This is a genomic window from Pseudomonas sp. (assembly GCF_049301935.1).
Lineage (GTDB): Bacteria > Pseudomonadota > Gammaproteobacteria > Pseudomonadales > Pseudomonadaceae > Aquipseudomonas.
The window spans coordinates 1-56,114 of the sequence record NZ_JBAQLP010000032.1; the positions used below are offsets into that span (position 1 = coordinate 1).

48 protein-coding genes and 2 pseudogenes are annotated in these 56,114 nt (G+C 63.5%); 19 read left to right on the forward strand and 31 right to left on the reverse strand.

Going from position 1 to position 56,114, the window contains the following annotated elements; translation table 11 throughout:
* The 17 genes and pseudogenes from WA145_RS04115 to WA145_RS04195 form a co-directional block, all read right to left on the reverse strand.
* Nucleotides 1-137, reverse strand: a pseudogene (locus tag WA145_RS04115) (urea ABC transporter substrate-binding protein); the annotation flags it as partial.
* 82 nt (nucleotides 138-219) lie between these two features.
* Nucleotides 220-951, reverse strand: coding sequence for a GntR family transcriptional regulator (locus WA145_RS04120; RefSeq protein WP_422580345.1), 732 nt, complete (start codon nucleotides 949-951; stop codon nucleotides 220-222).
* Between the two features lie 4 nt (nucleotides 952-955).
* A complete protein-coding gene (atzF, locus tag WA145_RS04125) occupies nucleotides 956-2,758 on the reverse strand; it encodes an allophanate hydrolase (RefSeq protein ID WP_422580346.1) in 1,803 nt (600 codons plus the stop codon).
* Between the two features lie 192 nt (nucleotides 2,759-2,950).
* Nucleotides 2,951-3,547, reverse strand: coding sequence for a MarC family protein (locus tag WA145_RS04130; RefSeq protein WP_090249576.1), 597 nt, complete (start codon nucleotides 3,545-3,547; stop codon nucleotides 2,951-2,953).
* Between the two features lie 75 nt (nucleotides 3,548-3,622).
* Nucleotides 3,623-6,403, reverse strand: a complete 2,781-nt coding sequence (locus WA145_RS04135; RefSeq protein WP_422580347.1) for a response regulator — start codon at nucleotides 6,401-6,403, stop codon at nucleotides 3,623-3,625.
* A 96-nt stretch (nucleotides 6,404-6,499) separates the two neighbouring features.
* Nucleotides 6,500-7,789, reverse strand: a complete 1,290-nt coding sequence (purD, locus tag WA145_RS04140) for a phosphoribosylamine--glycine ligase (protein ID WP_422580348.1) — start codon at nucleotides 7,787-7,789, stop codon at nucleotides 6,500-6,502.
* A gap of 119 nt (nucleotides 7,790-7,908) precedes the next feature.
* The gene (gene purH, locus WA145_RS04145) at nucleotides 7,909-9,528 is read right to left on the reverse strand and encodes a bifunctional phosphoribosylaminoimidazolecarboxamide formyltransferase/IMP cyclohydrolase (RefSeq protein WP_422580349.1); all 1,620 of its coding nucleotides are present in this window, start codon (nucleotides 9,526-9,528) and stop codon (nucleotides 7,909-7,911) included.
* Nucleotides 9,529-9,619: 91 nt separating this feature from the next.
* Nucleotides 9,620-9,940: a DNA-binding transcriptional regulator Fis gene (gene fis, locus WA145_RS04150; RefSeq protein WP_160013071.1), complete on the reverse strand. Its 321-nt coding sequence runs from the start codon at nucleotides 9,938-9,940 to the stop codon at nucleotides 9,620-9,622.
* Nucleotides 9,937-10,935: a tRNA dihydrouridine synthase DusB gene (gene dusB / locus WA145_RS04155; protein ID WP_422580350.1), complete on the reverse strand. Its 999-nt coding sequence runs from the start codon at nucleotides 10,933-10,935 to the stop codon at nucleotides 9,937-9,939. Before dusB ends, fis begins: the two co-directional genes overlap by 4 nt.
* A gap of 179 nt (nucleotides 10,936-11,114) precedes the next feature.
* A complete protein-coding gene (locus WA145_RS04160; RefSeq protein WP_422580351.1) occupies nucleotides 11,115-12,440 on the reverse strand; it encodes a DUF3426 domain-containing protein in 1,326 nt (441 codons plus the stop codon).
* Nucleotides 12,441-12,514: 74 nt separating this feature from the next.
* Nucleotides 12,515-13,393, reverse strand: a complete 879-nt coding sequence (prmA, locus tag WA145_RS04165) for a 50S ribosomal protein L11 methyltransferase (RefSeq protein ID WP_422580352.1) — start codon at nucleotides 13,391-13,393, stop codon at nucleotides 12,515-12,517.
* A gap of 217 nt (nucleotides 13,394-13,610) precedes the next feature.
* A complete protein-coding gene (gene accC, locus WA145_RS04170) occupies nucleotides 13,611-14,960 on the reverse strand; it encodes an acetyl-CoA carboxylase biotin carboxylase subunit (protein WP_422580353.1) in 1,350 nt (449 codons plus the stop codon).
* Between the two features lie 17 nt (nucleotides 14,961-14,977).
* Nucleotides 14,978-15,439 (reverse strand): acetyl-CoA carboxylase biotin carboxyl carrier protein, encoded by a 462-nt coding sequence (accB, locus tag WA145_RS04175; RefSeq protein ID WP_304869465.1) that lies wholly within the window; start codon nucleotides 15,437-15,439, stop codon nucleotides 14,978-14,980.
* A gap of 22 nt (nucleotides 15,440-15,461) precedes the next feature.
* The gene (gene aroQ, locus WA145_RS04180) at nucleotides 15,462-15,920 is read right to left on the reverse strand and encodes a type II 3-dehydroquinate dehydratase (RefSeq protein WP_422580354.1); all 459 of its coding nucleotides are present in this window, start codon (nucleotides 15,918-15,920) and stop codon (nucleotides 15,462-15,464) included.
* 119 nt (nucleotides 15,921-16,039) lie between these two features.
* Nucleotides 16,040-17,812 carry a protein-disulfide reductase DsbD gene (locus WA145_RS04185; protein ID WP_422580355.1) on the reverse strand — a complete coding sequence of 591 codons (1,773 nt, stop codon included), beginning with the start codon at nucleotides 17,810-17,812 and terminating at the stop codon, nucleotides 16,040-16,042.
* A 138-nt stretch (nucleotides 17,813-17,950) separates the two neighbouring features.
* Nucleotides 17,951-19,957, reverse strand: coding sequence for a methyl-accepting chemotaxis protein (locus WA145_RS04190; RefSeq protein ID WP_422580356.1), 2,007 nt, complete (start codon nucleotides 19,955-19,957; stop codon nucleotides 17,951-17,953).
* A gap of 116 nt (nucleotides 19,958-20,073) precedes the next feature.
* Complete coding sequence (locus WA145_RS04195) at nucleotides 20,074-21,690, reverse strand: diguanylate cyclase (RefSeq protein ID WP_422580357.1); 1,617 nt, start codon at nucleotides 21,688-21,690, stop codon at nucleotides 20,074-20,076.
* A gap of 306 nt (nucleotides 21,691-21,996) precedes the next feature.
* On the opposite strand from WA145_RS04195, the gene WA145_RS04200 reads away from it, so the two are divergent.
* The 4 genes from WA145_RS04200 (at nucleotide 21,997) to speA (ending at nucleotide 26,359) form a co-directional block, all read left to right on the forward strand.
* Nucleotides 21,997-23,067, forward strand: a complete 1,071-nt coding sequence (locus WA145_RS04200; protein ID WP_422580358.1) for a DUF2333 family protein — start codon at nucleotides 21,997-21,999, stop codon at nucleotides 23,065-23,067.
* 1 nt (nucleotide 23,068) lies between these two features.
* Nucleotides 23,069-23,608, forward strand: a complete 540-nt coding sequence (locus tag WA145_RS04205; protein ID WP_422580387.1) for an NUDIX hydrolase — start codon at nucleotides 23,069-23,071, stop codon at nucleotides 23,606-23,608.
* A gap of 340 nt (nucleotides 23,609-23,948) precedes the next feature.
* On the forward strand, nucleotides 23,949-24,320 hold the full coding sequence (locus WA145_RS04210; RefSeq protein ID WP_422580359.1) for a translation initiation factor Sui1: 372 nt from the start codon (nucleotides 23,949-23,951) through the stop codon (nucleotides 24,318-24,320).
* A 125-nt stretch (nucleotides 24,321-24,445) separates the two neighbouring features.
* Nucleotides 24,446-26,359 carry an arginine decarboxylase gene (gene speA / locus WA145_RS04215; RefSeq protein WP_422580360.1) on the forward strand — a complete coding sequence of 638 codons (1,914 nt, stop codon included), beginning with the start codon at nucleotides 24,446-24,448 and terminating at the stop codon, nucleotides 26,357-26,359.
* Nucleotides 26,360-26,494: 135 nt separating this feature from the next.
* Here the strand turns inward: speA and WA145_RS04220 are convergent, their stop codons facing one another.
* Nucleotides 26,495-27,850, reverse strand: coding sequence for a 3-oxoacyl-ACP reductase (locus WA145_RS04220; RefSeq protein WP_422580361.1), 1,356 nt, complete (start codon nucleotides 27,848-27,850; stop codon nucleotides 26,495-26,497).
* A gap of 159 nt (nucleotides 27,851-28,009) precedes the next feature.
* Here WA145_RS04220 and WA145_RS04225 point away from each other — a divergent pair, with 159 nt between their 5' ends.
* The gene (locus tag WA145_RS04225) at nucleotides 28,010-29,290 is read left to right on the forward strand and encodes an acetyl-CoA C-acetyltransferase (RefSeq protein WP_422580362.1); all 1,281 of its coding nucleotides are present in this window, start codon (nucleotides 28,010-28,012) and stop codon (nucleotides 29,288-29,290) included.
* A 241-nt stretch (nucleotides 29,291-29,531) separates the two neighbouring features.
* On the opposite strand, the gene ada is transcribed toward WA145_RS04225, so the two are convergent.
* A complete protein-coding gene (ada, locus tag WA145_RS04230) occupies nucleotides 29,532-30,584 on the reverse strand; it encodes a bifunctional DNA-binding transcriptional regulator/O6-methylguanine-DNA methyltransferase Ada (protein ID WP_422580363.1) in 1,053 nt (350 codons plus the stop codon).
* A 365-nt stretch (nucleotides 30,585-30,949) separates the two neighbouring features.
* On the opposite strand from ada, the gene WA145_RS04235 reads away from it, so the two are divergent.
* The gene (locus WA145_RS04235) at nucleotides 30,950-31,837 is read left to right on the forward strand and encodes a PA4780 family RIO1-like protein kinase (RefSeq protein ID WP_422580364.1); all 888 of its coding nucleotides are present in this window, start codon (nucleotides 30,950-30,952) and stop codon (nucleotides 31,835-31,837) included.
* A 31-nt stretch (nucleotides 31,838-31,868) separates the two neighbouring features.
* Here WA145_RS04235 and WA145_RS04240 read toward each other — a convergent pair whose 3' ends face one another.
* Nucleotides 31,869-32,738: a neutral zinc metallopeptidase gene (locus WA145_RS04240; protein WP_422580365.1), complete on the reverse strand. Its 870-nt coding sequence runs from the start codon at nucleotides 32,736-32,738 to the stop codon at nucleotides 31,869-31,871.
* 73 nt (nucleotides 32,739-32,811) lie between these two features.
* Nucleotides 32,812-33,249, reverse strand: a complete 438-nt coding sequence (locus tag WA145_RS04245; protein WP_422580366.1) for a DUF411 domain-containing protein — start codon at nucleotides 33,247-33,249, stop codon at nucleotides 32,812-32,814.
* Between the two features lie 143 nt (nucleotides 33,250-33,392).
* On the opposite strand from WA145_RS04245, the gene WA145_RS04250 reads away from it, so the two are divergent.
* Nucleotides 33,393-33,779, forward strand: a complete 387-nt coding sequence (locus tag WA145_RS04250) for a DUF4345 domain-containing protein (protein WP_422580367.1) — start codon at nucleotides 33,393-33,395, stop codon at nucleotides 33,777-33,779.
* Nucleotides 33,780-33,781: 2 nt separating this feature from the next.
* Here the strand turns inward: WA145_RS04250 and trmA are convergent, their stop codons facing one another.
* Nucleotides 33,782-34,870 carry a tRNA (uridine(54)-C5)-methyltransferase TrmA gene (gene trmA / locus WA145_RS04255; RefSeq protein ID WP_422580368.1) on the reverse strand — a complete coding sequence of 363 codons (1,089 nt, stop codon included), beginning with the start codon at nucleotides 34,868-34,870 and terminating at the stop codon, nucleotides 33,782-33,784.
* A gap of 51 nt (nucleotides 34,871-34,921) precedes the next feature.
* On the reverse strand, nucleotides 34,922-36,214 hold the full coding sequence (locus WA145_RS04260) for an NCS2 family permease (RefSeq protein ID WP_422580369.1): 1,293 nt from the start codon (nucleotides 36,212-36,214) through the stop codon (nucleotides 34,922-34,924).
* A 184-nt stretch (nucleotides 36,215-36,398) separates the two neighbouring features.
* On the opposite strand from WA145_RS04260, the gene WA145_RS04265 reads away from it, so the two are divergent.
* The 4 genes from WA145_RS04265 (at nucleotide 36,399) to WA145_RS04280 (ending at nucleotide 40,040) form a co-directional block, all read left to right on the forward strand.
* Nucleotides 36,399-36,953: a DJ-1 family glyoxalase III gene (locus WA145_RS04265; protein ID WP_422580370.1), complete on the forward strand. Its 555-nt coding sequence runs from the start codon at nucleotides 36,399-36,401 to the stop codon at nucleotides 36,951-36,953.
* A gap of 332 nt (nucleotides 36,954-37,285) precedes the next feature.
* Nucleotides 37,286-38,737, forward strand: a complete 1,452-nt coding sequence (locus WA145_RS04270) for a cytochrome ubiquinol oxidase subunit I (RefSeq protein WP_422580371.1) — start codon at nucleotides 37,286-37,288, stop codon at nucleotides 38,735-38,737.
* Between the two features lie 2 nt (nucleotides 38,738-38,739).
* Nucleotides 38,740-39,747: a cytochrome d ubiquinol oxidase subunit II gene (cydB, locus tag WA145_RS04275; protein ID WP_422580372.1), complete on the forward strand. Its 1,008-nt coding sequence runs from the start codon at nucleotides 38,740-38,742 to the stop codon at nucleotides 39,745-39,747.
* Nucleotides 39,748-39,896: 149 nt separating this feature from the next.
* Nucleotides 39,897-40,040, forward strand: a complete 144-nt coding sequence (locus WA145_RS04280; protein WP_422580373.1) for a DUF2474 domain-containing protein — start codon at nucleotides 39,897-39,899, stop codon at nucleotides 40,038-40,040.
* Between the two features lie 200 nt (nucleotides 40,041-40,240).
* Here WA145_RS04280 and WA145_RS04285 read toward each other — a convergent pair whose 3' ends face one another.
* The gene (locus tag WA145_RS04285) at nucleotides 40,241-41,365 is read right to left on the reverse strand and encodes a methyltransferase (protein WP_422580374.1); all 1,125 of its coding nucleotides are present in this window, start codon (nucleotides 41,363-41,365) and stop codon (nucleotides 40,241-40,243) included.
* Between the two features lie 69 nt (nucleotides 41,366-41,434).
* Here WA145_RS04285 and WA145_RS04290 point away from each other — a divergent pair, with 69 nt between their 5' ends.
* Nucleotides 41,435-42,211, forward strand: a complete 777-nt coding sequence (locus WA145_RS04290) for a ferredoxin--NADP reductase (protein ID WP_422580375.1) — start codon at nucleotides 41,435-41,437, stop codon at nucleotides 42,209-42,211.
* 47 nt (nucleotides 42,212-42,258) lie between these two features.
* Here the strand turns inward: WA145_RS04290 and WA145_RS04295 are convergent, their stop codons facing one another.
* Together WA145_RS04295 and WA145_RS04300 are read right to left on the reverse strand one after the other, a co-directional pair.
* Nucleotides 42,259-43,134 carry a cation diffusion facilitator family transporter gene (locus WA145_RS04295; protein WP_422580388.1) on the reverse strand — a complete coding sequence of 292 codons (876 nt, stop codon included), beginning with the start codon at nucleotides 43,132-43,134 and terminating at the stop codon, nucleotides 42,259-42,261.
* Nucleotides 43,135-43,288: 154 nt separating this feature from the next.
* Nucleotides 43,289-43,708 (reverse strand): polyribonucleotide nucleotidyltransferase, encoded by a 420-nt coding sequence (locus tag WA145_RS04300; protein ID WP_422580376.1) that lies wholly within the window; start codon nucleotides 43,706-43,708, stop codon nucleotides 43,289-43,291.
* Between the two features lie 166 nt (nucleotides 43,709-43,874).
* Between WA145_RS04300 and hrpB the strand changes: the two are divergent.
* A pseudogene (gene hrpB, locus WA145_RS04305) lies at nucleotides 43,875-46,410 on the forward strand (ATP-dependent helicase HrpB).
* Between the two features lie 286 nt (nucleotides 46,411-46,696).
* Here the strand turns inward: hrpB and WA145_RS04310 are convergent.
* Nucleotides 46,697-47,440 carry a substrate-binding periplasmic protein gene (locus WA145_RS04310; RefSeq protein WP_422580377.1) on the reverse strand — a complete coding sequence of 248 codons (744 nt, stop codon included), beginning with the start codon at nucleotides 47,438-47,440 and terminating at the stop codon, nucleotides 46,697-46,699.
* Nucleotides 47,441-47,821: 381 nt separating this feature from the next.
* Here WA145_RS04310 and WA145_RS04315 point away from each other — a divergent pair, with 381 nt between their 5' ends.
* Both WA145_RS04315 and WA145_RS04320 read left to right on the forward strand, forming a co-directional pair.
* Entirely contained in the window at nucleotides 47,822-48,061 is a 240-nt protein-coding gene (locus WA145_RS04315) for a CDGSH iron-sulfur domain-containing protein (protein ID WP_422580378.1), read from the forward strand.
* 36 nt (nucleotides 48,062-48,097) lie between these two features.
* The gene (locus tag WA145_RS04320; protein WP_422580379.1) at nucleotides 48,098-48,943 is read left to right on the forward strand and encodes an SDR family oxidoreductase; all 846 of its coding nucleotides are present in this window, start codon (nucleotides 48,098-48,100) and stop codon (nucleotides 48,941-48,943) included.
* 222 nt (nucleotides 48,944-49,165) lie between these two features.
* On the opposite strand, the gene WA145_RS04325 is transcribed toward WA145_RS04320, so the two are convergent.
* On the reverse strand, nucleotides 49,166-49,828 hold the full coding sequence (locus tag WA145_RS04325) for a hypothetical protein (protein WP_422580380.1): 663 nt from the start codon (nucleotides 49,826-49,828) through the stop codon (nucleotides 49,166-49,168).
* 133 nt (nucleotides 49,829-49,961) lie between these two features.
* On the opposite strand from WA145_RS04325, the gene WA145_RS04330 reads away from it, so the two are divergent.
* The 3 genes from WA145_RS04330 (at nucleotide 49,962) to WA145_RS04340 (ending at nucleotide 51,354) form a co-directional block, all read left to right on the forward strand.
* Nucleotides 49,962-50,441 (forward strand): NYN domain-containing protein, encoded by a 480-nt coding sequence (locus WA145_RS04330; RefSeq protein ID WP_422580381.1) that lies wholly within the window; start codon nucleotides 49,962-49,964, stop codon nucleotides 50,439-50,441.
* 3 nt (nucleotides 50,442-50,444) lie between these two features.
* Nucleotides 50,445-51,071 (forward strand): PolC-type DNA polymerase III, encoded by a 627-nt coding sequence (locus WA145_RS04335; protein WP_422580382.1) that lies wholly within the window; start codon nucleotides 50,445-50,447, stop codon nucleotides 51,069-51,071.
* 106 nt (nucleotides 51,072-51,177) lie between these two features.
* Nucleotides 51,178-51,354, forward strand: coding sequence for a DUF6435 family protein (locus tag WA145_RS04340; RefSeq protein ID WP_422580383.1), 177 nt, complete (start codon nucleotides 51,178-51,180; stop codon nucleotides 51,352-51,354).
* A gap of 61 nt (nucleotides 51,355-51,415) precedes the next feature.
* Here WA145_RS04340 and WA145_RS04345 read toward each other — a convergent pair whose 3' ends face one another.
* Both WA145_RS04345 and WA145_RS04350 read right to left on the reverse strand, forming a co-directional pair.
* Nucleotides 51,416-52,381, reverse strand: a complete 966-nt coding sequence (locus WA145_RS04345; RefSeq protein ID WP_422580384.1) for a hypothetical protein — start codon at nucleotides 52,379-52,381, stop codon at nucleotides 51,416-51,418.
* Nucleotides 52,382-52,489: 108 nt separating this feature from the next.
* A complete protein-coding gene (locus tag WA145_RS04350) occupies nucleotides 52,490-53,395 on the reverse strand; it encodes a GlxA family transcriptional regulator (protein WP_422580389.1) in 906 nt (301 codons plus the stop codon).
* Between the two features lie 240 nt (nucleotides 53,396-53,635).
* On the opposite strand from WA145_RS04350, the gene WA145_RS04355 reads away from it, so the two are divergent.
* A complete protein-coding gene (locus tag WA145_RS04355) occupies nucleotides 53,636-54,772 on the forward strand; it encodes an acyl-CoA dehydrogenase family protein (RefSeq protein WP_422580385.1) in 1,137 nt (378 codons plus the stop codon).
* 47 nt (nucleotides 54,773-54,819) lie between these two features.
* Here WA145_RS04355 and WA145_RS04360 read toward each other — a convergent pair whose 3' ends face one another.
* Entirely contained in the window at nucleotides 54,820-55,857 is a 1,038-nt protein-coding gene (locus tag WA145_RS04360) for an NADP(H)-dependent aldo-keto reductase (RefSeq protein WP_422580386.1), read from the reverse strand.
* Nucleotides 55,858-56,114 lie beyond the last annotated feature (257 nt).

The window sequence follows — 56,114 nt, forward strand, 5'->3', positions numbered from 1 at the left end:
GAAATGGCCATGGTGCCGGACAGCGAGTGCAGGATGCCGACCTTGATGGTCTCGGCGGCCTGCACGGTCCAGCTCATGCCCATGGCGGCGATGGACGCGGTGAGGGTAAAGGCCTTGATCAGGTTGCGACGTTGCATGGTGCGATCTCCATTCACGAACTTAAGTGTTTGAGCTGCTGGTTTTTAGTTGTTTGTCTGGCAGTTAAAACAGGGCCGACTGCTAAGGCTTCACCGCTGCCGCCTGCGTGCTGCGCTGACGCGCGCTGTGCAGCATGTGCAGGGTGATGCTGTGCACTTGCGCCTTGCTGATCTCTATATGGGTCTTGAGCAATAGCTGTGCCTCTTCGCATCGCCGCAACAAAATCGCCGCGAGAATTTCGCCGTGTTCCTCATAAGTGGCCGCCACGCGCGGGCTCTGGGTGAAGTCCAGGCGCCGGATAATGCGGATTTTCTCGCTCACCTCGGCATGCAGGCGGGCCATCTCGCGGTTGCCGGCGGCTTCCACCAGCTGGCAGTGAAACCGCTCATCCAGGCGCGACACTGCGCGGCCGTCCTGTAAACGCTGCTCGGGTTGCACCAGCCAGGTGCGCTCAAGTTGCGCCAGTGCGTCGCTGTGCTCGTCTTTGGGGCGTTCGCATAAGCGCCGCACGGCCTCCAGTTCGAGGACGATGCGCACCTCGTACAGCTCCTCGAAATGGGCGAAGTCGAACGGTTTGACCTGCCAGCCGCTGCGGAAATACACCTGCAGGTAGCCCTCGCGTTGCAGGCGGTACAGCGCCTGGCGCACCGGGGTGCGGCTGGCGGCCACGCGCGCGGCGATCTCGCCTTCGGAAAAGCGATCACCGGGCAGCAGGCGGAACTCGAAGATGTCGTCCTTGAGCTGCTGGTAGATGCGCTCGGCGAGATTTTCCGGGCGCTCCTTGCCGGTGCCGGGTGTGCCGCTCAGCTGCATGAATTCAGCCCTGCTGCTGGCTGGCGATAAACGCGCGCCAGCCGCCGAAGCTGGTGATATCGCGGGCGCCGTTCAGGGCGTAGGGCTCGCAGATAAAGCCCTTGACCCAGCGCCCGTCGGCCAGCTGCAGGTTGCCGATACCCAGCGGTGCGGGGATTTCCGCGACAAATTCGCCAAAGCGCGCCTGGGGGATATCCCACAGCTCGACGATGATTGCTGCACCGTCCTCGGCCACCCGCGCCAGCCCCGGTTTCGGCGGCACGGTGCCGGGCAGGGCATACAGGCGATAGGTGGTGGCGCTGCTGGTTTGCTCCACCAGCACCGCATCGCGGCTGGTGAGCTGAAAGTTCAGCGGCATGCCGCTCAGGTGTGCGCCGACCACGGCGACACGCACGCTGCCGGGGGCCGGTTTGTCACTCGGCGTTTGTGCGGGCAGCGCTTTGCCGGTTGCGCCCAGCGGCAGCTTGCGGGCCTGCTGCCAGCGCTCGCCGAACGCGGCGAGGGCCTGGTCGTGCCAGGCCGGGGCGATCAGGGTGATACCGGCCGGCAGGCCGTCGGCGCGAAAACCGGCGGGTACCGCCAGGGCCGACAGGTCGGCGAGGTTGGTGAAGTTGGTGTAGGTGCCGAACTGGCTGTTGAACAGCACCGGCTCGGCGTCCATCTCGGCCAGGCTGCGAAGGGTCGGCGAGGTCGGCACCACCAGGGCATCGAAGCCGGTCAGGATGTCGTTGATCGTCCGGCTCAGTTCGGCGCGGATATATTCGGCCTGGTAGGCGTCGCAGGCGCTGTATTTGTGGCCGTTGGCGACAATGCCGCGCACCACCGGGTTGATATGGTCGGGATTGACGCCTGCCACCGCCACCGTGCGCTCGGCGACCCAACTGCCGTAATAGAGTTGCTCAGCCAATTGCTGGAAGGGCGCAAAGTCGATTTCCACCAGCTCGGTGCCCAGTTCGCGCAGTGTGCCCAGGGCCTGCTCGAATACGGCCTGGTTCTGCGTGTCACCAAAGAACTCGGGGTTGCTCGGCACCGCCAAACGCGGTTTGGCCGGCATGCCGACCTTGGCGCTATTGGGGTTCTTGCGGCTGTAGGGATCGGCTGCGTCATAACCGCCGGCAATCTGCGCCACGCTCAGGGCATCGCTGACGGTCAGGGCAAAGACCGAGATGCAATCCAGTGTCTTGCAGGCCGGCACCAGGCCGTTGTTGGACAGCCAGCCTTTGCTCGGCTTGAGCCCGACAATATTGTTGAACCCCGCCGGCACGCGCCCGGAACCGGCGGTGTCGGTGCCCAGGGCGAAGGGCACCAGGCCGCGCGCCACCACGCTGGCCGAACCGGAGCTGGAACCGCCGCTGACGTAAGCAGGGTTGAAGCTGTTGCTCACCGCACCATAAGGCGAGCGGGTGCCGACCAGGCCAGTGGCGAACTGGTCGAGGTTGGTCTTGCCGAGCAGGATCGCGCCCGCCGCACGCAGTTTGGCCACCACAGTAGCGTCGGCCGTTGCGGTGTAGGCGAACTCGGGGCAGGCGGCAGTGGTGGGCCAACCGGCGGCGTCGATATTGTCCTTGATGGCGAAGGGCACGCCGTATAGCGGCAGCGTGCTTAGCTCGCCGTTGGCAGCCTCGAGTAGCGCTGGCAACGCATCGAGTTGGGCGTTGAGCTGGACTTCGCTGGCCAGGGCGATCCAGGCATTGTCCTCTGTGCTCAGTTCGAGACGCAGGCTATGCAGCAGCTCGGCGGGGGCTTGGCCGTCGCGGTAGGTCTGTTGCCAGTCGGCGAGGGTGAAGGCGAGAGGGGCGTTGGACATGCTCTGAATTCCATCTTGTATCCAAGTAATGGAATGGCCAGAGCAAGCTCGGTGCCAGGTTGGCTAAATTGTTTTATTTCAAATGGTTAGCGGTATTTGTCGGCGTTGTGACGCGAGGTGCAGGGAGCGTGGTGCACCGCAGTGGGGCTGCTTGCCAGCTTATGGTGCAGCCCGAAGTGCACCTGTGCGGTGTCAGAGGGCGAGGTAGTTCTTCACCCCGGTAAAGATGATCTGCGCGGCCAGGGCGCAGACAAACAGGCCCATCAGACGGCTGACAATCTGCAGGCCCTGATCGCCGAGCAGGCGCTCGAACTGGTTGGACATATACAGCACCACGCCCACCGTGAGGCTGGCCAGGGCGATGCCCAGCACCGCCACGGCCTTGTCGCCCCAGTCCGGCTGGCTGGCGCCCATCAGCAGCAGCGCCCCGATGGTGCCGGGGCCGACGGTGAGCGGGATGGTCAGCGGCACGATGGTCACGTCCTGCTGCACGTTATCGCTCTGCACCGCCGATTTGCCCTGGGCCATGCCGAGGGCCGAGATAAACAGCACACTGCCCGCGCCGATGCGGAAGGCGTCGATGGTGATGCCGAACAGGGTGAAGATGTGCTTGCCGAACAGGTACAGCAGCACGCTGGCAATCAGCACGCCGAGGGCGACTTTCCAGGCCAGGCGCTTGCGTTCCTTGACCGTGTAGCCGCGGCTCAGGCCGATAAAACACGACAGCACGAAGAACGGGCTATAGAGCACCAGCAGTTTCAAATACAGGCTGAACAGCGCGGACGCCATGGAATGGACTCGTCTCGATAAAGAAGGGTGGCAGGGTAAGAGTGTAGAGGCTGCCGGGCAATCCCGGCCGTATCCTCAGGACGGCAGGGCGTCGCGTTGGCGGCGGATTTCCCGCTCGGCCACCCAGTGTTCGATCAACTCGCGCAGTTGCGACATTTCCACCGGCTTGGACATATGCCCGTCCATGCCGACCTGGCGCGCGCGCTCTTTATGCTCATTGAGGATATGCGCGGTGAGTGCCACCACCGGGGTGCGCGAGCGCTGTTCGGCCGCTTCCCAGGCACGCAGCTGCTCGGTGGCGGAGAAGCCGTCGAGCACCGGCATTTCGCAGTCCATCAGCACCAGGTCGTACTGCTGGGCCTTCATCGCGCTGAGGGCCTCTTCGCCGTTGCTGGCGGTGTCGGGTTGCAGGTTGAGTTTGCCGAGCATGCCGCGGATCACCTTGGTGGAGATGGTGTTGTCTTCGGCCACCAGAATGCGGAAATCATTGGGCACGTTCAGCGGCGCACTGACTGGTGTGGGGCTGAACATCGGTGACTCGCCCTTGCCGCGCTGCGCCAGTTCATCGGCCAGGGTGGTTTTCAGGGTGTAGCCGGCCACCGGCTTGGCCAGGATACGTTTGATCCCGGCGTTGCGTGCGATGATCTTGCTCGGCGCATTGCTGATGCCGGTGAGCATGATCACCAGGATGTCGTGGTTGAGGTTGGCGTCCTCCTTGATCCGTGCGGCCAGTTGCATGCCGCTCATGCCGGGCATGTCCTGATCGAGCAGCACGGCATCGAAGTATTCACGCAGGTGCGCCTTGGTGCGCAGCAGGGCCATGGCTTCCTTGCCCGACGGCACGGCGCTGACCTGCATGCCCCAGGCGCTGCATTGCTGCACCAGGACCTTGCGGCAGGTGTCATTGTCGTCCACCACCAGCAGGCGCGCGCCTTGCAGCGAAGCGTCGAGGTCGGCGGTGGGCTGCTCCAGGCGCGTAGCGTCCAGTGGCAGGGTCAGCCACAGGGTCGAGCCCTGGCTGCCGCCGCTCTGGATGCCGAACTCGCCTTCCATCAGGCGCACCAGCTGGCGGGCGATGATCAGGCCGAGGCGGCCGCCGAGTTTGGTCGCGGCGAGGAAGTCCTTGCTGTGCAGTTCGGCATTCAGCAGCGCGTCGCGTTCGTTGGCGCCCAGCGGCTTGCCGCTGTCCTGCACGGCAATGCGCAGACGCGGTTGCTCGGCCGTGGTGTCGAGGGCCACGACTAACAGGACTTCGCCTTCGTCGGTCTGCTTGAAGGCGTTGTCCAGTAAGCTCAGCAGGGTCTGGCGCAGGCGTGTGGGGTCGCCGCTGATCACCCGTGGCACTTGCGGCTGCATAAAGCTGATCAACTCGACCTTCTGCTGCTCGGCCTTGGCGCGGAAGATATCCAGGCAATCCTCGATCAGCGCGTTGAGGTCGAACTGCACGTCATCCAGCTCGATCTGTCCGGATTCCAGCTTGGAGATATCGAGGATTTCGTTGATCAGAGTCAGCAGCTCGTTACCCGAGCTGTGGATGGTCTGTACGTAGTCGCGCTGTTTGGCCGACAGCGGGGTGCCGAGCAGCAGTTCGGTCATGCCCAGCACGCCATTCATCGGCGTGCGGATTTCGTGGCTGATCTTGGCGAGAAACTCCGCCTTGGCCTTCAACTCGGCAGAGCTGGCGGCCAGGGCGCGGCTGGTGCTGAAGTGGTCCTGCAGGATGCGCCGCTGGCGTTCGCTCAGCGCCATGCTGAGGATAAAACCGCTAACTGCGGTAACTGCGAGCAGGCCGTAGGCCAACCACTCGCTCTGCACCGCCCAGTAGCCGAAGAGGACCGGTAGGGCGCCGATAAAGGCCACACAGAACAGCAGCACCGCCAGGCTGAACAGCCGCGCCGGCCGATAACCATGCCGCCAGTGGGTCAGCGCCACCAACAGGATACTCAGGCCGGCGACGGCGTTGAGCAGGTAGACCAGTTGGTTGAACTGCAGGTTGGTGGCCACCAGCAGGGCCACGCAGACCAGGCCGATCACCACCGTTTCAGCGGCCAGCAGGCGGTTCAGCGCTGTGCTCGGGCAGACCTTGTGGAAGAAGCTGGCGGTAAAACACAGGGCACAGAGCGCGGCCAGCAGCATCGACAGGTTGGCGATCTGTGGCTGCAGGCTTTGCCAGTCGCTGAGCCAGGGCGTGCTGATGCCGAGCAGGCTGATCACCGCCAGCAGTTGGCAGACTTGGGTGGCGGCCAGCCACAGGCCGCTGACCGCGCGGGTGTAGGCAAAGCGCACCAGGTTATAAGCCACCAGCATGCCGAGGCAGCCGAGCAGCAGACCGAACAGCAGCGGGCGGTTGTCATCGGCGGCCATGGCCTGCGCACTTTGCAGGGTGATGCTCGGGCGCAGCGCATGTTCCGAGGCCAGGCGCAGGTAGATATCCAGCGGCTGTGCGGCCTTGGGCAGTGGCAGAAGGAAGTCGCGGCTGGCCAGCGGCCGGCTGGAAAATGGCAGGTTGCTGCCGGTGTGCGCCTGTTCGATCAGCGTGTCGCCTTGCAGCACATACAGGTCGAGGTAGGCCAGGTAGGGGGCGAACACCCGCAGCATCTGCGCGTCGGTATTGGCCGGAAGGCGGTGATGCAGCCACAGCGCAGTCTTGCCGCCGGGGGTGTAGAGCTGGGTCAGATCGGTGGCGCGGAACTGCGCCTGGCGCTCGGGGCTGCGCAGATCATTGAGTTGCAGTGCGGCGCTCGGGTCGCTGAGGCTGGACCAGAAAGCCTGCGGCTCTGCCTGAGCGGGCACTAGGGTGAGCGCCATCAGCAGCGTGCTGAGTAGCAGGTAGGTGGCAATCCTCAGCCGGCGCACAGTGAAGTCCCTTTAATAATAAGTGGTCGGATTATAGCCAAGCTGTTCGTGAGGGAAATATGACAAAGGTGGCCAATTGACCACCTTTGTCGACCTTCATTGTTGCCCGCGTTCGCGGGCAATGGCGCGGTAACCGATATCGTTGCGGTAGAAGCTGCCGTTCCAGCGGATCTTCTCGGCCAGGCGATAGGCCTGCTGCTGGGCTTGCTCAACCGTACGGCCGATGGCGGTGGCGCAGAGTACGCGGCCACCAGCGGTGACGATCTGGCCGTCTTTTAACGCCGTGCCGGCGTGGAACACCTTGCCTTCCAGCTGCGCAGCCGCGTCCAGGCCTTCGATGACATCGCCCTTGGCGTAGTCGGCCGGGTAACCGCCGGCGGCGATCACTACACCCACAGTTGGGCGCGGGTCCCAGGTGGCTTCGACCTTATCCAGCGCCTTGGCCAATGCAGCTTCGACCAGCAGCACCAGGGACGATTCCAGGCGGCACATGATCGGCTGGGTTTCCGGGTCGCCGAAGCGGCAGTTGAATTCGATGACTTTCGGCTTGCCGGCCTTGTCGATCATCAAGCCGGCGTAGAGGAAGCCGGTGTAGACGTTGCCTTCGCTGGCCATGCCGCGCACGGTCGGGTAAATGACTTCGTCCATTACCCGCTGGTGCACCTCAGCGGTAACCACCGGGGCCGGCGAGTAGGCGCCCATGCCGCCGGTGTTCGGGCCGGTATCGGCGTCGCCGACGCGTTTGTGATCCTGGCTGGTGGCCATCGGCAGCACGTTTTCGCCGTCGACCATAACGATAAAGGATGCTTCTTCGCCGTCGAGGAATTCCTCGATGACCACCCGCGAACCGGCGTCGCCAAAGGCATTGCCGGCGAGCATATCGCGCACCGCGTCTTCAGCTTCAGCCAGGGTCATGGCGACTATCACGCCCTTGCCGGCGGCCAGGCCGTCAGCCTTGATCACGATCGGCGCGCCGACTTTTTGCAGGTAGGCCAGGGCCGGCTCGACTTCGGTGAAGTTCTGGTAGTCGGCGGTGGGGATCGCGTGACGCGCGAGGAAGTCCTTGGTAAAGGCCTTGGAACCTTCCAGCTGCGCGGCGGCGGCGGTGGGACCGAAGATATCCAGTTTGCGCGAGCGGAACAGATCAACCACGCCTTTCACCAGCGGCGCTTCCGGCCCGACTATGGTCAGCTGCACGTTCTGCTCGGCAAAATCAGCCAGCTGCTCGATAGCCAGCACATCGATGGCGACGTTCTCGCATTTGGGCTCAACGGCGGTGCCGGCATTGCCGGGAGCGACGAAGACTTTGGCGACGCGTTTGTCCTGCGCCACTTTCCAGGCCAGGGCGTGTTCACGACCGCCGCTGCCGATAATCAATACGTTCATGTTGCTCTCCCAATGGAGGCGGGCGCGGGGCCCGTTCGGTGGATAAGCGAAGCGTTATCCACCCTACGAAATCGGTGTGGCGTAGGGTGGATGGCCGCAGCCATCCACCGCTCCGTCAATCAATGACGGAAATGGCGCATACCGGTGAAGACCATCGCTATTCCTGCTTCATCGGCGGCGGCAATCACTTCCGCATCGCGCATTGAGCCGCCTGGCTGGATCACCGCGGTGATGCCATTGGCCGCCGCGTTGTCCAGGCCGTCGCGGAACGGGAAGAAGGCGTCGCTGGCCATCACCGAACCGGCGACCTGCAGGCCGGCGTGCTCTGCCTTGATCGCGGCGATGCGCGCGGAGTTGACCCGCGACATCTGACCGGCGCCGACGCCGATGGTCTGGCGGCCCTTGGCGTAGACGATAGCGTTGGACTTAACGAACTTGGCCACTTTCCAGGCGAAGATCAGGTCGTGCACCTCCTGCTCGCTCGGCGCGCGCTTCGTGACGATCTTCAGGTCTTCTGCCTTGATCATGCCGATGTCGCGGCTCTGGACCAGCAGGCCACCGTTGACCCGCTTGAAGTCCCAGCCGGCGCTGCGCTCGGCCGGCCATTCGCCGCATTCCAGCAGGCGTACGTTGGCTTTGGCAGCGACGATGGCGCGGGCCTCCAAGCTGATTTTCGGCGCGATGATCACTTCGACGAACTGACGCTCGACGATGGCCTGGGCGGTGGCACCGTCCAGCTCACGGTTGAAGGCGATGATGCCGCCAAATGCGGATTCGCTGTCGGTGGCGTAGGCCAGTTCATAGGCCTGGCGGATGCCGCCTTCGCTGTCCAGGGCCACGGCCACGCCGCACGGGTTGGCGTGTTTGACGATCACGCAGGCGGGTTTGACGAAGCTCTTCACGCATTCCAGGGCGGCGTCGGTGTCGGCCACGTTGTTGAACGACAGTTCCTTGCCTTGCAGCTGGATGGCCGTAGCCACGCTGGCTTCGCCTCCGCCATTCAAGGAGCCGGCTTCCACGTAGAACGCCGCGCTCTGGTGCGGGTTCTCGCCGTAGCGCATTTCCTGGGCCTTGATGAACTGGCTGTTGAAGGTACGCGGGAACGCGCCGCGCTCTTCGGTGGAGAGGGTGTCGCGGCTCTGGTCGATGGTGCCCAGGTAGTTGGCGATCATGCCGTCGTAGGCGGCGGTGTGCTCGAAGGCCTTGAGGGCCAGGTCGAAGCGCTGGGCGTAGCTCAGGCCGCCGGCTTTCAGCGACTCGACGATGCCGGTGTAGTCGCTGGCGTTGACCACGATGGCCACGTCTTTGTGGTTCTTCGCCGCGCTGCGGACCATGGTCGGGCCGCCGATATCGATGTTCTCGATGGCGTCAGCCAGGTCGCAGCCCGGCTTGGCCACGGTGGCCGCGAAGGGGTAGAGGTTGACCGCAACCAGGTCGATCGGCTTGATGCCGTGCTGCTCCATCACCGCGCCGTCAAGGGCGCGACGGCCGAGGATGCCGCCGTGGATCTTCGGGTGCAGGGTCTTGACCCGGCCGTCCATCATTTCCGGGAAGCCGGTGTAGTCGGCCACTTCCACGGCTTTGACGCCGTTGTCCTTGAGCAGCTTGTAGGTGCCGCCGGTGGAGAGAATTTCCACATTCAGGGCGACGAGCTCGCGGGCAAACTCGAGGATGCCGGTCTTGTCGGAAACACTGATCAAGGCGCGGCGAACGGGGAGGCGGGTGGTCTGGTCGGTCATTGCAGAGTCCATCAGGCGGAAGTTTTGGCAATCAAAGAGCTATCAGTAAAAAAGGCGGCTTATGTGGGCCGCCCTTTTCGGGAGTTCGGGGTTACAGCAGGTCGTATTGCTTGAGCTTCTTGCGCAGGGTGCCGCGATTCAGGCCGAGCAGCTCGGAGGCCTTGGTCTGGTTGCCCTTGACGTAGTTCATTACGGTTTCCAGCAGGGGCGCTTCCACTTCGGTGAGCACCAGGTTGTACACGTCACTGACGTCGGCGCCCTCAAGGTGGGCGAAATAATTGTGCAGGGCCTTCTCAACGCTGCCGCGCAGGGTTTGCCCCTCTTCGCTGGGCGTATTGAGATGCTGCTTCAAACTGCTGTTGTCACTCACGGGAGCCATTCCACTCTCTAAGGTCTCAGTCAACATCGTCATGCGGCCACCCCTTCTCCATTGTTATGACGTTCGCTGAAAAACTCGCGAACGTTGGTGCACTGCGCGTCCGTACTGTCCAGACGATTGAAGTGGGCGCGGAACTCCCTGGCGCCCGGCAAGGTTGCGAGATACCAACTGACATGCTTGCGGGCAATGCGTACGCCCATTACATCGCCGTAGAAGGCGTGCAGTGCAGCCAGATGTTCAAGCAGAATGCGTTCCACCTCACACAGCGCTGGTGCCGGGAGCTGTTCACCGGTACGCAGGTAATGCTCGATCTCACGGAATATCCACGGCCGGCCCTGAGCCGCGCGACCGATCAGCAGGCCGTCGGCGCCAGTGGCGGCGAGTACCAGCTTGGCCTTCTGCGGCGAATCGATATCGCCATTGGCCAGCACCGGAATCGACACAGCCTGTTTGATCGCGGCGATGGTGTCGTATTCGGCCTCGCCCATATACAGGTCGGCGCGGGTGCGGCCATGCACGGCCAGCGCGACAATGCCGGCGTCTTCGGCAATTTTCGCCACGTTGATGCCGTTCTTGTTCTCCCGGTCCCAGCCGGTGCGGATCTTCAGGGTCACCGGCACATCCACGGCGGTGACCACGGCCTGAAGAATCTCGCGGACCAGCGTTTCGTCTTTCAGCAGGGCGGAACCGGCAGCCTTGTTGCAGACCTTCTTGGCCGGGCAACCCATGTTGATGTCGATGATCTGTGCGCCCATTTCCACGTTGCGCCGCGCCGCTTCGGCGAGCATCTCGGGATCACCACCGGCGATCTGTACCGAGCGCGGCTCGGGATCACCGCTGTGGATCATGCGCAGGCTCGACTTGCGGGTGTTCCACAGGCGTACATCGCTGGTGACCATTTCCGACACCACCAGACCCGCTCCCATACGCTTGCACAGCTGGCGAAATGGCTGGTCAGTGACCCCCGCCATGGGGGCGAGAATCAGCGAATTGGGCAATGTATAGGGGCCGATGCGTAGCGCCGACATAGGGCTTCCCTGCTCAAGAGACCTGCTGCTGAACAAATAGGAGAGTGCGAAAAAGGGTGGGCATGATACCCGCTCTGGATGACCGGAGAAAGGCTGTTTTGAACAAATTCTGAACAGCTCTGGGCTTATCGCGAAGGGTTTGGTTGGCGCAGATTCTCAAGCAATCCGCGGCATGCAGACTATTCCGGCGAGTGGAAGCTCAGGCTGTAGTTCACTGCCTGGGTGCCAGGGTCGAGGATGTCCAGGGAGATGTGAATCGGCGTCTGCGGCGGCATTTCCGCGTTGCCGGCCAGCTCGCCAGCGAGGTATTCGCTGGGTTTGAAGCGGCGGCTGGCGAGCAGTTGGCCGTTGATGTCGGCAAAGCGCATTTCCAGCAGCGGGAAGGGCTGGGAGAACGGTGCGCGGTTGTAGAGGATGGCGTCGACCACCAGCGCGCCGCTGAATTCCGGGTGGCTGCGCACCACCAGGTTGCTGCTCTTGACCTGGGCGATATCGACCTTGGACGGCAGCTGGCAACCGACGGCCGGGCACAGCTGCTCGAACCAGGGGCGGTACTGGTCCTGGCGCGCCAGTTCATTGAAGTGATACATCAGGTACTGCCCGGCCAGGGCGGCTGCGCCGAGCAGATTCAGCAGGCCCCAGCCGAGCCAGCGGCCCCAGGGTTTCTTCGGTTGTTGCCAGTCCAGTTGCAGGGGTTCGTCATCCAGCTCGAACAGGTGCTCGTCACGCAGTTCGGGCTCGCTGCGCGCGGCCTTTGGCGGCGCCGCTACGACGGGCTCGTCATCACGCGGGCGGTCTGTCAGCGCGCTAAAGGGCTCGCGCTCGGCATGCAGTTCAATGTGCTCGGTTTCTGGCTCAGGGTGGCGGCGGTCAAGGGCGCTGAGGTCGAGTGCTGGCTCGTCATCGGGCTCGCTGATCGGTGCTGGTGTTATAGGCGCGGGCGGAATAGGCCGTGCAGGGGGCGTCAGCGGCTGAGGTTTGGCGCTCAGGCTGGCGGCGGGCTTGCTCAGCTCATCCTGCAGCAGGGCTTCGGCCCAGCGTTCATCGTGCGGGTCGTGCTCGATCGGCTCGGGCGCCAGAAAGCCTTCGTTGTATTTCGGCGCGTTATCAATCGCCAGGAACTGCTTGGACAGCTGCTGCTCCTGGGCTTCGAGCTTGGCCAGCTCTTCATCCAGGTCGAGGCCGTCGAGGTCCAAGTCGTCATGAATCCATAGCGTATCGCTGGCTTTACTGCTGGCGGGCGCGGCCGGTAGTGCGGGAGCGGCGCTGGGCATGGCCGGGCGCGGTGCGGGTGGTTTGCTGGGTTGTGGCGCCGGCGTTGGCGCAGTAGCTGGCACTGCGGGTGGCGGCAGTTGCTGGCCCTGCTCACGCAGCTGTTGCGCGGCATTGAACACATGCAGGCAGGCTCCGCAGCGCACGGCACCATGGGCGGCACCCAGCTGCGTGAGGTTCACGCGAAAGCTGGTGCGGCAATGGGGGCACTGGGTGACGAAGCTCTGGGTCATGCGGCGATCCGGCTAAACGAGGCGGCTAGTCTAACGCAAGTGCTTGCTAATGCAGCAGCTGCGCGCTGGGGCGGTTAGCGGCGTACGCCACTGATGCGCACCCAGCCGTCTTTGTCGGCGGTCGGGTCGAGGGTAAAGGCGTCGTCGTAGGCGGCGCGCACCTCTGCGGCCTGTTCGGCGAGGATGCCCGACAGCGCCAGGCGCCCGCCCGATTTGACCAGGCTAGTGATCTGCGGTGCCAGCGCCACCAGCGGGCCGGCAAGGATATTGGCGACCACCACGTCGGCCGGCTGTTGCGGCATGTCGTCTGGCAGGTAGAGCGGGAAGCGTGCTTCGTCGATGCCGTTGCGCCCAGCGTTATCGCGCGAGGCTTCGATGGCCTGGATATCGATGTCGGTACCGACTGCTTGCGGTGCGCCGAGCAGCAGGGCGGCAATCGCCAGAATGCCCGAGCCACAACCGAAGTCGATCACGCTGCAGTCCTGCAGGTTCTGGCCGTCCAGCCACTCCAGGCACAGCGCGGTGGTCGGGTGGGTGCCGGTGCCGAAGGCCAGGCCCGGGTCGAGTAGCAGGTTGACCGCGTCCGGCTCCGGCGCGGCGTGCCAGCTCGGTACAATCCACAGGCGCTGACCGAAGCGCATCGGCTCAAAACCGTCCATCCAACTGCGCTCCCAGTCCTGATCGGCGATCACCTCGGCGTGATGCTCTGGCAGCTCAGTGCCGGTCAGCAGGTGCAGGTGGGCGAATACTGCGCTGGCGTCGGTATCGGCTTCAAACAGGGCAAGCAGGTGGGTGTGCGACCAGAGTGGCGTGGTGCCCAGGTCCGGCTCGAAGATCGGCTGGTCTTCGGCGTCCATAAAGGTCACCGACACGGCGCCGACTTCCAGCAACGCATCTTCGTAGGTTTGCGCCTGCTCCGGGGTGATGGCGAGACGGACTTGTAACCAGGGCATGGCAAACCTCGTAAACGATGCGGCGGGACGAATTGGCGCGCAGCTTACTTGAACGGGAGTGCGTGCTGCCAGTGTAGGGCGGATGTCGCTTTCTACATCCACCGGAAGGTGATGGATGGTCAAACCGTGGAAAACGCTTCGCGGTTTCCACCCTGCGGTCGGCAGAAACGACAAGGGCCGCCAGATGGCAGCCCTTGTCTGTGCGCTATGCCGAAGCTTAGTGCTTATCCATACCCAGTTTCTTTTCCAGGTAATGGATATTCACGCCGCCCTTGCAGAAGCCTTTATCGCGAACCAGCATGCGGTGCAGCGGCACGTTGGTCTTGATGCCGTCGACGACGATCTCGTCCAGGGCGTTACGCATACGGGCCAGGGCCTCGTCACGGGTGGCGCCGTAGGTGATCAGCTTGCCGATCAGCGAGTCGTAGTGCGGCGGTACGCTGTAGCCGCTGTACAGGTGTGAATCGACCCGTACGCCGTTGCCGCCCGGGGCGTGGAAGTGCTTGACCTTGCCGGGGCAGGGCATGAAGTTGTCCGGGTCTTCGGCGTTGATCCGGCATTCCAGCGCATGACCACGAATCACCACGTCACTCTGCTTGAACGACAGCTTGTTGCCAGCGGCGATGCTGAGCATCTCCTTGACGATGTCGATGCCGGTGACCATTTCTGAAACCGGATGCTCCACCTGGACGCGGGTGTTCATCTCGATAAAGTAGAAATGCCCATCTTCGTAGAGGAACTCGAAGGTGCCAGCGCCGCGATAACCGATCTCGATACAGGCGTCGACGCAGCGTTGCAGCACTTCGGCGCGGGCTTTTTCATCGATGCCCGGAGCCGGCGCTTCTTCCAGGACCTTCTGGTGGCGGCGCTGCAGCGAGCAGTCGCGGTCACCCAGGTGGATGGCATTGCCCTGGCCGTCGGAGAGTACCTGGACTTCCACGTGACGTGGGTTGCCGAGGAACTTCTCCAGGTAGACCATGGGGTTGCCGAACACCGAACCGGCTTCGCTGCGGGTCAGCTTGGCCGATTTGATCAGGTCTTCTTCCTGGTACACCACGCGCATGCCGCGACCACCGCCGCCGCCAGCGGCCTTGATGATCACCGGGTAGCCGACGTCGCGAGCAATCTGCAGGGCAGTTTCTTCGTCTTCCGGCAGCGGGCCGTCGGAGCCAGGCACCACAGGCACGCCGGCCTTGATCATGGCGTGCTTGGCCGAGACTTTGTCGCCCATCAGGCGAATGGTCTCGGCTTTCGGGCCGACAAAGGCAAAGCCGGAGTTTTCCACCTGTTCGGCAAAATCGGCGTTTTCCGCCAAAAAGCCGTAGCCGGGGTGGATGGCGGTGGCGCCGGTGACTTCAGCGGCGCTGATGATCGCCGGAATATTCAAATAGGACAGCGCGCCGGTGGCGGGGCCGATGCATACGGACTCGTCGGCCAGGCCCAGGTGCATCAATTCACGGTCGGCGGTGGAGTGCACCGCGACGGTCTTGATGCCCAGCTCTTTACAGGCGCGCAAGATGCGCAGGGCGATCTCGCCGCGGTTGGCGATCAGAACTTTTTCCAACATCGCTGGCTCTCCGTGGATCAAACGATGGTGAACAGAGGCTGGTCGTATTCCACCGGCTGACCGTTCTCGCCCAGGATGGATTCGATCACGCCGCTGGTTTCGGCCTCGATGTGGTTCATCATCTTCATTGCTTCAACGATGCAGAGGATGTCGCCTTTCTTCACGCTCTGGCCGACTTCAACGAAGTTGCCCGAGGTCGGGCCGGACGCGCGATAGAAGGTGCCGACCATCGGCGAACGCACCACGGTGCCATTCAGCTTGGCGGCAGCAGGGGCTGCGGCTTCAGCGGCGACCGGTGCCGCAGCAACCGGAGCAGCAGCAGGCGCAGGCGCCTGGGCGTACATCGGCTGTTGCATAAAGGCCGGCTGCTTGCTGTGGCGGCTGATGCGCACGGACTCTTCGCCTTCGCGAATCTCCAGCTCGTCGATGCCGGATTCTTCCAGCAGCTCGATCAGTTTTTTGACTTTACGAATATCCATAGTGGTTCAACTCCCGGTGAGGTCAGGGGCGCTTAAGTTCAAGTTGTTCAAGTTGTTCGAGTGCAGCCTCCAGGGCCAGTCGATAACCGCTGGCGCCAAGGCCGCAGATCACGCCTACCGCGACATCGGAAAAGTAGGAGTGATGGCGGAAAGCTTCGCGTTTGTGCACGTTGGACAAATGCACTTCGATGAATGGGATGCTCACTGCCAGCAATGCGTCACGTAATGCGACGCTGGTGTGAGTAAAAGCGGCAGGATTGATCAGGATAAAGTCGACACCTTCGCCCTGGGCGGCGTGAATACGCTCAATTAGCTCGTACTCGGCATTGCTCTGCAGGTACAGCAGGTGGTGGCCTGCCTCGCGTGCGCGGCGCTCCAGGTCGAGGTTGATCTGCTCCAGGGTGACGGCGCCGTAAACCCCTGGCTCGCGGGTGCCGAGCAGATTGAGGTTGGGGCCGTGCAATACCAGTAGGGTCGCCATGGCGGTGCTTCCTTGTTTTCTACTGCGCAGGACTATGCCGCGACAGCGCAAGTCTGTCCAGTTCTCAGCAATAGTCGACACGATGACCGCAGATTGCGGCAGATATATGACTAGGGGCGTTAAAAACGTTCCCGCGCCGTGCTCAGGCGGGCGGCAAAGGTCGCCGCGTCCACCTCACCTACGACACGCAGATCGCGCCATTCGTCACCCTTGGCGTCGAACAGCAGAATCGCCGGCGGGCCGAACAGCTGGTAGCGGTCGAGCAGGGCACGCTGCGCCGGGTTGCTCTCGGTGATGTCGAAGCGCACCAACTGATAGTCGCCCAACTGGCGGCCAACTGCTGGGGCGTTGAGCACTTCACGCTCGATCACCTTGCAGCTGATGCACCAGTCGGCGTACCAGTCGAGCAGCAACGGCTTGCCGTTGTTTTGCGCGGTGAGCAGGGCGGCATCCAGCTCGGCGGGGGTGCTGATGGTTTGCCATTGGCCAGCGTGCACCTGCTGCGTTGCTGCTGTGCTGCTGAGCATACGGCCGAGCGGGCGCAGTGGGTCATCCTGGCCCTGCAGCGCGCCGACCCAGGCCACCAGAGCGTACACCAGCAGCGGCAGGCCAAGCAGTTGCGCGAGCTTCTGGTGATGGGTTTTCGGCGTCAGTTCCAGCGCGCCGAGCCACAGCGCCACGCCTGCCGCCAGCAGGCCCCAGAGTGCCAGGCTGACTGGGCCAGGTACCACGCGTTCCAGCAGCCAGATCGCCACCGCCAGCAGCAGCGCGCCGAACAGGTTGCGCACCATCAGCATCCACGGCCCGGATTTCGGCAGCAAGGCGCCGCCACCGACGGCGAACAGCACCAGCGGCGCGCCCATGCCCAGGCCCAGGGCCAGCAGCTTGAGGCCGCCGCCAACCGCGTCGCCGCTGGCGCTGATATACAGCAGCGCACCGGCCAGTGGCGCGGAAACGCAGGGCGACACCAGTACGCTGGACAGCACGCCGAGGGCGGCGGCGCTGTAGACGGTGCCGCCATGCAGGCGTTGGCTCAGGCGCTGCAGACGGCCGTCGATGGCCGCCGGTAGACGCAGTTCGAGAAAGCCCAGGCTGGCCACGCCGAACAGGGCGAAGAAGATCGCAAAGGGCACCAGCACCCAGGGCGATTGCAGGCGCGCCTGCAGATTGAGTTCGGCACCGAACAGCCCCATCAACGCGCCGAGGATGGCAAAGCTCAGGGCCATTGGCAGCACGTAGGCCAGCGACAGCACCAGGCTGCGCAGGCCGCCCGGCTGGCCGCGCAACACCACGCCGGTGAGGATCGGCAGCATCGGCAGCACGCATGGGGTGAAGGTCAGCGCCAGGCCGCCGAGGAAGAACAGCGCCAGATCGCTCCAGCTCCACGGCGTTGCCGCATCAGATGCAACGCTGCTGGCCGCGGCGCCGCCGCCAATCGCCAGCACTTCGGTTTCCGGCGGGTAGCACAGGCCTTTATCGGCGCAGCCCTGGTAGTTGACGCTGAGATTGAAGGGGCGATTGTCCGGGTTGTCGAGCGGCACTTCGACATCCAGCACCTCGTAATACACCTCGACATCGCCGAAGTACTCATCGTGCTTGGCCTGGCCAGCCGGCAGCACGGCCTGGCCCAGGCTTATATCGGCCGGCTCGCTGCTAAAGCTGAATCGATGCTTATAGAGGTAGTAACCCTCGGCGGCGACAAAGCGCAGCTTCACCGATTCGCTGGAGCTGCTGATCAGGCTCAGCTTGAACGCCTCGCGTACCGGCAGGAAGTCCGTGCTGTTGTTCAATGGTGCACCCAATTGCGTAGGGGCGGGTGGCTTGTCGAACAGGCCGGCGCTGGTCGGCAGGGCGACGACGAGGAGCAGAAGCAGGCTGAGTAAACGGTGCATGGCAGGCTCGTGAGGCAGGAGTCGCCGCATCATAGCGGAGGCGAGCGGCTCAGGGCACGGCCCAGGCTGTAAGCGGTCTTGTCCGCAGGCTGAAAGGCGCGCGACAGATTGCCGCGCTCAGCGGCCGTTAACCCTCTGTTAAACCCTGAACGCCTGCACGGCGGTGTGCAACTGGCCGCCGAGTTGCAGCAGCTGCTCGCCCTGATTGCGGCCCTCGCCGATGCGCTGCAGATTGTCGCCGCCCAATGTGTGGATGCGCTCGCTGTGCCCGCGAATCTCGCTGACGGCGCTGTTCTGTTGTGCCGTGGCATCGGCAATGCGCTCGGCCATGCTGGCGATGGTGCGGATCGCCGCGACGATGTCATCCAGCGCGCCATCGGCGGCTTCGGCCTGGCTGGCGGTGGCCTCGGCGTGTTCGACCTGAGTACGCATGGCCTGCACCGATTGCAGTGCGGCCTGTTGCAGGCGGCCGATCAGCTCTTGAATCTGCGCGGTGGCGCCGCTGGTGCGTTGCGACAGTGAACGCACTTCATCGGCCACCACGGCAAAGCCGCGGCCCAGCTCGCCTGCCCGCGCCGCTTCAATAGCGGCATTCAGGGCGAGCAGATTGGTCTGCTCGGCGATGCCGCGAATCACCGTCAACACATTGCCGATGGTCGCGGTTTCCTCGGCCAGGCGTTCGATGGCCTGGGCGTTACCCTGCACCTCACCGACCAGCGAATGCAGGCCGGTAAGGCTGTGGCCGATCACCTGCTGACCCTGTTCCAGGGCGCGGTTGGCGTCGCGGCTGGCATCGGCGGCCTGGCTGGCGTCGCCGGCCACCTGCTGGATGGTGGCCTGCAGCTCACCGAGGGCGTCGTGAATCTGCGCGGTGTCGCCGGCCTGGCGCTCGGCGCCGCCATGCAGGCCGCCGCTGAGCTCGGCCAGGGTGCGGCTGGAACCGACCACCTGTTCGGCGTGCTGGCGGATGGTGCCGACCAGGTCGACCAGATAGGCGCGCAGGCGGTTGAGCGACTCTTCGATATCGCGCAATTCCTGGGTGCGCGAGTCGAGATGAATATCAGCGGCAAAGTCTCCTTGCGCCCAGGTCGACAGTGCCGGTGCCAGGTGACTGAGCACGCGGGTCAGGCGGCGCTGAAGGGTGTCGATGATCAGTGCAATCAACAGAATCAAGCCGATCATCAGGCCGAGGATCAGCTGCACCTCACCCTGGATGCGCCCGTGTTCGGCGCGTACCAAGGGTTCCAGCGCGGCGAGAGCCTGTTGCACCTGGTCGATCTGCATGCGCGTGCTGCTGGCCAGGGCGCTGCGTTGTTCGATCAGGCTGCGGGTGCGCTGCAGTTCGGCCGGGTAGCGGCTGATCAGGTTGGCCAGGTCGCGCTTGAGGGCGATGCCACGGTCTTCGGTCTGGCTGCTCTCGCTGCTGGCATCCAGCCCCAGCAGGTCGGCAAAGGCGTCGCTGGATGATTGGCTGGCGTCGGCCACGCCAAGCAGCGGCAACTCATTAAGCGCCTGCGCCTGTTTGTCCAGGGCTGTCAGCTCGCGTTCGACTTCGCTGGCCAGCTCGCTGCGGCCGCTGCGCACCAGCTTGTCGCGGGCATGGGCCAGGCGGGTGAGGTGGCGTGCCGCGCTAAACAGTGGGCCGCGGTAATTGGCGGCGGCATTGGCTGCGCCGCTGTCGGCGTATTGCGCCAGTTGCTCCAGCGCCGCGTCCATCTCGCGCTCGGCTTGCAGCAGCAGGCCCTGCGGGTCGGCGGAGAGCTTGCCGGCGGCCAGCAGCTGGTTGGCGCTAAAGGCTTTCAGCGCGGCGAGGCTGGGGCGCAGGTTGGTGGCCAGTTGGGTAGGCAGCTCAGTCATGGCCTGTTCGAGGCTGTCCAGCGATTGCAGGGCGGCGCTGTGGCGCAGGGCGTCGCCGCTGTCCAGGTAGGCGCTGATGTTCTGTGCGACCTCGCCCTGAAAGTGCTGGGACAGACTCAGGTAGCGCGCCATCAGCAAGTAAGGCCGTTCCAGGGCGCGTTGCGACCACCAAAGGGTCACGGCCAGGGCCACGCAGACGGTGACCAGCAGCATTGTGTTGAGGTTGGTAAGGGATTTAAGGCGCATAGGGCTCGACCCGATAACGAACGGTTCCGGCCGCCGACGCATGCGTCAGGGCGGCTGCTAAGCCTCAGAATTTATTGCTTTTTCGTGACCGTAATATGACGGCGCCGACGGCGTCACGGTTTTCTGTCGGGTGCTTGGCAGCGGGGAGCTGGGCGAGTTCAGTCGCCCTGATAGATCGCCACCTGGTTGCGCCCGCCGTGCTTAGCCACGTAAAGCGCCAGGTCGGCCTGTTGCGAGAGCAGTTTGCCGTCCAGTTGCGGCGCCAGTTGGGCGATGCCGCAGCTGAAGGTGCAGGACAGGTCATGGGGCTGCGCCGAGAACTGGATTTCCGCGAAGCGCTGGCGGATTTCATCGAGTACCCGGCGCGCCGACTCGGCGTCGGTATCGGGCATCACCACGGCGAACTCCTCACCGCCGTAACGGCCGATATGGTCGCTCTTGCGCAGACGCTGCTTGAGAAACAGTGCCAGGCTCTTGATCACCCGGTCACCCATGGGGTGGCCGTAGGTGTCGTTGACCTTCTTGAAGAAATCGATATCGATCATCGCGAAGCTCAGCGGCTGGCTGTCGCGTTCGGCGCGAATGCGCGCATCTTCAAGCAGTTGCAAGGTGTGGGTGTGGTTATACAGGCCGGTCAGGCTGTCGCGCACCATGCGTGCCTTGAGGTTGCGTGCCCGCGCCGCGCGGTTACGCACGGTGGCGATCAGGTGGCGTGGCTTGATCGGCTTGGTAAGAAAGTCGTCGCCGCCCTCGCTCATGGCGTCGAGCTGCTTGTCGAGGTCGTCTTCGGCCGACAGGTAGATGATCGGCACGCTGACATAGCGGTCGTTGTGGCGGATCACCTGGGCCAGTTCCGGGCCGTTGCACTCGGGCATGTACATGTCGAGGATGATCAGGTCCGGCTGAAAATCGGCCAGATGGTTCATGGCCTGGATCGGCTCAGTCAGGGTGCGGGTGACGATGCCGGCGCTGTTCAGCACGCGCTCGGTGTGGGTCGCCTGCGCCCGTGAGTCGTCGATGATCAGCACCTTGTAGGGCTCGTACTGGGCGACGTTGGTCAGCACCTCGATACGCTCGAACAGGTTCGAGGCGTCCAGGCTGCCGGTGAAGAACTCCTGGCCACCGGCACGCACGGCGGACAGGCGGGTCATGGTGTCGGTGTCTTCCGGGCTGAAGAACAGCAGCGGAATCGGATGTTCCAGGCCTTCCTGCACACTTTTCGCCAGCAGCAGACCGCAACCGGGGCCGGAGAAGTCGACTTCCATCAGAATCGCCGCTGGGTGGCGCTCGCGCATGGCGTTGCGAAACGCATTGGCGCTGTCCAGGGCGATGGCGTTCATGCCGAAGAACTCCAGGCGCTGCACCAGCTGTTCGGCGCGCTCCGGATGTTGCAGGGCCAGGTACACCGGCTTGCGCAACGGTAGCGCGGTTTGCTCGAAGCGGTCGCCGTGGCGCAGGCCGGTGCGCGACAGGCGCTGTAATAACTCGTTGAGCTGGCTGATCAAGTCGCTATTGAGGCGGCCACGGTTGTCGGCCACCAGATGCAGGCAGTTATTGATTTCCTGGGCCAGTTGGCTGTGTTCGGCCTGATCGAAGCGCTCGGCATAGCGCTGCAAGAGTTGCGTTGCCTCGCGCAATTCGGCCATGCCGGCGTCGTTCCACTCGCTGCGCTGCAGGCGCTGCCAGACTTCCAGCACCTGGCGCGCCTGATTGATCACGCGCTGGGCGAAGTGCTGCTTGAGACGGTCGCGGCTGGGGTCTTCTTGCTCGATCATGGCCCGGTTTCGGTTGGCGCAGCCGTGGCTACGGGTGATGGCTTAGTGCTAGCAATGCTAACACTCGTTTGGTTTTTTGCGAGTGCCGTCGATCTATTGGCGCCTGCCTTCTGTCTATGACATCACAGATAAACCATAGGTTTAACCGGCGCTAAGTTTGCCCCTCGCCACTGCGCAGGGGCCGCGCTTCCCTTATAGTGCAAGGCAGTTGCGCAACCCTGCTTGAGGGTTGTGGTCGAACCAACAGCCACCGGGTTGTGCAGTCCGGTGGCGAGTTTGCTACTTGGGTAACAAAAGGACATTGCCATGCTGGATTGGAAGAATCGAACGGCCGGAGCGCGTGCTGACGCGGCAGGCGCCACCACCTCACCGAGTAAATCGACGGCAAACCTGGTCACGCGTACGGCCGCTGGCCTGCTCGGGCTTTACCTGGTCGTGGCGCTGGTGGTGGGCTGGTATTGGAGCCAGGAGCCGGAGCAGTTTTCCGTGCAGCAACGCGCCGAGGCCGCTGCTCAGGCCGGCGGGCGCAAGCTGGTGAATGGCTACACCACGGTGGAGACCCTCAAACAGGTCGCCGGCACCTTGCTCGACAAGCCGGGCGGTTACCTGTCCAACGACCTCGCACCGCCGGGCCTGTGGCTGGATAATATGCCGAGCTGGGAGTTTGGCGTGCTGGTGCAGGTGCGCGACATGTCCCGCGCGCTGCGCAAGGACTTCACTCGTTCGCAGTCGCAGTCCACCGAAGACGCCGATCTGGCCAAGGCCGAGCCGCGTTTCCACTTCGACCATAAAAGCTGGGCGCTGCCGGCCTCCGAAGCTGAATACGCCGAGGGCATCAAAGCGCTGGATGGTTACCTTCAGCGCTTAGGCGATCCGAGCAAGGGCAATGCCCAGTTCTATACCCGCGCCGACAACCTCAACAACTGGCTGGGCGATGCCGCCACGCGTCTGGGTTCGCTGTCGCAGCGCCTGTCGGCCAGTGTCGGCCAGGTGCGTTTGAATACTGCCGTGGTCGACCCGGCGCTGGCCGATAGCGTGGCCCAGGCCGACTTTATCGAAGGCGTGAACTACGAAACACCCTGGCTGCAGATCGACAACGTGTTCTACGAGGCCCGTGGTCAGGCCTGGGCGCTGGCGCACCTGCTGCGCGCCATCGAGGTGGATTTTGCCGATGTGCTGGCGAAGAAGAATGCCACCGTCAGCGTACGGCAGATCATCCGTGAGCTGGAGGCCGCGCAGGAAACCCTGTGGAGCCCGATGATCCTCAACGGCAGCGGTTATGGCCTACTGGCCAACCACTCGCTGGTAATGGCCAATTACATCTCGCGGGCCAATGCCGGGCTGATCGACCTGCGCCAACTGCTGTCGCAGGGCTGACATAGTGGCCTGGTCCGAAGCCGAGGTGGCGCACCGCGCCGCCTCCGATGCCGAGCGCATCGCCTGGGTCGATGAGCAGGATAACCTGCTCGGCGGTGTGTTGCGCAGCGAGCTGCGCGCACGGCATCTGCTCGGGCGCGGCACCTATATCCTGCTGTTCAACAGCGCCGGCCTGCTCTGCGTACACCGGCGCACCCTGAGCAAGGCGCTGTATCCCGGTTACTGGGATGTGGCGGCCGGCGGCATGGTGCTCGAAGGCGAAAGCTATGCCGAATCCGCCGCGCGCGAGCTGGCGGAAGAGCTGGGCATAGTCGATGCAACCCTGGTCGAGCATGCGCACTTTCTCTACGACGCCCCGGAAAGCCGCCTATGGTGCATGGCCTATTCGGCGGTGTCCGATGCGCCGCTGCGTTTGCAGCCGGAGGAAGTGCTGGAGGCGCGGTTTATTTCCATCGAACAGGCGCTGGCGGAAACCCAGCACCTGCCCTATTGCCCCGACTCGCTGGCGGCCTTGCAGCGTTATCTGGCAGCCACGGCGTAGGATGGGTTGAGCGCAGCGCTACCCATCATTTACCAGCATGGTTAGCGCGTTGCTCAACCCATCCTAGGGTTACAGTCAGCTGAGCCAACTCCGCGTCATTCCTGGCGTTGTGCAGGATATGCAGACGTTTTGTTCGGCATCCCGCACAGCGTCGCCAATCCGCCGATTAATGGCGCATTTTTACACTTAGCAGCTGCGGTTTTTGCCGTTACACTGCGCCGCCTTCAAGCCCTGGCCGTGTATCGCCAGGGTGCGCTGCCCCTGCCAGAGTGGGGCTTCGCGGTCGACTCCGAGCACTCAGTCGACCAGTCGCTATCCTGACCCCTTCGAGGACTAACCGGTGGTCAAGAAAGCTTCTTCATTTGCCGCCCTCAGCGGCCTGGTGTATTCCACCGACAGCGGCCGGCATTGCCCGGACTGCAGCCAGCCGGTGGACGCCTGTATCTGCAAACAGACCCTGATCCCCGACGGTGATGGCATCGCCCGCGTGCGCCGCGAAACCAAAGGTCGTGGCGGCAAGACGGTGACCACTATCAGTGGCGTGCCGCTGGCCGAAGAGCCGCTCAAGGACCTGGTCAGCGCCTTGAAGAAACGCTGCGGCTGCGGTGGGTCGCTCAAGGATGGGGTGATCGAGATTCAGGGTGATCACGTCGAACTGCTGATCGCCGAGTTGATCAAGCACGGCTTTAAAGCCAAGAAGTCCGGCGGCTGATCCCGTCTTTTTTAAACTTACTCGGCAGGCCCCCGGTCTATTGCCGGGCTATTGTCATTTCCAGACGTTAATCTGTACGGGTCTTGGTGTTACCAAGGCCACTATCGCCAGCAAGGGAGACATCGATGTCTGCACGACGCACACGCAAAGATGACGGCAGCCAGTGGACCGTAGCGGACAGCCGCAGCGTCTACGGCATTCGCCATTGGGGCGCGGGTTATTTCGCGATCAATGACCAGGGCCGTGTCGAGGTGCGCCCGAATGGTCCGCAAAGTACGCCGATCGACCTCTATGAGCAGATCGACGAACTGCGTTCCAGCGGTTTGTCGCTGCCCTTGCTGGTGCGCTTTCCGGACATTCTGCAAGACCGTGTGCGCCAGCTGACGGGGGCCTTCGACGCCAATATCGCGCGCCTGGAATACCAGAGCCCGTACACCGCGCTGTACCCGATCAAGGTCAACCAGCAGGAAGCGGTGGTGGAAAACATCATCGCCACGCAGAACGTCTCCATCGGTCTAGAGGCCGGCTCCAAGCCTGAGCTGATGGCGGTGCTGGCGTTGGCGCCGAAGGGTGGCACCATTGTCTGCAACGGTTACAAGGACCGCGAATTTATCAAGCTGGCGCTGATGGGACAGAAGCTCGGTCACAACGTGTTTATCGTGATCGAGAAAGAATCCGAAGTGCAGCTGGTGATCGAGGAGGCGGCCGAACTCAAGGTGGCGCCGCAGATCGGTCTGCGCGTGCGTCTGTCGTCGCTGGCGTCGAGCAAGTGGGCCGACACCGGCGGCGAGAAATCCAAGTTCGGCCTGTCGGCGGCGCAGCTGCTGTCGGTGGTCGAGCGCTTCCGCGCGGCCAAGCTGGACCAGGGCATCCGCCTGCTGCACTTCCATATGGGTTCGCAGATCGCCAACCTGTCCGACTACCAGCACGGTTTCAAGGAAGCCATCCGCTATTACGGCGAGCTGCGTGGTCTGGGCCTACCGGTCGACCATATCGACGTCGGCGGCGGCCTGGGTGTGGATTACGACGGTACCCACTCGCGCAATGCCAGCTCGATCAACTACGACATGGACGACTACGCCGGTGTCGTGGTCGGCATGCTTAAAGAGTTCTGCGATGCCCAGGAACTGCCGCATCCGCATATCTTCTCGGAAAGCGGCCGCTCGCTGACCGCGCACCACGCCATGCTGGTGGTGCAGGTTACTGATGTGGAAAAGCACAACGACGAGATCCCCAAGATCGAGGACGTCACCAGCCTGCCGGAAACCGTGCGTTACCTGGTCGAGCTGCTCGGTCCGACCGATATCGAGATGGTCACCGAGACCTACTGGCGCGCCACCCACTACATGAGTGATGTGGCCACTCAGTACGCCGACGGCAAACTCAGCCTGACCGACAAGGCCCTGGCCGAGCAGTGCTACTTTGCCGTGTGCCGCCGTCTGCACAACTCGCTGAAAGCCCGTCAGCGCTCGCACCGTCAGGTACTGGATGAACTGAACGACAAGCTGGCCGACAAGTACATCTGCAACTTCTCGGTGTTCCAGAGCCTGCCGGACACCTGGGCCATCGGCCAGGTGCTGCCGATTCTGCCGCTCAACCGTCTCGACGAAGAGCCGCTGCGCCGCGCCGTGCTGCAGGACCTGACCTGCGACTCCGACGGCAAGATCCGCCAGTACGTCGATGAGCAGTCGATCGAAACCAGCCTGCCGGTGCACGAAGTGCGCGAGGGTGAGGACTACCTGTTGGGGATCTTCCTGGTCGGTGCCTATCAGGAAATTCTCGGCGATATGCACAACCTGTTCGGCGACACCGACTCGGTGAATATCTACCAGAACGCCGATGGCAGCGTGTACCACGCCGGTATCGAGACCCATGACACCATCGAGGACATGCTGCGCTACGTGCACCTGTCGCCGGAGGAGTTGATGAACCACTACCGCGACAAGGTCGCCAGCGCCAAGATCAGCCCGCGCGAGCGCACCCAGTTCCTCGACGCGCTGCGTCTGGGGCTTACCCGTTCCTCTTATTTGTCGTCTTGATCGCGTAGGGACTGTAGGAGCGGCCTTGGCCGCGAAGCGGGTTGCGCCTGATCGCGGGCAAGCCCGCTCCTACAAAACCGCTGTGTAACTAAAAGGCCCCGCACTGCGGGGCCTTTGGCTATCTGCTGGCGGCGCTTAGGCTCCGATCAGGCTTTGCCCGCATACACGCAGCACCTGCGCGGTGGCGGCACCGGAACCCGGCTGGGCGAACCAGGCCACGGCTTCGGCGACGTCCTGGGGCTGGCCGCCCTGGCCCATGGAGTTCATCCGCCGGCCGGCTTCGCGGATGGTCAGCGGGATGGCGGCGGTCATCTGCGTCTCGATAAAGCCGGGCGCCACCGCGTTGATGCTGATACCGCGCTTAGCCAGGGCCGGTGCCCAGGCCTGGGCCAGGCCGATCACCCCGGCCTTGCTTACCGCGTAGTTGGTTTGGCCCAGATTGCCGGCGATGCCACTGATCGAGGCGATCAGCACCACGCGGCCATTGTCGTGCAGCTTGCCGGCGTCCAGCAGGGCTTGGGTCAGCACCTGCGGGGCATTCAGGTTGACGTTGATCACCGAGTTCCAGAACGCGTCACTCATTTTCGCCAGGGTCTTGTCGCGGGTGATGCCGGCGTTATGCACGACGATATCGATGCCCTCCGGCAGCGCTTCGATAAGCTGCGCGGCAGCATCGCTGGCGCAGATATCCAGGGCCAGGCTGCGCCCGCCCAGGCGTGCGGCCAGGGCGTCGAGAGCGTCCTTGGCGGGTGGTACGTCCAGCAACACCACCTCGGCGCCGTCGCGGGCCAGGGTCTCGGCGATTGCTGCGCCGATACCACGGGAGGCGCCGGTGACCAGGGCCTGCTTGCCGGCCAGTGGGCGGGTCCAGTCCTTGACCTGTTCGCCGCAGGCGTTCAAACGCAGCACCTGGCCGGACACATAAGCGCTTTTCGGCGAGAGGAAGAAGCGCAGCGCGCCTTCCAGTTGCGCTTCGCCGCCTTTGCCAACGTAGATCAGCTGCACGTTGCCGCCACGGCGGATTTCCTTGCCCAGCGAGCGGCTAAAACCTTCCAGTGAGCGTTGCACGCTGGCGGCAATCGGGTCTTTCAACGATTCCGGGGCGCGGCCGAGGATCACCACCCGCGGGCATTTATCCAGGCCCTTGAAGGCCGGCTGGAAGAAGTCGCGCAGCTCGATCAACTGCTCGAAGCGGGTCAGCCCGCTGGCATCAAACACCAGCGCTTTGAGCTTGGGGGCGTGTTCGGCGGTCCAGCGCGGCAGCTCGAATTGGCCTTCGCGGGCGGCGTACAGCGCATCGGTGAGCGTGTGGGCGAATGGCCGCACCGCGCTGGCCAGGCTGCCGTCGCCGCCCAGCAGCAGGGCGCCGTCCACCGGCCGGCAGCGCCCAGCCATCCAGCGCTCCAGCATTAGCGGCGCGGGCAGGCCGAGGGCGCTGACCAGACGGCGGCCGGTAGGGGAGTTGGCGAAGGCAAGGTAACGGTCGGACATGGAGCGGCTCCTGCGCATGAATCAAAAGTGCGCTCACTCTACGCAGGCCGCCGGCATGCGCAATTGACCCGGTCAGCTTGCTGCACTGGCAAGGCGGCCAATGCCAGGCGGCCGGCATAGGCTAGCCTGTGGCCCATTCTTCCAGCCGAGGACTGTTCCATGACCCAGCCGCGCCGCGTCGCCATTGTCGGTGGTAACCGCATCCCCTTCGCCCGCTCCAACACCGTCTACGCCACCGCGAGTAACCAGGAGATGCTGACCAGCGCGCTGGATGGCTTGGTCGAGCGCTTCAACCTGCATGGCGAGCGCCTGGGCGAGGTGGTGGCCGGTGCGGTGCTCAAGCATTCACGGGATTTCAACCTGACCCGCGAGTGCGTGCTGGGCTCGCGCCTGGCCCCGCAAACCCCGGCCTACGATCTGCAACAGGCCTGCGGCACCGGCCTGGAGGCGGCGCTGCTGGTGGCCAACAAGATCGCCTTGGGGCAGATCGAGTGCGGCATCGCCGGCGGCGTCGACACCACCTCGGATGCGCCGATCGGGGTCAACGAGGGGCTGCGGCAGATCCTGCTGCAGGCCAACCGCGGCAAGAGCACCGGCGATAAGCTCAAGAGCCTGCTGCAGATTCGCCCGCGTCATTTGGCTCCCGCCATTCCGCGCAACGGCGAGCCGCGTACCGGGCTGTCCATGGGCGAACATTGCGAGCTGATGGCACAAACCTGGGCCATTCCCCGTGACGAGCAGGACCAACTGGCCGTGGCCAGCCACCAGAAACTCGCCGCCGCCTATGCCGAAGGCTGGCACGACGACCTGCTCACGCCGTTCCGCGGCCTGACCCGCGACCAGAACCTGCGCGCCGATATCAGCCTGGAAAAACTCGCCAGCCTCAAACCCTGCTTCGAGCGCAGCCCGCGCGGCACCCTGACCGCCGCCAACTCGACGCCGCTGACCGATGGTGCGTCGCTGGTGCTGCTGGCCAGCGAGGCCTGGGCCAAGGCCCGTGGCCTGCCGATCCTCGCCTACTGGAAGGATGGCGAGGCGGCGGCGGTGGATTTTGTCGGTGCGGGCAAGGAAGGCCTGCTAATGGCCCCGGCCTACGCGGTGCCACGTCTGCTGGCGCGCAACAAACTGACGCTGCAGGACTTCGATTACTACGAGATTCACGAGGCTTTCGCCGCCCAGGTACTCTGCACCCTCAAGGCCTGGGAGGACGCCGACTACTGCAAGACCCGCCTGGGCCTCGACGCACCGCTGGGCTCGATCGAGCGCCGCAAGATGAACGTCAAGGGCAGCTCCCTGGCGGCTGGTCACCCCTTTGCCGCCACCGGTGGGCGCATCGTCGCCAACCTGGCCAAGCTGCTCTCGGTGGCCCAGGAAGGCCGTGGCCTGATCTCGATCTGCGCCGCTGGCGGTCAAGGTGTGACTGCGATCCTGGAAAAGTAATCAAACAGCCGTATCCGCATGCTGTGTGGGTACTGATGTACGCAACTCCGTGATTTGGAGCGGCCCACGCAGGTGGAGCCGCTCTTTTTTATGGCCTGCCGTCCCTGGCGGCCACCCTCCGGGCCGTCGCTGTGCGACGTTAAAAAGTGCTCCAGGCACTTTGTTTATGGCCTGTCGTTTTTCTAGCGCCTCTTTCGGTTCGTTACGGCGAGACGTTAAAAATGGCTCCCGGCCATTTTGTCTATTTGCAGCCAGCTCTATCCATTTCGTCGCTGGCTTCCTGTTTAAGCAGCGCCGCTTTGCGCTCCAGCCCCCAGCGGTAGCCGCTGAGGCTGCCGTTGCTGGCGATTACCCGGTGGCAGGGCACTAATAGGCCCAGCGGGTTGCTGGCGCAGGCGCGGGCCACGGCGCGTGGGTGGTTGCCCAGTTGTGTGGCCAGTTCGGCGTAGTTGCGCGTCTGCCCCGGCGGAATCTGCTGCAGGGCGCGCCACACCTGTTGCTGGAAGGCCGTGCCGCGAATATCCAGCGGCAGCTGGGCGGCGCGCTGCGGTTCGCTGAGCTGCGTCAGCACCTGGCGCAGGCTATCGCCCAGACCGGCGTCATCCGCGAGCAGTTCGGCGGCGGCAAAGCGTTGCTGCAGTTCACTCAGCAGCTGCGCCGGGTTGTCGCCAAACAGCAGCGCGCAGATGCCCTTGGTGCTGCTGGCCAGCAGCAAGTGGCCGAGCGGGCAGGGCGCGATGCTGTAGCGCAGCCGTTCGCCCGCGGCCTGTTTACGCCGTTGCGCCGGACTCAGGGCCGCTGCTTGCTGATACAGCGCGCGGGTGCCGGAGTAGCCGGCGCTTAGCGCGGCATCCAGCACGCTGTCGGCTGAGGGTAACTGCTGTTCCAGACGCGCGCGGCGGCGCGCCGCGCTCCAGGCTTTCGGCGTCAGCCCGGTGCGGGCCTTGAAGGCGCGTGCCAGGTGCGAGGCGCACAGGCCGATGCGCGCGGCCAGTTGTGCGAGGGTTAGCGACTGCTCACTGCTATCGAGCAGCGTGCAGGCCGCCACCACCAGCGCATCCAGTTGTTCGGCCGGGCTCCGGCCGTGCGGCGAGCAGCGTTTGCACGGGCGAAAGCCTGCCATTGCAGCGGCGTTGGCATCTGTATGGAAACTGACGTTGTCCCGCTTGGGCCGCCGCGCCGGGCAACTCGGCCGGCAATAGATACCGGTGCTGCGCACGGCAAATACAAAGCGTCCATCCTGCGCGGCGTCACGGGCGCAAACGGCTTGCCAGCAGCGGTCGGCATCGAACATGCGACGATCCTCAATAGACATAAAACGATTGTCGACGCCGTGTGCCTGCTTGCCAATGCGTATCTGACTTTCAAAGCACCGGCTTAATGACGGGGGCTGGGCGCAGTATTGGGGCCTAGGTACAGGCTTGGTGCGACATCGCGGTGGCTGTAACAGCCGTTGCTTGTCACTTACGGGTTGCTTCGTATGAGCGTTTTAATGCGCGGCCGGTTGGCATGGTTGAGGGGTTCTCGCGGCCTTTGCGGGCCCTGCAAAATATCCCGCAACCCGGGTCTTGCCGACGGGAGGGTGGGCGCTGCGTAAAGATTGCCGTATAACGGGCGGCAGAGTCGAGTTGGGCAACACAGGACCCCTGATTAAAGCTGATGAAGACGCCAAAACGTATTGAACCCCTGGTCGAAGCCGGGCTGGTCGATGAAGTGATACGCCCGCTGATGAGCGGTAAAGAAGCTGCGGTCTATGTGGTGCGCTGCGGCGAAGAGCTGCGCGTGGCCAAGGTCTATAAAGAAGCCAACAACCGTAGCTTCCGTCAGGCCGCCGAGTACCAGGAAGGCCGCAAGGTGCGCAACAGCCGTGATGCCCGGGCCATGGCCAAAGGCTCGAAGTACGGTCGCAAGGGCCAGGAAGACGCCTGGCAGAATGCCGAGGTTGCGGCGCTGTTCCGCCTGGCCAACGCCGGGGTGCGGGTGCCCAAGCCCTATGACTTCCTCGAAGGCGTATTGCTGATGGAGCTGGTCGATGACGGCGAGGGCGATGCCGCGCCGCGCCTCAACGATGTCGACCTGCACCCGGACGATGCCCGCGAATTCCACGCCTTTATGATTCGTGAAGTGGTGAAAATGCTCTGCGCCGGTCTGGTGCACGGCGACCTGTCGGAGTTCAACGTGCTGCTTGATCCAGGTGGCCCGGTGATTATCGACCTACCGCAGGCGGTGGACGCCGCCGGCAACAACCATGCGTTCAAGATGCTGGAGCGTGATGTCGGCAACATGTCCGCCTACTTTGGTCAGTTCGCCCCGGAATTGAAATTCACCAAGTACGCCAAGGAAATGTGGGCGCTGTATGAGGTCGGTGAGTTGACCCCGGAGAGCCCGCTGACGGGTGAGTTCGATGATCCGGAAGAAGAAGCCGATATCGACGCGGTGATGCGCGAGATCAAGGCCGCCCTGGCCGACGAAGCGCGCCGTCAGGCGCTGCTGAATGCCGAGGACGAACCCAAGGGCGAAGAACCGCCGCCACCTTGGGCACAATAAGGCCGTAGCCCGGATGTAATCCGGGCTACGGCTACAGGCGGGTTGCCTTAAAGGTGTCGCAGCGGCCGACATCACCGCCCTCGAAACCGGTCTTGAACCAGCGCACGCGCTGTTCCGAGCTGCCGTGGGTAAAGGAGTCTGGCACCACCTGGCCGCGGGACTGCTTCTGCAAACGGTCATCGCCGATGGCGTTGGCGGCGTTTAGCGCTTCTTCAATATCACCTGGCTCCAGCCAGTCATGCCGGCGCTGGCCGTGGAAGGCCCAGACGCCCGCCAGGCAGTCGGCCTGCAGCTCCTGCCGTACCAACAGGCCGGTGGCGCCTTCCACCCGCTCACCGCGCTGGCGGGCGGCATTGACCTTGGCCGAGACGCCGAGCAGGGTCTGCACGTGGTGGCCGACCTCATGGGCAATCACATAGGCCTGGGCAAAATCGCCGGCCGCGCCAAAGCGTTGCTCCAGCTCGCGGAAGAACGCCAGGTCGATATACACCCGCTGATCACCCGGGCAGTAGAACGGCCCGACCGCCGAGTTGGCGAAACCGCAGGCGGAATTCACTCCGCCGCGAAACAGCACCAGGGTTGGGTCCTGGTACTGCCGGTTGGCGCCCTGGAAGATCTCGCGCCAGGTGTCCTCGGTATCGCCGAGCACCGCGCGAACGAATTCCGACTGCTGGTCATTGGCGGCCGGCGCTGAGCTTGGCGGCGCGCTGACCGAGCCGCCCTGCATGGCTTGCCCGGCCAGCTGGCCAAGGATCTGCATCGGGTCCTGACCGCTGAGCAGGCCGACGATCACCACGATGGCCACGCCGCCAAGGGTCAGGCCCTTGCCGCCGCCCATGCGCGAGCCGCTGGCGCGTGCATCCACCACATTGTCACTGCGTCTTCCGCGTTTCCAGCGCATTGCTATCGTCCTGAGTATGCCGACTGTGAGTGTTGTCTGCTGGCCTGGGCTGCGCCAGTCCGGCGTAGGCTATTTAGTTGGCCGGATATTCGCTGATCACGCGTTCTTCGCCCTGTTTATCCAGACCGATGACCTGATAGGCGTCGCGCACATTGCCGTATTCCATGCCCGGTGATCCGGTGGGCATGCCCGGCACCGCTGCGCCGAGCAGGTCGGGCTGCTTGCGCATTTTGAGGATGTCTGCGGCCGGTACATGGCCTTCGACAAACTGGCCATTGATTACCCCGGTATGGCAGGAGGCTAATCGCGGCGGCACGCCCAGGCGCTGTTTGACCGCGCTCATATCGGTCTCGACATGGTCGATTACGTTAAAGCCGTTGTCCTGCAAGTGGCTGATCCAGGCCTTGCAGCAACCGCAGTTGGCATCGCGGTGCACGTCGATGGTCAGGGGTTCGGCGGCAAAACTCAGGCTGCTGACAAACAGCCCGGCGAGAACAAGCAACTGGCGCATGGGGTGACTCCTGGCAGGTGAAAAACTGAGCATAACGCCGGGCGGCCCTGGCCAACCATCGGTGATTTCCGAAACGCGTGGCGGGGGCTTATGCTGCGTGCTCGATTTCTGGGCTCTCGATCTTCAAGAAAAGGATGCTGTCCATGTTGTTTGCACGCGTCGTACTGGTGATTCAACTGCTGGCATTGGCCGGCCTGGGCCTGGCCTATTTTGTCCGCCCCCATGAGATGGCCAATCTCAGCGGCATGCTGCTGATGTCGCCAGCGGCGGCCACCGATATGCGAGCGTACTACGGTGGTCTGCAACTGGGCCTGGCGGCGTTTATCGGCCTGTCGCTGAGCCGGCTGGACCTGACCCGCGCGGCGCTGACCCTGCTGGTACTGCTTTACAGCGCCCTGGCGCTGGCACGTATCGGCGGGTTGTGGCTGGATGGCGGCGCGCAGCAGACCTTCAACCTCTATGCGCTGCTGCTGGAAGTGGTCTCGGCGGGGCTGTGCTTCTGGGCGCTGCGGGGTTTGCAGCGGCTATAGCCTTAACGGCGTTCCAGCAGCACACCCGATTCCATATGGTGGGTGTAGGGGAACTGGTCGAACAGCGCGCAGCGCGTCACTTTATGGGTGTCGCTGAGTTGGGCGATGTTGGCGGCCAGGGTTTCCGGGTTGCAGGAGATATACAGGATGCGCTCGAAGCGCCGGGTCAGCTCGCAGGTGTCCGGGTCCATGCCGGCGCGCGGCGGGTCGACGAATACACAGCCGAAGTCGTAGCTCTTCAGGTCGATACCGGCCAGGCGGCGGAACGGCCGCACTTCATTCAGCGCCTCGGTCAGTTCCTCGGCGGACAGACGCACCAGGCTGACGTTGTCCACGCCGTTATCGGTCAGGTTAGCCAGGGCGGCATTCACCGATGACTTGCTGATCTCGGTAGCCAGCACCTTGCGCACGCGGGTGGCCAGCGGCAGGGTGAAGTTGCCGTTGCCGCAATACAGCTCCAGCAGGTCATCCTGGCGTTCACCGAGCGCCTCATAGGCCCAGCCAAGCATCTTCTGGTTGACCTCGCCGTTGGGCTGAGTGAATGCGCCTTCCGGCTGGCGATAGCTGAAGGTGCGCCCGGCGACCTGCAGTTTTTCCTCGACATAGTCACGGCCGATCACGATGCGCTTGCCCTTGGAACGGCCAATGATGCTGACCTGCAAATCGGCCGCGAGCTGCTCGGCTTCGGCCTGCCAGGCGGCATCTAGTGGGCGGTGGTAACACAGGGTAAGCAGCCCGTCGCCGGCCAGAGTGGTAAGAAACTCGACCTGGAACAGCTTGAAGGAAAGAACCGAACTCATCTGCCAGGCGCTTTTTAGGCGCGGCATCAGCGCATTGATCTGTGCGCTGGCGATGGGGAAATCTTCAAAGAAAATCGGCTTGAGGTTATCGCCGGCCTCGAACATGGCGTAGTGGCGATCCTCGCCTTCACGCCACAGGCGGAATTCGGCACGCAGGCGATAGTGCTCGCGCGGCGACTCGAACACCTCGGGGGCGGGTGCATTGAACGGCGCCAGCAGCTCGATCAGGCGCTGCTGCTTGTCAGCCAGCTGGGCGGCGTAGGTGGCGGGATCGAACTGGGAACGGCTCATGCGGGACTCTTTTCAAAAGGAAGGCGGGTGGCCGTGGCCACCCTTAGGTCATCAGGCGAAGTACGCCAGTTTGATCACAAACAGTGCCGACAACACCACCAGCGCCGGGTTGAGTTCGCGCCAGCGGCCGGCCAGCAGCTTGATCAGGGTCCAGGCGATAAAGCCGAAGGCGATGCCGTTGGCAATCGAGAAGGTCAGCGGCATGGCCAGGGCGGCGACCACCACCGGGGCGGCGACGGTGAGGTCGTCCCAGTCGATCTGCGCCAGGCTGCTCATCATCAGCACGGCAACGAACAGCAGCGCCGGCGCGGTGGCGTAGGCCGGTACGGCGCCGGCCAGCGGGGCGAAGAACAGCGCCAGGAGGAACAGCACCGCCACCACGCAGGCGGTCAGGCCGGTACGCCCGCCGGCACTGATGCCGGCGGCGGATTCGATATAACTGGTGGTGGTCGAGGTGCCCAGTGCGGCGCCGGCCATAGTCGCGGTGCTGTCGGCCAGCAGGGCGCGGCCGAGCTTGGGCATCTTGCCGTCCTTGTCCAGCAGGTTGGCTTTCTGCGCCACACCGACCAGGGTGCCGGAGGTGTCGAACAGGTCAACGAAGAGGAAGGCGAAAATCACGCTGACCAAGCCGATATCCAGCGCGCCCATGATGTCCAGTTGCAACAGGGTCGGCATCACCGAAGGCGGCATGGACACCAGGCTATCGAGCTTGGACAGGCCGAACAGAATGGACAGGCCGGTGATCAGCAGGATGCCGATCATCACCGCGCCGGTGACCTGGCGGTAAGCCAGCGCGGCGATCACAAAGAAGCCCAGGCAGGCCAGCAGAGCGCCGCCCTGGGTCAGGTCGCCGAGGGTCACCAGGGTGGCCGGATGATCGACCACGATACCGGCGTTTTTCAGGGCGATAATCGCCAGGAACAGGCCGATGCCGGCGGCGATACCGGCGCGCAGGGCCAGCGGGATGCTGTTGATGATCCACTCGCGGATCTTGAAGATCGACAGCGTAAAGAAGATCACCCCGGAGAGGAACACCGCACCCAGCGCCACCTGCCAGGTGTGGCCCATGGTCATTACCACGGTGTAGGTGAAGAAGGCGTTGAGGCCCATGCCCGGCGCCAGGGCAATCGGGTAGTTGGCCCACAGGCCCATGATCAGCGAGCCAATGGCGGCGGCCAGGCAGGTGGCGACGAATACCGCGCCATGGTCCATGCCGGTCTTGGCCAGCATCTCGGGATTGACGAAGAGGATATAGGCCATGGTCAGAAAGGTCGTCAGCCCGGCGAGCAGCTCGGTGCGCACCGTGGTGTTATGGGCCTTGAGTTGGAACAGTCTTTCCAGCATGCGGAACTCCCCGTAACGGTTTTTTACCCTGTTGATGCAAACCGAAAGCAAAGCACATCCACGCGTGGGTGCATGTTTTTACTGGCGATCTGGAAAAAGGCGCGCATCATATCAGCTCGCCCGGAGCGGGTGAATTTATGACCGCTTGGACAGTTTATGCACAGCCACAACAAGGAGCGAAACGATGACTGCACGGGCCCTGATCAGCGTTGCCGATGGTATTGAAGACCTCGAATGCGTGACCCTGATTGATGTACTGCGGCGTGCCGAGGTTGAAGTGGTGGTGGCCAGCATCGAAAGCCGGCGGATGATCACCTGCGCCCGTGGCACCCGTTTGACCGCCGACACCATGCTGGTGGATGTATTGGCGCAACCCTTCGACCTGATCGTGCTGCCCGGCGGCATGCCCGGCGCGCAGCACCTGGCCGAGCATGAGCCGCTGGCCGAGCGGGTGCGCGAGCAGGCCCAGGCCGGCAAGCTGTTTGCCGCCATTTGCGCCGCGCCCGCTGTGGCCCTGCAGCAGTACGGCGTGCTCAAGCAGCGACGCATGACCTGCTACCCGGCGTTCAGTGATCGCCTGAGCGGCTGCGTGTTTGTCGACCAGCCGGTGGTGGTCGATGGCAACTGCATCACCAGCCAGGGCCCCGGCACCGCCTTGGCGTTCGCCCTGACCCTGGTCGAGCAGCTGTGTGGCAAGGCCGTGCGCAAGCAGGTGGCCGAGGCCATGCTGGTCGGCTAGCCGGCACGTTCGGTGCCTGGTGCGGGCGTCGCGCGGGCGCATCCGGCGCGCGGGCGAACCGCTCAATTCTCAGCGATTCGAGACCGGCCCGCTCAAGCGCCAGGCCTTGTGACAGCCGGTCGCGCGACAATCGACCACAGCAGATTTCGCCCCGCCAGGCGCTACTCTTTGTGCGTACCTTGACCCGCGTCAACACCTTCGGCGTGCGGTTGTGCGGGCGCTTTGCCCGGCTTTGTAGCTGTCTACCCAGAACAATAATCCCCCGACTGATCGCTCGCGACTGGCATGCGCGCCCGTGGCCGTGCCCCGTATCACCTGACTGAGGAAACGCCATGTTTGGATTGGAGGCTCTCGACCTTGCTCGAATCCAGTTCGCGTTCACCATCTCCTTTCACATCATCTTTCCGGCCATCACCATCGGCCTGGCCAGTTACCTGGCGGTGCTCGAAGGCTTGTGGCTGAAGACCGGGGAGGCGGTGTACCGCGACCTGTACCACTTCTGGGCGAAGATTTTTGCGGTCAACTTTGGCATGGGCGTGGTCTCCGGCCTGGTCATGGCCTACCAGTTCGGCACCAACTGGAGCGCTTTCTCCGACTTTGCCGGGGCGGTCACAGGTCCCTTGCTGACTTATGAAGTGCTCACCGCATTCTTCCTCGAAGCGGGCTTCCTCGGCGTTATGCTGTTCGGCTGGCACCGCGTCGGCCCTGGCCTGCACTTCTTCTCCACGCTGATGGTGGCGGTCGGCACGCTGATCTCGACCTTCTGGATTCTCGCCTCCAACAGCTGGATGCATACGCCGCAGGGCTTCGAAATCATCGACGGGCGAGTGATTCCGGTGGACTGGTTCGCCGTGGTGTTCAACCCCTCGTTCCCCTATCGCCTGGCGCACATGGCCACGGCGGCGTTCCTCGCCACGGCGTTCTTCGTCGGCGCTTCGGCGGCCTGGCACCTGCTGCGCGGTCGCGACAACCCGGCGATCCGCAAGATGCTGTCGATGGCCATGTGGATGGCGCTGCTCGTGGCGCCGATCCAGGCGGTGATTGGCGACTTCCATGGCCTGAATACCCTCAAGTACCAGCCGGCGAAGATCGCCGCGATCGAAGGCCACTGGGAAAACCACGGCGATGAGCCGACCCCGCTGATTCTGTTTGGCTGGCCGGATATGGACGCCGAAGAGACCCGCTTCAAGATCGAGATTCCCGCTCTCGGCAGCCTGATCCTCACCCATAGCCTGGACCAGCAGGTGCCCGCGCTCAAGGAGTTCGCCAAGCAAGATCGGCCCAACTCGACCATCGTGTTCTGGACCTTCCGGGTGATGGTCGGCATCGGCATGCTGATGATCCTCACCGGCCTCTGGGGGCTGTGGCTACGCAGCCGCGGCACGCTGTTCCAAAGCCGACCGTTCCTCCATCTGGCGGTATGGATGGGACCCTCGGGGATCATCGCCATCCTTGCCGGCTGGTACACCACCGAGATTGGCCGTCAGCCGTGGATTATCCAGGGGCTGATGCGCACCGTCGATGCCTCGTCCGGGCACAGCTTTGCGCAGATGAGCCTGACCCTGATCCTGTTCGTGGTGGTGTATTTCGCCCTGTTCGGCGCCGGTATCGGCTACATGCTGCGCCTGGTGCGCAAAGGCCCAATCACCGACGAAGGCCAGCAAACCGTCGAGGGCGGCCCGGGCCAGAAACGCACACCTTCGCGTCCGCTATCCGCGCCCGAAGAGGGCCTGGAAGAAGGGCCGGATGAAGAGCGTAGTGACTCACTGGTTGAGAGGAATTGAACATGGGCATTGATCTCTCGCTGATCTGGGCCGTGATCATCGCCTTCGGGGTGATGATGTACGTGGTCATGGACGGCTTCGACCTGGGTATCGGCATCCTGTTTCCCTTCGTCAAAAGCGCAGGCGAGCGCGATGTGATGATGAACACCGTGGCACCGGTGTGGGACGGCAACGAAACCTGGCTGGTGCTCGGTGGCGCGGCGCTGTTCGGCGCCTTCCCGCTGGCCTACGCGGTGGTGCTCAGCGCGCTGTACCTGCCGCTGATCTTTATGCTGCTGGGGCTGATTTTCCGTGGCGTAGCCTTTGAGTTCCGCTTCAAGGCCAAACCAGCCAAGCGGCATATCTGGGACAAGGCGTTTATCGGCGGCTCGCTGACTGCAACCTTCTTCCAGGGCGTGGCGCTGGGGGCCTATATCGACGGCTTTGAGGTGGTCGACCGGGTGTATGTCGGCGGTGCGCTGGACTGGCTGACGCCGTTCTCGCTGTTCTGCGGCCTGGCGCTGATTGCCGCTTACGCCTTGCTCGGCTGCACCTGGCTGATCATGAAGACCGAAGGCCGATTGCAGCTGCAGATGCACGATATGGCACGGCCGCTGGTATTCGTCCTGCTCGGCGTCACCGGCATTGTCAGCCTGTGGACGCCACTGGCCCATGCGGATATCGCCGAGCGCTGGTTCAGCCTGCCGAATATCTTCTGGTTTATGCCGGTGCCACTGCTGGTGCTGCTGTGCACCTGGGCGCTGCTGCGCGCGGTGGCGCGCAACGCCAACTACGCACCGTTTTTGCTGACCCTGACGCTGATCTTCCTCGGCTACAGCGGCTTAGGCATCAGCCTGTGGCCGAATATCATCCCGCCGTCGATCAGCATCTGGGAAGCCGCTGCGCCGCCGCAAAGCCAGGGCTTTATCCTGGTTGGGGCGCTGTTCATCATCCCCTTTATCCTGATGTACACCGCCTGGAGCTATTACGTATTCCGCGGCAAAGTGACGGAAGAAGATGGCTATCACTGAGGCTCGGCTCCGGTCTGCTGCGCGTCGGCCCTGCGGCGTTAAAATCAGGCTCGGATGCTCATTTACAGCAGTAAACTCCGCGTCCTCGCCTGCTTTTGCCTTGCAGGGCTCTAGCTCGCGAGACCTCGAATAGGTTCTGAGGTCGCAAGATGAAAGATGTAGAAGAAAAAAAGCCGCTGTGGCAGCGGCTCGGCTGGCTGGTCGCGATCTGGGCCGGCAGTGTGCTGGCCCTGGGCGCGGTGTCCTATCTGCTGCGCCTGTTTGTGCAGGCGGCGGGGATGGGCACGCCGTAAAAACGGACGTTTGTGTAGGGTGGGTTAGGCGCTGTCTTGGTTGTTGCGTACGCCGCCAATCCCGGTTGCGCCGTAACCCACCAGCGGTTGTCGGTCGTACACCCGCGTGGTGGGTTACGCGGCACCCGAATAGCGCCGTTGCTTATGCATAAAGCGTTCAGTGCCGCTAACCCACCCTACGGATCGGCGTCCTGCCGGGGTTATTTGATCGCCTTAAGCACCACAAACTTCGGTGTGGCTGCTACCTGTTCTACGCCACGGAACAGCCTTTTCAGCTTGGCGTGGTAGCCCAGGTGGCGGTTGCCGACTATCCACAGTTCGCCGCCGGTCACTAGCGCCGCGCGGGCCTGCTGGAACATGCGCCAGGCGAGAAAGTCGCCGACCACCTGCTGCTGGTGAAACGGCGGGTTGCACAGCACCAGGTCCAGCGAGTCAGCCGCCTGGTCTGCCAGGCCATCGCCGGCACGAATCTCCACCGGGCGTTCGCCCAGCGCGGCGCGCCAGTTTTCCTCGGCCGATTGCACCGCCATATACGACTCGTCCACCAGCGTCAGCTCGGCCTGCGGGCTGCCCAGGGCATAGGCAATGCCGAGTACGCCGTTGCCGCAGCCGAGGTCGGCCACGCGCAGGCGGCTAAGGTGCTTGGGCAGGTGCGGGAGGAAGGCGCGGGTGCCGATATCCAGGTCTTCACGGCAGAACAGATTGGCGTGGTTGAGCAGCTCGATGGCCGGCTTTTCCAGGCGATAGTGCGTCGGGTAGGGTGATACGGGGGCGGGCTTGGCCGCAGGTGTGGCAAACAGCAGGCGGGCTTTTTTCACTGCCAGCGAGGCCTGCACCGGGCCGATATATTTCTCCAGCAGATCACCGGCGGCGCGCGGCAGGTGCTTGATCATGGCCGCCGCAATCACCTGCGCGCCGGGGGCAAGCTGGCCGTGCAGGCGGATCAGTTGCTCCTCCAGCAGCGCCAGGGTTTTCGGCACGCGGATCAGCACCCGATCAAACGGCCCCTGCGCGACTGCACTGGCCGGGACAAACGTCACGGCGTCCGCCGGCAGCTGGTTACGCAGCAGATTGACCTGCAAGCCCAGGTAGCCGAGGTGCGAGTCGCCGCTGCTGGTTACCTGCGCCTGCCCGGCCAGGCTGGCCGCCAGCGCGCCGAAGCTGTCATTCAGCAGCAGTATCCGCGCGCCGTTCGTCAGCCCTTGCTCATGCAACTGGTTGAGCAGGTATTGGTCCGCCGCATCGAAGGCCTGCAGCGGCTCGTGGGGCTGGTCGGGTTGGCGGAGCAGGTCGAGCTGGGCGAAAGGCGTAACGAATATAGGCATATAAGCTGCTGGTGTTTGTTCAAGGCGGTTTGCGGGACACTGGGCTGACGTCACCGCAGTGGAGCCAGTATGACTGTCAGTGAGGACAAGTACACGCAGCAAAGCCTGAGCGCGATTCAGGTCTGGTCGCCCAGCCTGTTCAGCTTGCGTTGTTCGCGCGATGCAGGCTTTCGCTTTCGCGCCGGGCAGTTCGCCCGCCTGGGTGTGCAGAAGGCCGATGGTTCACGGGTCTGGCGTGCCTATTCGATGGTCTCGGCGCCGCATGATGAGTTTCTCGAATTCTTCTCCATCGTCGTGCCGGGTGGTGAGTTCACCTCCGAGCTAAGCCGGCTGCAGGTTGGTGACAGCCTGCTGGTGGAAAAGCAGGCGCTGGGGTTTCTCACCCTGGATCGCTTTGCCGATGGCCGCGACCTCTGGCTGCTGGCCAGCGGCACCGGGCTGGCACCCTTTCTGTCGATCCTGCAGGGGCTGGAGGTGTGGCAGCGTTTTCAGCGCGTGATGCTGGTGTACAGCGCACGCACGGCCAGCGAACTGGCCTATCAGCCGCTGATCCACGGGCTGATGCAGCAGGAGCATTTGCAGGAATACGCCGCGCGCTTTATTTATCTGCCGCTGGTGACCCGCGAGCAGGTGCCCGGTTGCCTGCATGGGCGCATCACCACTTTGCTGGAGAGTGGCGAGCTGGAGCGGGCGGCGAGTCTGAGCCTGGATCCGGCGTATTCGCGGCTGATGATTTGCGGCAACCCGCAGATGATCGACGACACCCGCGTGCTGCTGAAGCAGCGCGACCTGCAGCTCAGCCTGACCCGTCGGCCTGGGCAGGTGGCGGTGGAGAACTACTGGTAGGGGTAGCGCCTCACCGCACGAGATCGGCTATCGCCCTTGCTTGATGGCTAGGAGCCAGGCGAGGCCCGGGAGTGCTCTGCGATGCTGCAGGGGTCAGCATGCACCAGCACTTCGGCGCGGGGGTATTGGCTACGAATCGCCGCTTCAACCTGCTCGCACAGGCTGTGTGCGTGCCGCAGGCTCAGTTCGCCCGGCAGCTCCACATGCAGCTGCACGAACCAGCGTGTGCCGGAGAGGCGCGTGCGCAAGTCATGCACGCCCAGCACGCCAGGTACGGCGCAGGCCAGGCTGTGCATCTGCGCGCTGATCTGCGGGTCGAGTTCCTGGTCCATCAGCACGGTGGCCGCCTCGCGGACGATGCTGATGGCGCTCCAGAAGATATACAGCGCAATGCCGATGCCGAAGATCGCGTCCAGTTGCGGCCAGCCGTAACTGGCCAGCAGCAACGCCAGGAGAATGCTGCTGTTGAGCAGCAGGTCGGAGCGGTAGTGCAGTGAGTCGGCGCGAATCGCCGTGGAGCCGGTGAGCTTGACCACATGGCTCTGCAACAGCAGCAGGGCGATGGTCACCACTAGCGACAGCAGCATTACCGCGATGCCCAGCGCCGGTGCGCCAAGCGGTTCGGGATTGAGCAGGCGGTCGATGGCATGGCTGCCCACCAGCAAGGCGCTGGCGCCGATAAACAGCGCCTGGCCCAGGCCTGCCAGGGCTTCGGCCTTGCCGTGGCCATAGCGGTGATCCTCATCGGCCGGACGCAGGGCGTAATGCACGGCGAGCAGGTTAAGCAGCGAGGCCGCGCCATCCAGTAGCGAGTCAGTCAGCCCCGCCAGCAGGCTGACCGAGCCGCTGAGCCACCAGGCAATGGCCTTGGCCAGCGCCAGCGTGAGCGCAGCCGCCAACGCGGCGAAGGTCGCCAGGCGCATCAGGCGGGCGTGTTGCGGCTGTATATTCACGGGCTATCCAGAAGGTGCCTGTAAAAGAGCGAAGCCTGTTGCCGATCTTGCGAGCTAGAACTCTGCAAGGCGCTAGGTTAGTTAACGCAGCAGGGCCGACGCGCAGCTGATCGTCGGCAGGTTACTAGGCTGCTGGGCGCAGACCGTAGGCCGCCAGTTGCTCGGCACTGCCGCTGTGCTGGATCAGGCGTGGGTCATCCAGCGGCAGGCTGTGGCCGGTTTGCACTTCGATCAGTGCCTTGAGCTTGAGTGGGTCGATCTTGCCGTCAGCATCCACCACATTCTGCAGGTCTTGCGGGGCAACCTGGGAGGTTAGGCCGCCGGGCAGATAAATCGCCCCGGTGGCGAAGTCGATACCGAAGGCGATCAGCCCGGGAATCACATAGAAGAGGATGCCAATGGCGTTGAGCCCGGCCACCATGGGGTCGATACGGCCTTCGATCTGGCCGCGGCGATCCGGGAAGAACAGGGTGCCGCAGGCGGTCAGTTGGGTGAGCAAGGCGGCGACGATAAGGCCACCGATAACGCGGGTTTGGCTGGACATTGAGCATCTCCATGGGAAAAGTGGCGCAACTATACCAATGCCTGTATGGCAATGCCGCTGCGTCAGGTGCTGCCAGCGCTATTCTGCGCGGCCATACCTAACAGTCAGACAGCTCTGATGCTCAACCGGTTCGCCGTTATAATCCTGCTCCTTGAATGGAGCCCGCATGAATTCCCTGCCGATCGATGTGCTGCTGCCTGAGCTGTGTCAGGCCCTTGCCCTGCGTGATGAAGCGGTGCTGGAAGCGCCGCCCGGTGCCGGCAAGACCACCCGTGTGCCGCTGGCGTTGCTGAGTCAGACCTGGCTGGCTGGGCAGACCATCATCATGCTTGAACCACGGCGATTGGCAGCGCGGGCTGCGGCTGAGCGCCTGGCCAGCGAGCTGGGTGAAGCGGTGGGGGAAACCGTCGGTTATCGCATCCGTCTGGACAGCAAGGTCGGCCCGCGTACCCGTATCGAAGTGGTCACCGAAGGTATCCTGGCGCGGCGGCTGCAAGATGATCCGGCGCTGGAGGGTGTCGGCCTGGTGATCTTCGACGAGTACCACGAGCGCAGTTTGGATGCTGACCTGGCCCTGGCGCTGTGCCTGAATGGCCGGGCGATGTTTCGCGGGGCGGACTCCGGCGAACTGCCGCTGAAGGTGCTGCTGATGTCGGCGACCCTGGAGGGCGAGCGGTTGGCTGGGCTGCTGGGTGATGCACCGGTGCTGCGCAGCGCGGGGCGGATGTTCCCGGTGGATATTCGCTGGGGCGCGCCCTGGCAGACGGGCGAGTGGCTGGAGCCAAAAGTGCTGCAGTGCGTGTTGCAGGCGCTGGCCGATGAGCCGGGCAGTCTGCTGGTATTTCTGCCGGGGCAGGCGGAGATTCGCCGGGTCAATGAACAACTGGCCGAGTCCCTGGCCGGACGCCGCGATGTGCTGCTCTGTCCGCTGCATGGCGAGCTTGACCTCAGCGCCCAGCGCGCTGCCATCGAGCCCGCGCCGCCTGGCCTGCGCAAGGTGGTGCTGGCGACCAATATCGCCGAAACCAGCCTGACCATCGATGGCGTGCGGGTGGTGATCGATGCCGGCCTGGCGCGAGTGCCGCGCTTTGACCCGAACAGCGGCATGACCCGCCTGGATACCCAGCGCATCTCCCGCGCCTCCGCCACCCAGCGCAGTGGTCGGGCCGGGCGCTTGCAGCCGGGTGTCTGTTATCGGCTGTGGTCGCAGGCGCAGCATGAACAATTGGCGGCCTACGGCACCGCAGAAATGCTCCAGGCCGACCTCGCCGGTCTGGCCTTGCAACTGGTGCGCTGGGGCGTGCAGCCGACCGAGCTGGTCTGGCTCGATCCACCCCCTGCCGCCGCCTATGCCCAGGCTTTGGAGCTGCTGGCGCGATTGGGCGCGGTGGATGCGCTGGGCAAACTGACCGCTCACGGTCAGGCCATGGCCGAACTGCCGACCCATCCACGTATCGCCCATCTGCTGCTGCGCGGCCAGGCGCTGGGCCTGGGGCCACTGGCCTGCGATCTGGCGGCATTGCTCGGCGAACGCGATATTCTGCGTGGCGCGGGCGCCGATCTGCACCGCCGCCTGGCCCTGCTGGCGGGAGAGTCGCGGGCCGCTCGCGGTGCGCAAAGTGGAGTGCAGCGCGCGCGGCAACTGGCCCGGCAGTTTCAGGGTTACCTCAAACGCAGGGCCAGCCCGCAGGCGGTCAGCGATCCCGAACACCCGCGTTGGCTGGGCGCATTGTTGGCCTTCGCCTACCCGGACCGGATCGCCCAGCAGCGCCGCGCCGGGGGGGCGGAATATCGCCTGGCCAACGGCCGGGCGGCATTGTTTGCCGAGGTCGATGGCCTGATGAAGCACAGCTGGCTGGTGGTGGCTGACCTGGGCAGCCGCCAGGGCCAGCGTGAAGAGCGCATCTACCTGGCCGCCGAGTTGGAGCCGCAGTTATTCGACGGCGTGCTGGCCGAGCAGGTCAGCAACCTGGAAGTGCTGGAGTGGGATGAACGCGAAGGCGCTTTGCGTGCCGAGCGCCAGCGCAAGGTCGGTGAGCCGGTGCTGTCGCGCGAGGCACTGGCCGGGCTCGATGCACAACAACGCGGCCGCGCCATGCTTGGCCTGGTAAGGCGCAAGGGCTTGGCGTTGCTGCCCTGGACGCCGGAGCTGCGCCAGTGGCAGGCGCGGGTGGCGTTGCTGCGCACGCTGGATCTGGCCAGCAAGGACGCCAGCGAATGGCCGGATGTCAGTGATGCAGTCTTGCTGGCGACCCTGGAAAACTGGCTGCAACCTTATTTGGATAACGTCACCCGGCTTAGCCATTTCGCCAATCTGGACTTACCCAGCCTGCTGCTCAACCTGCTGCCCTGGCCGCTGCCGCAGCGTCTCGATGAGCTGGCGCCACGCAGCGTGCAGGTGCCATCCGGCTCGCGCATCGGCCTGGATTACAGCGAACAGCCGCCGGTGTTGGCGGTGCGCCTGCAGGAGCTGTTCGGCCTGGCCGATACGCCACGCATCGCCGGCGGCCGCCAGGTGGTCAAGCTGCACCTGCTGTCGCCAGCGCGGCGGCCGGTGCAGGTGACCCAGGACCTGGCCAATTTCTGGCGCAGCACCTATGCCGAGGTAAAGAAAGACCTTAAAGGCAGGTACCCCAAGCCATTATTGGCCGGATGACCCGCTGATCGCCGAGCCCACCGCGCGGGCCAAGCCGCGTAAGTAGGCATAGAGCCTACTTACGAGCTTGCGAGCTAGAGTCTGCAAGGCGCTACGTTAGTAACAGCCTTCGGCTGGTCAAAACAGGCGAGGAACGCAGCGCAGCGTAGTAACAGCCAACGGCTGGCCCGCAGGGTGAGCGCAGCGAATCAAGCGGAGTGTACGAGTTGTACATGAGCATTACTCGCTTCACTCGCCCTTCGGGCCGCGCTGGAGCGCGTTAGCCACAAGTGGCTTACCGAGCCTATTTTTAACGCAGCAGGACCGACGCGCAGCAGATCGTAAGCAGGTTCTTAGGGAAGGCGCAGATCTTCGCCTGTTGCCTGCAATTCGGCATAGGCCCGATCCAGCGCGTCACGCAGTGCTTCGGCACCTGGGGTTTTATTGGACACGATCAGCTTCAGCGGAATGCGCAGCAGTTCTACATAGGGCAGTTCGACCATGCCCAGGCGTCTGCGTGCCTGTTCCACCGGAGTCTGGTAGTCGAGAAGAAAGTCGCCACGGCGGTGCTTGAGCATTTCCAGAGCGGCGGTGTGGGTGCCGGTGCGGTGTTGCTCTATGTCCAGCTGCGGGTCGTTGAGCATTTCGTTGACCGGCTGCCAGTAGGTGTAGCCGCTGATCATGATCACCCCACGGCCCTTGAGGTCCTCGGGTAGGCGCGGTATCAGGGTGTCGCGGCGGAAATACAGGTTGAGCACGATCTCGCCCAGCTTGGTGTGAGTTTCCAGGGTGTGCCCGCGCAACTCCACCTTACCTGGCGCCCCCGGCCAGACGTGCACGCTGCCATCCTGCAGGGCGTTGTACAGCCGCGCGCTGGGGTAGGAGCGCAGTTCGGCGCGGTAGCCGGCGTGTTCCAGCAGACGTTGACTCAGTTGCAGGATGGCGCCCTTGGGCCGCCCCCGGCTGTCGGTGTAGGAATAAGGCGGAAATTCGTAATAACCGACCTGCACCAATGGCCGTGGATCATTGGCGGGGGCGGCGACGCTGGTGCTGCAATAGAACACTGCAGCCAGCATGAGGCAGAGAAATCGTGGCATCAAATAGGTACGTACTGCGGCTATTTGCCGTCTTTTCGTTGTAAAAATGTCACATTTACGAGCATGGCTAACTGCCGGCGGCTTTGTCCAGTGACTTACAGAAAAAGCTTAGTTCAGCGGCGGCCATAGCAGTCGGGCGAGCACTGGCAGGTGGTCGGAAATCCTGGTGCTGCGACACGGGTAATCTGTCGCTTCGCGCTTTCGAACGCAGGCGGCGGTCGCGAGGTAGTGGGGGTGCGGTTGGCCTGAGCAGGGCGATACGCCGGCGTCGAGGCGGACATAGACGGTGTCGCTGGTGGGTGAACTATGCTCAGTGAACATGCCGGATATGCACAGCGGTGCTGATATTGAGCCGCCTTGTTCGGCGCTTCAGGAGGTCGCATGAATACCCCAACGATTGCCCAGCGCAGCCCCTATGCGGTTGCCGTCACGGCCGGTAACGACTACTTCTGGTGCCGCTGCGGGCGCAGCGCCGCGCAGCCTTTCTGCGACGGCACGCATAAAGGCAGCGGTTTTACCCCACTGAAATACCACGCGGACGAGGACGCTACCCTGTACTTCTGTGGCTGCAAGCACACGCAGACGCCGCCCTGTTGCGATGGCAGCCATAACAGGTTGTAGTAACAGCCTTTGCCGGAGCTGGCTCGGGGGCAGGTTATGTACCGCAAGGTGTTCGCCAACAAGGTATTCGACCGCAAGGTTGTGGTGATTACGGGCGGCTGCGCCGGCATCGGCCGGGCGCTGGCCATGCGTTTGGCGCAGGCCGGTGCGCGCCTGGTGATCTTCGATCTGCAGCAGCAGGCGCTCGACAGCCTGGTGCAGCACCTGGCCGATCACCACAATGCCGAGGCGCTCGGCGTGCTCTGTGATGTGGCCGATGCCGCGGCGGTGGAGCGGGCCATGGCCCTGACTGTCGAGCGGTTCGGCGGCATCGATGTGCTGGTCAATAACGCCGGGATTACCCACCGCAGCAGTTTTGCCGACACCGAGCTGGCGGTGTTTCAGCGGATCATGGCGGTCAACTATTTTGGCGCGCTGCATTGCACCAAGGCCGCGCTGCCCAGCCTGATCGCCCGCAGTGGGCAGATCATCGTGCTCAGCTCGTTGTCCGGCTTTGCCCCACTGCTTTATCGCAGCGCCTACAACGCCAGCAAACATGCCCTGCATGGGTTATTTGAAACCCTGCGTTATGAACTGAAAGGCTCCGGGGTCAATGTGATGCTGGTGTGCCCCGGCTTTACCGCCACCGACCTGCGCAAGAATGCCCTGGTCGGCGACGGCTCGGTGGCTGCGCAGCCGCCGTTGGCGATGGGCAAGGTGGCCTCGCCGCAGGATGTCGCCGAGGCGATCTACCACGGCGCCTTGAAACGCCGACGGCTGTTGGTGCTGTCCAACGTTGACTGGCGTGCGCGGGTGTTGGCGCGGTTCTTCCCGCGGCTGTTCGAGCGGGTGCTGTTGCCGCGCCTGTCCGGCTTGAAACCGCAGCGTGCAGGGCGTTCCTGATGCGCCGCTGCTTGTTCTGATGCCGCTGTTGCTTGGCGTGCCGCTGCAGGGCGAGAGCGGGTGCGCCTTCGTCGCTGGCGCCGGCTTACAGGGCGGCATGGAAGGCATCATGCACCGCCGCCTTGTCCGGCGGCGACAACGCCAAAGTGGCCGCCGTTGTCGATGCTTGCCGGTTGGCCATTGATCGGCGTCTGCCCTCAGAACTCTGGATTGCGCTGGCGTTCACTCGGCTTCGGGCTGGGCGCTGCGCAGCATAAACAGGCGAAACAGCACTACGCTTGAGAATAATTGTAAAAAACGACTGGCGCAGTCCAGCAACAGCCTGGCCAGGGCGTTCTCTGTCAAGGTCTCGTTGGTGTGGCTCCAGCCATTCAGTAGCCATAGCGGCAGCATGACAATCAGGATGCAGCCGAGCATGGGCCAGAAGTAACCGTCGCTCAGCTCGAAGCTTTCCTGCAGCGCTTTTATCGGGTTCAGGCCGCGCAACACCAGCAGGTACTCGGCAAATGCCAGTTTGACCATCAGCCAGATTCCCGGCAGCACCAACAGCGCTGCACCGAGCATGATCGCCAGGGTATTGATACCCGCCAGCAGCGCAAAACTTGGCCACAGGCGCAGGCTGGCGGCCAGCAGATCGCGGACGCGTGGTTGCAGGCCATGGCTGCGTGCATCGAGAAACAGAATCAGCGCGGCGCTGTACAACGGGTAGAACAGCAGGCCGGCGAGCAAGCGCCAGAGGGTGGCGGAATCGGCGGCCACCAGGTTGGTGATTTGTTGCAGCAACAGGCCTTCAAGCACGATCAGCGGCAGACACAGGCGGGCAATGGCTGCCAGGTGGTGGCTGAAGAAATACCAGGCGTCATGCAGAGCGGAAAACATATTCATGGCGGGCGCGTGTTGAGTCGGAGAGTCGCCACTCTAGCCGATTGCCCTCGGGGCTCCAATTTATGCTGGCTCTGCAAGTGCGTTGCATCTGGCATACTGCCCGGCGCTTATTGCCCTGCCATGAGGATTGCCGGTGAAGAAGATCGCCGTATTCGCCGATGTACAGAACCTCTATTACACCGTGCGCCAGGCCTATGGTTGTCATTTCAACTACGCGGCGTTGTGGGCCGATATCAGCCAGCATGGGCAGATTGTCGAAGCCTATGCCTACGCCATTGATCGCGGTGATCAGAAGCAGCAGCAGTTCCAGCAGATCCTGCGCAACCTCGGCTTTACCGTAAAGCTCAAACCCTTTATCCAGCGCAGCGACGGCTCGGCCAAGGGCGATTGGGATGTCGGCATCACCATCGACATCATGGACGCCGCGCCGTGTGTCGATGAAGTGGTGCTGGCCTCCGGTGATGGCGACTTCGACCTGCTGCTGGACAAGATTCGCGGCAGTTATGGCGTCGAGGCCGTGGCCTATGGCGTGCCGGGGTTGACCGCGCAATCGCTGGTGCGGGCGGCCAGCCGTTATGTGCCGATCGACGGCGCACTGCTGTTGAGAAACTGAGCAATGCTTGCCGACTCCATCGCCGTACTCGACTTTGAAACCACCGGTATGTCGCCGGCCCAGCAGGCGCGCGCCACCGAAATCGGTGTGGTGATCGTCGAGGATGGGCAGATTGTCGCGCGCTACCAGAGCCTGATGAATAGCGGCGCCTGGGTGCCGCCGTTTATCGAGCAGCTCACTGGCATCAGCAACGCCATGCTGCGCACCGCGCCGCCTGCTGCGCAGGTGATGCAGGAGGTGGCGGAGTTTGTCGGCGATCGGCCGTTGCTGGCGCATAACGCCAGTTTCGATCAGAAGTTCTGGGACGCCGAACTGGCGCTGATTCGCCGTCGCCGCGTGCAGCCGTTTGCCTGCTCTTTGTTGCTGTCACGCAGGCTGCTGCCGATGGCACCCAGCCACAAACTGGGCAATCTCAACCAGTGGATCGGCCTGCCCGATACCGGCAAGGCGCACCGCGCGCTGGCCGATGCGGAAATGGCCGCCAACCTGACCTGCTTTATGGCGGCGCTGCTGCGTGAACGGCATGGCATCGCCGAGATTTCCCATGAGCTGCTGTGCAACCTGCAGCGGGTGCCGGCGGCGAAGATGTCGCTGGCGTTGCAGAAAATCCGCGATCACGCCCTTGGCTGAGGGGGCTTTTAGCAGCTTGTTACATCTGCGTCTCAAACGTGGCGCGTGGCTGAATTAAGCTGGGCAGGCACCTATCCGGGGCTCTTTGTCGACAGAGGCACACAGCATGTTCGGTTTGTTTAAAAGCGATCCCGCCAAGAAGCTCCGCAAGCAGTACAGCGCCAAGCTGGAAGAAGCGCTGCAGGCGCAACGCAATGGCGATATCCGCAGCTACTCGATGCTGACGGAAGAGGCGCAGGCGTTGTGGGCGCAGCTGGAGCCCCTGGAGCGGGAAAAGCAATAATTTGCCTAAGCAAGAATGAAAAAGGCTGCCATCAGGCAGCCTTTTTGCGTTGCAGCTGGGCTCAGTTGTGCGCCAGTTTCTGCTCGTACTGGGCAAGCATCTTCTGCGCGTGGGCCACTTCCAACGCTTCCATGGCGTTGATCGGCGTGATCGCCACGGCGCGTTTGAGGTGTTGCAGGGCTTTGGCCTGTTCGTCGTCGCCGTACACGTAAGTCAGGGCGTTGGCGTATTCGTAATGGCCGATGGGCAGGTTGTCCTGGGCTTTGAAGCTGCGGCGGAAATACTGCTCCATATTGTCGGCGCTGACGCCGTAGGTCATGCGTCCGACCATCTTGCCGACCTTGCGGATCACCCCGGCTTCATAGCCGCCGTACAGCGCCAGGGCGAACGGTTGTTGCGGGTGTTTTGCCAGCAATGCTTTCAGCTCTTCTGGTATCTGCGAGGTGTAGCCGCGCTTGAGCACCACCGGCACCGACAGCTCTTCGCCCAGGCGTGCCTTGGCGTATACCCGGCCGAATTGCGCCACGGTATCGGCCTGCACCAACTCGCCAGCCTGGTCGGTGTAGCTGATCACTTCTTCCAGCAGCTTGTGCTTCTCGGCCTGATTGGGCACCAGGAACATGGCGTAGACCACCTGGGCGAACATCGCCGGTATCTGCCCGCCGACACCCAGGGCCAGGCCCTGCTGCTTCGCTTCGGCGAAATCGCCGCGGAACATCAGGCGCCAGACATCCTGCAGCTTGGTGGCATAGAGCTCGGCTTCCGCGGGTTTGCCGGTAAAGCCGGTACTGGCCAGCACGGTTTTTTCCAGCGCCTGGGGATGACGCGTGGCCATGGTCACCACCCAGTCGGCGTCAGGGAAGGGGTAGTCGGCGCCGAAGCCGCGGGTCAGTTGTGGCCAGGCCTGGCGCAGCTTGTCGCCCGAGTAGTCATAGGCGCTTTGGTCGTAGGGGAAGGGCTTCCAGTTGTCGGCGGCGACAGCGCTGAAGCTGCAGGCGGCAAGTAAGGCAATAAGTGTGCGGCGCATGGCGGTCAACCTGTTGTTGTTATCAGTGCGCCGATCATAGGGTGGTGCTCTGTGCCCACCTACCCATCCAAGGATCAGTGCGGCCCGGCTGCGGTAACAGTGCCCGGTTCAAGGATGGCTGTCCTTGTGTTGAAACTGTCGGCGGTACTGGTTGGGTGACAGTTCCGTGTGCTGACGAAACAGCCGGGCGAAGAAGCTGGCATCGTCGTAACCGACTTCGTAGCTGATGGTCTTGATGCTTTTGCGGGTGGCGCTGAGCAAGCCCTTGGCGGTTTCGATGCGCAGGCGTTGCAGGTAGTGCAGCGGTTTATCGCCGGTCGCGGTCTGGAAACGCCGCATAAAGTTACGGATGCTCATGCCGTGCTCGCGGGCCACATCCTCGAAGCGGAACTTGTCGGCGAAGTGATCTTCCAGCCATTGCTGGATCTGCAGGATGGTCATGTCGTGGTGCAGCTTCTGCCCGCCAAAACCGATGCGGCCGGGGGCGTAGTTGCGCTGCACTTCATACAGAATGTCGCGGGCCACGCCCTGGGCCACGCTGGCGCCGCAGAAGCGTTCGATCAGGTAAATGTAGAGGTCGCAGGCCGAGGTGGTGCCACCGGCGCAGTACAGGTTGTCGGCATCCGACAGGTGCTTTTCCTGGTTGAGCAACACCTTGGGGAAACGCTCGGCAAACTCGTTGAAGAAGCGCCAGTAGGTGGTGGCCTCCTTGCCGTCGAGTAGGCCGGCCTGGGCCATCCAGAACACCCCGGTGGCTTCGCCGCATATCGCGCTGCCGGCGGCATGGCGCTGTTTCAGCCAGCTGAGCACCTGCGGGTGGCGTTGGCACAGCGCGTCGAAGTCGTCCCAGAAGGCGGGCAGGATGATCACATCGGCATCTGCCAGCGCACCATCAACCGGGATCAGCACATCACTGAAGCTGCGTACCGGTTGGCCGTCCGGACTGACCAGGTGGATCTCGAAGGTCGGCGTCAGGCCTAGGCCTTGCTGTTTGCCGTAGCGCAGGCTGGCCATATGGAAGAAGTCCTTGGCCTGCATCAGGGTCGAGGCGAACACGCCCTCGGTGGCAAGAATGCTGACGCGGTTTAGCGGCGCTGGCGACGGATTCGGCATAGATAGTGTTCTTATTAAGGCTAAGTGGTCATGAGCTGGCTGGATCGTCTTATTTTTTGGCGCTTGTGTCCAGTGTGACCAAGCGTTTGCTTGGCTAAAGTCGAGGCCAGTTTAAAACCGCCCATCTTTGTAGGTATTGCCATGATCCCCAGAACGATTTTCAGCTCCGAACACGAACAGTTTCGCGACAGCGTGCGCAAGTTCCTAGAGCAGGAAGCCGTGCCTTTCCACCATCAATGGGAGAAGGATGGTCATATCGACCGCGCGCTGTGGAACAAGGCGGGGGAGGCGGGGATGCTCTGCTCGCATATCCCGGAAGAGTACGGCGGTATGGCGGCGGACTTCCTCTATAGCACCGTGGTGATCGAGGAGGTCGGCCGCCTGGGTCTGACCGGCATCGGTTTCTCGCTGCACTCGGACATCGTCGCGCCCTACATCCTGCATTACGGCAGCGAGGCGCAGAAACAGCATTACCTGCCCAAGCTGGTGAGCGGCGAGATGGTTACCGCCATCGCCATGACCGAGCCGGGTGCCGGCTCCGACCTGCAGGGGGTGAAAACCACCGCCGTGTTGGATGGCGACGAGTATGTGATCAATGGCTCGAAGACCTTTATTACCAATGGCTTTCTCGCTGATCTGGTGATCGTGGTGGCCAAGACCGACCCGAAAGCCGGCGCCAAGGGCACCAGCCTGTTCCTGGTCGAAGCCGATACACCTGGCTTCTCCAAAGGCAAGCGGCTGGAGAAGGTCGGCATGAAGGCCCAGGACACCTCCGAACTGTTCTTCCAGGATGTGCGTGTACCCAAGGAAAACCTGCTGGGCCAGGCCGGCATGGGCTTCGCCTACCTGATGCAGGAGCTGCCGCAGGAGCGGCTGACCGTCGGTGTCGGCGCGTTGGCCTCGGCGGAGGCGGCTCTCAAGTGGACATTGGAGTACACCCGCGAGCGCAAGGCGTTCGGCAAGGCAGTGGCGGACTTCCAGAACACCCGCTTCAAGCTGGCAGAAATGGCCACCGAGATTCAGATCGGCCGGGTGTTTGTCGACCGCTGCCTGGAGCTGCACCTGCAAGGCAAGCTGGATGTGCCGACCGCCGCCATGCTCAAGTACTGGGGCACTGACCTGCAGTGCAAGGTGCTCGATGAGTGCGTGCAGCTGCACGGCGGTTACGGCTATATGTGGGAATACCCGGTGGCGCGCGCCTGGGCCGATGCGCGGGTGCAGCGCATCTACGCCGGCACCAACGAGATCATGAAAGAAATCATCGCCCGCTCGCTGTGATCCATGGCGGAACAAAAGAGGCCCGGCAATTGCCGGGCTTCTTGCTGTCAGGGCGCCGGATTCGGCTGCGCTTTGTGAATCGCCTCGATGCCCGTCAGCACCTCTGCAGAGAGAACCAGCTCGCTGCTCGCCAGGTTGCTGTCCAACTGTTCCAGGCTGGTGGCGCCGATGATATTGCTGGTGACGAAGGGTTGCGCGGTAACAAACGCCAGGGCCATCTGTGCCGGATCCAGGCCATGCTCGCGTGCCAGAGCGACATAGCGTGCGCAGGCGCTTTCCGATTCTGGGTTGGTGTAGCGAGCAAAGCGGCTAAACAGGCTGATGCGTGCCCCCTCGGGGCGTGCGCCATTCGCGTATTTACCACTGAGCATGCCAAACGCCAGGGGTGAGTAGGCCAGCAGGCCGCATTGTTCACGGATAGCGATTTCCGCCAGGCCCACTTCAAAGCTGCGGTTAAGCAGGTTGTAGGGATTCTGGATCGACACGCTGCGCGGCCAGCCGCGTTGTTCAGCCAGTTGCAGAAATTTCATGGTGCCCCAGGGTGTTTCATTGGACAGGCCGATATGGCGGATCTTGCCGGCCTTGACCTGCTCGTCCAGCGCTTCGAGGGTTTCCTCGAATGGGGTGAAGTCATTGTCCTGGTGGCGATAGCCGAGCTGGCCGAAATAGTTGGTCGGGCGCTCCGGCCAGTGCAGCTGGTACAGGTCGATCCAGTCGGTTCGCAGGCGCTTGAGGCTGGCATCCAGCGCGGCAACGATATGCGCACGGTTGTGTTTGAGCTGGCCGTCGCGGATATAGCCGATGCCATTGCCGGGGCCGGCGATCTTGCTGGCCAGCACCCAGTCGGCACGATCGCCGCGCTGTTTGAAGTAGTCGCCAATGATCTGCTCGGTCTTGCTGTAGGTCTCGGCGCGCGGCGGTACCGGGTACATCTCGGCGGTATCGATGAGGTTGACCCCGTAGGCCTTGGCGCGTTCGATCTGGGCGACGCCCTCGCCAGCGCTGTTCTGTTCGCCCCAGGTCATGCTGCCCAGGCACAGGCTGCTGACCTTGAGATCGGTGCGGCCGAGTTGACGGTAATCCATTGCAAGCTCCTTGAAAAAAGCGGGTTGGCATAATCGTGTTGAAATTCTCCGCGCAATCTGCATAATTGCGCACCTCTTTCTGCAGTGGAAGTGATGCGCCGCCTGCCGAAGAATCTTGCCGTATTACGGACGCGCTGACCCGAGCCCCCGATAGCGCCTGTTTTCGGCTGCCTTTGACTTGTCAAAGTACGCACTATTCAGTAAGATCCGCCGTCTTATTTATCAGGGCGGCCCCTGAGGCTATAAAGAATGAAAAC

Excerpts from the sequence above, each read along its gene's own strand:
- WA145_RS04295 (WP_422580388.1), bottom strand. The coding sequence starts at position 43,134 with ATGCGCCTGGCGACCTTCGCCGCGTTGGCGGCTGCGCTCACGCTGGCG.
- dusB (WP_422580350.1), bottom strand. The coding sequence starts at position 10,935 with ATGTCGGCGCTACGCATCGGCCCCTATACATTGCCCAATTCGCTGATT.
- speA (WP_422580360.1), top strand. The coding sequence starts at position 24,446 with ATGTCTGCACGACGCACACGCAAAGATGACGGCAGCCAGTGGACCGTA.
- WA145_RS04335 (WP_422580382.1), top strand. The coding sequence starts at position 50,445 with ATGCTTGCCGACTCCATCGCCGTACTCGACTTTGAAACCACCGGTATG.
- purH (WP_422580349.1), bottom strand. The coding sequence starts at position 9,528 with ATGACCGACCAGACCACCCGCCTCCCCGTTCGCCGCGCCTTGATCAGT.
- prmA (WP_422580352.1), bottom strand. The coding sequence starts at position 13,393 with ATGCCCTGGTTACAAGTCCGTCTCGCCATCACCCCGGAGCAGGCGCAA.
- WA145_RS04225 (WP_422580362.1), top strand. The coding sequence starts at position 28,010 with ATGACCCAGCCGCGCCGCGTCGCCATTGTCGGTGGTAACCGCATCCCC.
- trmA (WP_422580368.1), bottom strand. The coding sequence starts at position 34,870 with ATGAGCCGTTCCCAGTTCGATCCCGCCACCTACGCCGCCCAGCTGGCT.
- fis (WP_160013071.1), bottom strand. The coding sequence starts at position 9,940 with ATGACGATGTTGACTGAGACCTTAGAGAGTGGAATGGCTCCCGTGAGT.
- WA145_RS04280 (WP_422580373.1), top strand. The coding sequence starts at position 39,897 with ATGAAAGATGTAGAAGAAAAAAAGCCGCTGTGGCAGCGGCTCGGCTGG.
- WA145_RS04200 (WP_422580358.1), top strand. The coding sequence starts at position 21,997 with ATGCTGGATTGGAAGAATCGAACGGCCGGAGCGCGTGCTGACGCGGCA.
- WA145_RS04185 (WP_422580355.1), bottom strand. The coding sequence starts at position 17,812 with ATGCACCGTTTACTCAGCCTGCTTCTGCTCCTCGTCGTCGCCCTGCCG.
- atzF (WP_422580346.1), bottom strand. The coding sequence starts at position 2,758 with ATGTCCAACGCCCCTCTCGCCTTCACCCTCGCCGACTGGCAACAGACC.
- WA145_RS04160 (WP_422580351.1), bottom strand. The coding sequence starts at position 12,440 with ATGACCCAGAGCTTCGTCACCCAGTGCCCCCATTGCCGCACCAGCTTT.
- WA145_RS04240 (WP_422580365.1), bottom strand. The coding sequence starts at position 32,738 with ATGCGCTGGAAACGCGGAAGACGCAGTGACAATGTGGTGGATGCACGC.
- WA145_RS04320 (WP_422580379.1), top strand. The coding sequence starts at position 48,098 with ATGTACCGCAAGGTGTTCGCCAACAAGGTATTCGACCGCAAGGTTGTG.
- WA145_RS04345 (WP_422580384.1), bottom strand. The coding sequence starts at position 52,381 with ATGCGCCGCACACTTATTGCCTTACTTGCCGCCTGCAGCTTCAGCGCT.
- WA145_RS04235 (WP_422580364.1), top strand. The coding sequence starts at position 30,950 with ATGAAGACGCCAAAACGTATTGAACCCCTGGTCGAAGCCGGGCTGGTC.
- accB (WP_304869465.1), bottom strand. The coding sequence starts at position 15,439 with ATGGATATTCGTAAAGTCAAAAAACTGATCGAGCTGCTGGAAGAATCC.
- WA145_RS04250 (WP_422580367.1), top strand. The coding sequence starts at position 33,393 with ATGTTGTTTGCACGCGTCGTACTGGTGATTCAACTGCTGGCATTGGCC.
- WA145_RS04270 (WP_422580371.1), top strand. The coding sequence starts at position 37,286 with ATGTTTGGATTGGAGGCTCTCGACCTTGCTCGAATCCAGTTCGCGTTC.
- WA145_RS04300 (WP_422580376.1), bottom strand. The coding sequence starts at position 43,708 with ATGTCCAGCCAAACCCGCGTTATCGGTGGCCTTATCGTCGCCGCCTTG.
- WA145_RS04195 (WP_422580357.1), bottom strand. The coding sequence starts at position 21,690 with ATGATCGAGCAAGAAGACCCCAGCCGCGACCGTCTCAAGCAGCACTTC.
- ada (WP_422580363.1), bottom strand. The coding sequence starts at position 30,584 with ATGTTCGATGCCGACCGCTGCTGGCAAGCCGTTTGCGCCCGTGACGCC.
- WA145_RS04310 (WP_422580377.1), bottom strand. The coding sequence starts at position 47,440 with ATGCCACGATTTCTCTGCCTCATGCTGGCTGCAGTGTTCTATTGCAGC.
- WA145_RS04340 (WP_422580383.1), top strand. The coding sequence starts at position 51,178 with ATGTTCGGTTTGTTTAAAAGCGATCCCGCCAAGAAGCTCCGCAAGCAG.
- WA145_RS04130 (WP_090249576.1), bottom strand. The coding sequence starts at position 3,547 with ATGGCGTCCGCGCTGTTCAGCCTGTATTTGAAACTGCTGGTGCTCTAT.
- WA145_RS04315 (WP_422580378.1), top strand. The coding sequence starts at position 47,822 with ATGAATACCCCAACGATTGCCCAGCGCAGCCCCTATGCGGTTGCCGTC.
- WA145_RS04265 (WP_422580370.1), top strand. The coding sequence starts at position 36,399 with ATGACTGCACGGGCCCTGATCAGCGTTGCCGATGGTATTGAAGACCTC.
- purD (WP_422580348.1), bottom strand. The coding sequence starts at position 7,789 with ATGAACGTATTGATTATCGGCAGCGGCGGTCGTGAACACGCCCTGGCC.
- accC (WP_422580353.1), bottom strand. The coding sequence starts at position 14,960 with ATGTTGGAAAAAGTTCTGATCGCCAACCGCGGCGAGATCGCCCTGCGC.
- WA145_RS04120 (WP_422580345.1), bottom strand. The coding sequence starts at position 951 with ATGCAGCTGAGCGGCACACCCGGCACCGGCAAGGAGCGCCCGGAAAAT.
- WA145_RS04350 (WP_422580389.1), bottom strand. The coding sequence starts at position 53,395 with ATGGCCAGCCTGCGCTACGGCAAACAGCAAGGCCTAGGCCTGACGCCG.
- WA145_RS04260 (WP_422580369.1), bottom strand. The coding sequence starts at position 36,214 with ATGCTGGAAAGACTGTTCCAACTCAAGGCCCATAACACCACGGTGCGC.
- WA145_RS04220 (WP_422580361.1), bottom strand. The coding sequence starts at position 27,850 with ATGTCCGACCGTTACCTTGCCTTCGCCAACTCCCCTACCGGCCGCCGT.
- WA145_RS04245 (WP_422580366.1), bottom strand. The coding sequence starts at position 33,249 with ATGCGCCAGTTGCTTGTTCTCGCCGGGCTGTTTGTCAGCAGCCTGAGT.
- cydB (WP_422580372.1), top strand. The coding sequence starts at position 38,740 with ATGGGCATTGATCTCTCGCTGATCTGGGCCGTGATCATCGCCTTCGGG.
- WA145_RS04190 (WP_422580356.1), bottom strand. The coding sequence starts at position 19,957 with ATGCGTCGGCGGCCGGAACCGTTCGTTATCGGGTCGAGCCCTATGCGC.
- WA145_RS04355 (WP_422580385.1), top strand. The coding sequence starts at position 53,636 with ATGATCCCCAGAACGATTTTCAGCTCCGAACACGAACAGTTTCGCGAC.
- WA145_RS04360 (WP_422580386.1), bottom strand. The coding sequence starts at position 55,857 with ATGGATTACCGTCAACTCGGCCGCACCGATCTCAAGGTCAGCAGCCTG.
- WA145_RS04325 (WP_422580380.1), bottom strand. The coding sequence starts at position 49,828 with ATGAATATGTTTTCCGCTCTGCATGACGCCTGGTATTTCTTCAGCCAC.
- WA145_RS04285 (WP_422580374.1), bottom strand. The coding sequence starts at position 41,365 with ATGCCTATATTCGTTACGCCTTTCGCCCAGCTCGACCTGCTCCGCCAA.
- aroQ (WP_422580354.1), bottom strand. The coding sequence starts at position 15,920 with ATGGCGACCCTACTGGTATTGCACGGCCCCAACCTCAATCTGCTCGGC.
- WA145_RS04290 (WP_422580375.1), top strand. The coding sequence starts at position 41,435 with ATGACTGTCAGTGAGGACAAGTACACGCAGCAAAGCCTGAGCGCGATT.